Annotated in this window: 47 protein-coding genes; 18 read left to right on the forward strand and 29 right to left on the reverse strand. The window is 34.6% G+C overall.

Annotated elements, in window-relative coordinates; translation table 11 throughout:
- The first annotated feature begins 881 nt into the window (after positions 1–881).
- From JS605_RS16010 to JS605_RS16025, 4 genes are all read left to right on the forward strand, one after another.
- Positions 882–2,804, forward strand: a complete 1,923-nt coding sequence (locus tag JS605_RS16010) for a site-specific DNA-methyltransferase (protein ID WP_203258739.1) — start codon at positions 882–884, stop codon at positions 2,802–2,804.
- A gap of 136 nt (positions 2,805–2,940) precedes the next feature.
- Positions 2,941–3,831, forward strand: coding sequence for a KilA-N domain-containing protein (locus tag JS605_RS16015; RefSeq protein ID WP_203258740.1), 891 nt, complete (start codon positions 2,941–2,943; stop codon positions 3,829–3,831).
- A 27-nt stretch (positions 3,832–3,858) separates the two neighbouring features.
- Positions 3,859–4,287, forward strand: coding sequence for a GxxExxY protein (locus JS605_RS16020; RefSeq protein WP_203258741.1), 429 nt, complete (start codon positions 3,859–3,861; stop codon positions 4,285–4,287).
- 9 nt (positions 4,288–4,296) lie between these two features.
- The gene (locus tag JS605_RS16025) at positions 4,297–6,963 is read left to right on the forward strand and encodes a restriction endonuclease (protein ID WP_203258742.1); all 2,667 of its coding nucleotides are present in this window, start codon (positions 4,297–4,299) and stop codon (positions 6,961–6,963) included.
- Positions 6,964–7,196: 233 nt separating this feature from the next.
- On the opposite strand, the gene JS605_RS16030 is transcribed toward JS605_RS16025, so the two are convergent.
- The 4 genes from JS605_RS16030 to JS605_RS16045 all read right to left on the reverse strand — a co-directional run bounded on the left by JS605_RS16030 (position 7,197) and on the right by JS605_RS16045 (position 13,177).
- Positions 7,197–8,024, reverse strand: a complete 828-nt coding sequence (locus JS605_RS16030; protein WP_203258743.1) for a hypothetical protein — start codon at positions 8,022–8,024, stop codon at positions 7,197–7,199.
- 84 nt (positions 8,025–8,108) lie between these two features.
- Complete coding sequence (locus tag JS605_RS16035; RefSeq protein ID WP_203258744.1) at positions 8,109–9,455, reverse strand: hypothetical protein; 1,347 nt, start codon at positions 9,453–9,455, stop codon at positions 8,109–8,111.
- A 311-nt stretch (positions 9,456–9,766) separates the two neighbouring features.
- Entirely contained in the window at positions 9,767–11,857 is a 2,091-nt protein-coding gene (locus tag JS605_RS16040) for a tetratricopeptide repeat protein (RefSeq protein WP_203258745.1), read from the reverse strand.
- Between the two features lie 183 nt (positions 11,858–12,040).
- Positions 12,041–13,177 carry a response regulator gene (locus tag JS605_RS16045; protein WP_203258845.1) on the reverse strand — a complete coding sequence of 379 codons (1,137 nt, stop codon included), beginning with the start codon at positions 13,175–13,177 and terminating at the stop codon, positions 12,041–12,043.
- 199 nt (positions 13,178–13,376) lie between these two features.
- On the opposite strand from JS605_RS16045, the gene JS605_RS16050 reads away from it, so the two are divergent.
- From JS605_RS16050 to JS605_RS16070, 5 genes are all read left to right on the forward strand, one after another.
- Positions 13,377–14,549, forward strand: a complete 1,173-nt coding sequence (locus JS605_RS16050; RefSeq protein ID WP_203258746.1) for a glycosyltransferase — start codon at positions 13,377–13,379, stop codon at positions 14,547–14,549.
- Between the two features lie 137 nt (positions 14,550–14,686).
- Positions 14,687–14,965 carry an STAS domain-containing protein gene (locus JS605_RS16055; RefSeq protein WP_203258747.1) on the forward strand — a complete coding sequence of 93 codons (279 nt, stop codon included), beginning with the start codon at positions 14,687–14,689 and terminating at the stop codon, positions 14,963–14,965.
- A gap of 26 nt (positions 14,966–14,991) precedes the next feature.
- Positions 14,992–15,297 (forward strand): hypothetical protein, encoded by a 306-nt coding sequence (locus tag JS605_RS16060; protein WP_203258748.1) that lies wholly within the window; start codon positions 14,992–14,994, stop codon positions 15,295–15,297.
- Positions 15,281–16,519, forward strand: coding sequence for an oligosaccharide flippase family protein (locus JS605_RS16065; RefSeq protein WP_203258749.1), 1,239 nt, complete (start codon positions 15,281–15,283; stop codon positions 16,517–16,519). Before JS605_RS16060 ends, JS605_RS16065 begins: the two co-directional genes overlap by 17 nt.
- 818 nt (positions 16,520–17,337) lie before the next feature.
- On the forward strand, positions 17,338–18,555 hold the full coding sequence (locus JS605_RS16070; protein WP_203258750.1) for a glycosyltransferase: 1,218 nt from the start codon (positions 17,338–17,340) through the stop codon (positions 18,553–18,555).
- Here the strand turns inward: JS605_RS16070 and JS605_RS16075 are convergent.
- Genes JS605_RS16075 through JS605_RS16085 form a run of 3 tightly spaced genes read right to left on the reverse strand, consistent with a single transcriptional unit; the run spans position 18,545 to position 24,354 of the window.
- On the reverse strand, positions 18,545–20,062 hold the full coding sequence (locus JS605_RS16075) for a cellulase family glycosylhydrolase (RefSeq protein WP_203258751.1): 1,518 nt from the start codon (positions 20,060–20,062) through the stop codon (positions 18,545–18,547). The genes JS605_RS16070 and JS605_RS16075 overlap by 11 nt on opposite strands.
- Complete coding sequence (locus JS605_RS16080; RefSeq protein WP_203258752.1) at positions 20,059–21,264, reverse strand: hypothetical protein; 1,206 nt, start codon at positions 21,262–21,264, stop codon at positions 20,059–20,061. The genes JS605_RS16075 and JS605_RS16080 overlap by 4 nt, the downstream gene beginning before the upstream one ends.
- Positions 21,265–21,267: 3 nt before the next feature.
- Complete coding sequence (locus tag JS605_RS16085; protein WP_203258753.1) at positions 21,268–24,354, reverse strand: hypothetical protein; 3,087 nt, start codon at positions 24,352–24,354, stop codon at positions 21,268–21,270.
- A gap of 176 nt (positions 24,355–24,530) precedes the next feature.
- Here JS605_RS16085 and JS605_RS16090 point away from each other — a divergent pair, with 176 nt between their 5' ends.
- Positions 24,531–25,721, forward strand: coding sequence for a response regulator (locus JS605_RS16090; protein WP_203258754.1), 1,191 nt, complete (start codon positions 24,531–24,533; stop codon positions 25,719–25,721).
- Positions 25,722–26,118: 397 nt separating this feature from the next.
- Here the strand turns inward: JS605_RS16090 and JS605_RS16095 are convergent, their stop codons facing one another.
- From JS605_RS16095 to JS605_RS16140, 10 genes are all read right to left on the reverse strand, one after another.
- The gene (locus tag JS605_RS16095) at positions 26,119–26,577 is read right to left on the reverse strand and encodes an RNA methyltransferase (protein WP_203258755.1); all 459 of its coding nucleotides are present in this window, start codon (positions 26,575–26,577) and stop codon (positions 26,119–26,121) included.
- Positions 26,578–26,602: 25 nt separating this feature from the next.
- The gene (moaA, locus tag JS605_RS16100; protein WP_203258756.1) at positions 26,603–27,610 is read right to left on the reverse strand and encodes a GTP 3',8-cyclase MoaA; all 1,008 of its coding nucleotides are present in this window, start codon (positions 27,608–27,610) and stop codon (positions 26,603–26,605) included.
- A gap of 77 nt (positions 27,611–27,687) precedes the next feature.
- On the reverse strand, positions 27,688–28,620 hold the full coding sequence (gene moaCB, locus JS605_RS16105) for a bifunctional molybdenum cofactor biosynthesis protein MoaC/MoaB (RefSeq protein WP_317194162.1): 933 nt from the start codon (positions 28,618–28,620) through the stop codon (positions 27,688–27,690).
- Between the two features lie 13 nt (positions 28,621–28,633).
- The gene (locus JS605_RS16110) at positions 28,634–28,981 is read right to left on the reverse strand and encodes a four helix bundle protein (protein WP_203258758.1); all 348 of its coding nucleotides are present in this window, start codon (positions 28,979–28,981) and stop codon (positions 28,634–28,636) included.
- A gap of 54 nt (positions 28,982–29,035) precedes the next feature.
- The gene (locus tag JS605_RS16115) at positions 29,036–29,479 is read right to left on the reverse strand and encodes a molybdenum cofactor biosynthesis protein MoaE (protein ID WP_203258759.1); all 444 of its coding nucleotides are present in this window, start codon (positions 29,477–29,479) and stop codon (positions 29,036–29,038) included.
- Between the two features lie 15 nt (positions 29,480–29,494).
- Positions 29,495–29,728 (reverse strand): MoaD/ThiS family protein, encoded by a 234-nt coding sequence (locus JS605_RS16120; RefSeq protein WP_203258760.1) that lies wholly within the window; start codon positions 29,726–29,728, stop codon positions 29,495–29,497.
- Positions 29,712–30,296, reverse strand: coding sequence for a molybdenum cofactor guanylyltransferase (gene mobA / locus JS605_RS16125; protein ID WP_203258761.1), 585 nt, complete (start codon positions 30,294–30,296; stop codon positions 29,712–29,714). Before mobA ends, JS605_RS16120 begins: the two co-directional genes overlap by 17 nt.
- Before the next feature lies 1 nt (position 30,297).
- Positions 30,298–31,038, reverse strand: coding sequence for a sulfite exporter TauE/SafE family protein (locus JS605_RS16130; protein ID WP_203258762.1), 741 nt, complete (start codon positions 31,036–31,038; stop codon positions 30,298–30,300).
- Positions 31,039–31,151: 113 nt separating this feature from the next.
- The gene (locus JS605_RS16135; protein WP_203258763.1) at positions 31,152–31,490 is read right to left on the reverse strand and encodes a winged helix-turn-helix domain-containing protein; all 339 of its coding nucleotides are present in this window, start codon (positions 31,488–31,490) and stop codon (positions 31,152–31,154) included.
- Positions 31,491–31,494: 4 nt separating this feature from the next.
- Positions 31,495–32,673, reverse strand: a complete 1,179-nt coding sequence (locus JS605_RS16140) for a molybdopterin molybdotransferase MoeA (protein WP_203258764.1) — start codon at positions 32,671–32,673, stop codon at positions 31,495–31,497.
- Positions 32,674–32,798: 125 nt separating this feature from the next.
- On the opposite strand from JS605_RS16140, the gene JS605_RS16145 reads away from it, so the two are divergent.
- The 8 genes from JS605_RS16145 to JS605_RS16180 all read left to right on the forward strand — a co-directional run bounded on the left by JS605_RS16145 (position 32,799) and on the right by JS605_RS16180 (position 41,148).
- Complete coding sequence (locus JS605_RS16145) at positions 32,799–33,035, forward strand: hypothetical protein (RefSeq protein ID WP_203258765.1); 237 nt, start codon at positions 32,799–32,801, stop codon at positions 33,033–33,035.
- Positions 33,036–33,042: 7 nt separating this feature from the next.
- On the forward strand, positions 33,043–35,370 hold the full coding sequence (locus JS605_RS16150; protein ID WP_203258766.1) for a molybdopterin-dependent oxidoreductase: 2,328 nt from the start codon (positions 33,043–33,045) through the stop codon (positions 35,368–35,370).
- A gap of 3 nt (positions 35,371–35,373) precedes the next feature.
- Positions 35,374–36,069, forward strand: coding sequence for a nitrate reductase cytochrome c-type subunit (locus tag JS605_RS16155; protein ID WP_203258767.1), 696 nt, complete (start codon positions 35,374–35,376; stop codon positions 36,067–36,069).
- Entirely contained in the window at positions 36,062–36,694 is a 633-nt protein-coding gene (locus JS605_RS16160) for a multiheme c-type cytochrome (protein ID WP_203258768.1), read from the forward strand. Before JS605_RS16155 ends, JS605_RS16160 begins: the two co-directional genes overlap by 8 nt.
- A gap of 10 nt (positions 36,695–36,704) precedes the next feature.
- Positions 36,705–37,826 carry a 4Fe-4S dicluster domain-containing protein gene (locus JS605_RS16165; RefSeq protein WP_203258769.1) on the forward strand — a complete coding sequence of 374 codons (1,122 nt, stop codon included), beginning with the start codon at positions 36,705–36,707 and terminating at the stop codon, positions 37,824–37,826.
- Positions 37,827–38,105: 279 nt separating this feature from the next.
- Positions 38,106–39,329, forward strand: coding sequence for a sulfate reduction electron transfer complex DsrMKJOP subunit DsrP (gene dsrP, locus JS605_RS16170; protein WP_203258770.1), 1,224 nt, complete (start codon positions 38,106–38,108; stop codon positions 39,327–39,329).
- A 143-nt stretch (positions 39,330–39,472) separates the two neighbouring features.
- The gene (locus tag JS605_RS16175; RefSeq protein ID WP_203258771.1) at positions 39,473–40,117 is read left to right on the forward strand and encodes a carboxypeptidase-like regulatory domain-containing protein; all 645 of its coding nucleotides are present in this window, start codon (positions 39,473–39,475) and stop codon (positions 40,115–40,117) included.
- A gap of 32 nt (positions 40,118–40,149) precedes the next feature.
- Positions 40,150–41,148 carry a transglutaminase domain-containing protein gene (locus JS605_RS16180; protein ID WP_203258772.1) on the forward strand — a complete coding sequence of 333 codons (999 nt, stop codon included), beginning with the start codon at positions 40,150–40,152 and terminating at the stop codon, positions 41,146–41,148.
- A gap of 15 nt (positions 41,149–41,163) precedes the next feature.
- Here the strand turns inward: JS605_RS16180 and JS605_RS16185 are convergent, their stop codons facing one another.
- The 12 genes from JS605_RS16185 to JS605_RS16240 all read right to left on the reverse strand — a co-directional run bounded on the left by JS605_RS16185 (position 41,164) and on the right by JS605_RS16240 (position 57,470).
- On the reverse strand, positions 41,164–41,805 hold the full coding sequence (locus tag JS605_RS16185; RefSeq protein ID WP_203258773.1) for a response regulator transcription factor: 642 nt from the start codon (positions 41,803–41,805) through the stop codon (positions 41,164–41,166).
- Positions 41,792–42,553, reverse strand: a complete 762-nt coding sequence (locus tag JS605_RS16190) for a sensor histidine kinase (RefSeq protein WP_203258774.1) — start codon at positions 42,551–42,553, stop codon at positions 41,792–41,794. The genes JS605_RS16185 and JS605_RS16190 overlap by 14 nt, the downstream gene beginning before the upstream one ends.
- Positions 42,523–43,176, reverse strand: coding sequence for a hypothetical protein (locus tag JS605_RS16195; RefSeq protein ID WP_203258775.1), 654 nt, complete (start codon positions 43,174–43,176; stop codon positions 42,523–42,525). Before JS605_RS16195 ends, JS605_RS16190 begins: the two co-directional genes overlap by 31 nt.
- Before the next feature lie 20 nt (positions 43,177–43,196).
- Positions 43,197–43,706, reverse strand: coding sequence for a hypothetical protein (locus JS605_RS16200; RefSeq protein WP_203258776.1), 510 nt, complete (start codon positions 43,704–43,706; stop codon positions 43,197–43,199).
- A gap of 246 nt (positions 43,707–43,952) precedes the next feature.
- Positions 43,953–45,317 carry a hypothetical protein gene (locus tag JS605_RS16205; RefSeq protein WP_203258777.1) on the reverse strand — a complete coding sequence of 455 codons (1,365 nt, stop codon included), beginning with the start codon at positions 45,315–45,317 and terminating at the stop codon, positions 43,953–43,955.
- 78 nt (positions 45,318–45,395) lie between these two features.
- A complete protein-coding gene (locus JS605_RS16210) occupies positions 45,396–47,750 on the reverse strand; it encodes a DUF7452 domain-containing protein (RefSeq protein ID WP_203258778.1) in 2,355 nt (784 codons plus the stop codon).
- A 21-nt stretch (positions 47,751–47,771) separates the two neighbouring features.
- Entirely contained in the window at positions 47,772–49,226 is a 1,455-nt protein-coding gene (locus JS605_RS16215; RefSeq protein WP_203258779.1) for a M12 family metallopeptidase, read from the reverse strand.
- Positions 49,227–49,244: 18 nt separating this feature from the next.
- Positions 49,245–51,167 carry a hypothetical protein gene (locus tag JS605_RS16220; RefSeq protein ID WP_203258780.1) on the reverse strand — a complete coding sequence of 641 codons (1,923 nt, stop codon included), beginning with the start codon at positions 51,165–51,167 and terminating at the stop codon, positions 49,245–49,247.
- Positions 51,168–51,194: 27 nt separating this feature from the next.
- On the reverse strand, positions 51,195–53,174 hold the full coding sequence (locus JS605_RS16225; RefSeq protein ID WP_203258781.1) for a hypothetical protein: 1,980 nt from the start codon (positions 53,172–53,174) through the stop codon (positions 51,195–51,197).
- Complete coding sequence (locus JS605_RS16230) at positions 53,171–53,869, reverse strand: hypothetical protein (protein ID WP_203258782.1); 699 nt, start codon at positions 53,867–53,869, stop codon at positions 53,171–53,173. Before JS605_RS16230 ends, JS605_RS16225 begins: the two co-directional genes overlap by 4 nt.
- Positions 53,870–53,881: 12 nt before the next feature.
- The gene (locus JS605_RS16235) at positions 53,882–55,618 is read right to left on the reverse strand and encodes a hypothetical protein (protein WP_203258783.1); all 1,737 of its coding nucleotides are present in this window, start codon (positions 55,616–55,618) and stop codon (positions 53,882–53,884) included.
- Positions 55,619–55,646: 28 nt separating this feature from the next.
- Positions 55,647–57,470: a hypothetical protein gene (locus JS605_RS16240; protein WP_203258784.1), complete on the reverse strand. Its 1,824-nt coding sequence runs from the start codon at positions 57,468–57,470 to the stop codon at positions 55,647–55,649.
- Positions 57,471–57,671 lie beyond the last annotated feature (201 nt).

Consider the following 57,671-nt stretch of genomic DNA (forward strand, 5'->3'; position numbering starts at 1 on the left):
TTATTAGAAACAAATTGATCGCTCGCATCTTTGCTGTGATACAAAGGCAAACACCGTATGTAGACACTTTGAGGTTTGTAGCCTAAATTTTAACAAAAATTATTTGGAGCAATCATAGAATACGCGGTGCTAGCCAAACGTCATTTCAAACAAATTGAAGCCATGTCCTAAATTCAAGACATTACTTACTCGCATGCTACTAGTCATGTCGACCTTTCGACTCCGCTCAAGATAAACTTTAGGAGACATCACATAAGAGTAAGAATGGTTTGTTGTTAAAATAATGCGATTTCTCAAAGCTTCGCTTGTATCGTCAAACAAAATATATTTTATTCTTGATAATGTTCGAAATGATTAAGCAACATAAATCAAAACACGTTAGTCATGTCGACATGAGGCACGATTGAGACATCACATAAGAGTAAGCACGAATGGTTGTCAAAATAATGCGATTTCTCACATAAGTTCGAAATGACTAAGCAACATAAATCAAAAAGCCGTTAGTCATGTCGACAATAGGAGACATCACACACTAACTTTCGTTTTGTCATTCCTGCGCAGGCAGGAATCCACTAATACAACAAGTAGTTTTAATTTAAAGTACTATAGTTTGCAATAAATAAGTAATGTTGTTGCTTTTTATCGCAATTGGTACGCTCAATTAAAATGATTAGAAAAGCTAAATCAAGACAAGATAGCAATGTCAATATAAGGTATAATTGATGCATCATGTTACAATTATTACATTCAGCAAACTTCATGTTTTTAATGGTTAAAAGTCAATCTTTATTAAACACGAGCTTCCTATATTTTTTGCGCTTTTTTTTAAAATTATAGTATCTTCGAGTTTTAAGTAAAGCCTTAATATTTTATCAAAATATATGGACGGATCAAGTCTAACACCAGAACAGGAAAAACTAAACGCTTTAAAACAAGTGTTGCCAGAAGTATTTGCAGAAGGCAAAGTTGATTGGGAAAAACTAAAAGCTACGCTTGGAGAAGATATAAACTTCTCTAATGAACGCTACGTGCTGAATTGGGCAGGAAAAAGCGAAGCCTTTAAAGTGTTACAAGCACCAACTACAAAAACACTTGTACCAGCCAAAGACGAAAGTGTAAACTTTGATGAAACCGAACATATTTTTATTGAGGGAGAAAACTTGGAAGTATTAAAAGTGCTTCAAAAAAGCTACTTCGGTAAGGTAAAGATGATTTACATAGACCCACCTTACAACACAGGAAACGACTCGTTTATATATCCCGACAAATTCTCTGAGACCAAAGACGAATACGAAAAACGAGTTGGCGACAAAGACGAAGAAGGCTATATGACCAAAGACGGGATGTTCAAAAAGAACAGCAAAGAAAACGGACAATACCACAGCAATTGGCTCAATATGATGTATCCAAGATTGTTTTTAGCAAAAAACCTTTTGAGGCAAGATGGAGCTATTTTTATTTCAATAGGAGATGATGAAATTGGTAATCTTCTGAATTTGAGCAACGAAGTATTTGGAGAGGAAAACAAACTTGCAACGTTTGTGTGGAGAAGTGATGGAAATATTGATAATCAAGCCAAAGTAAAATATTGTCACGAATATATTTTGGCTTATGCAAAAAACATTGAAGTATTTCCACACCCAGAAGTAATAGACCCAAATATTGATGAATCAAGTAAGTTGTTTAAAGAAGAAATTAGAAATACAATTATTAAAAACGGTCCTAAAAATCCTTTACAACAAATACTATTACCTAAAGGATTTCCAGCAAACTTCAAAAAGGGTACAATTGAAGTTTCTAATATTAATTTCCCAAAATACAAAGCCAATCTTGAAATTGAAGATTTTAAATTAAAAAAGCCTGTTTTAGCTGAAAGCGGTTGGAGTAGTAAAAGACAATTAGAGCTTTTTATTGAAAATGGGTTTGAGGCCGTTCTCGACACCAAGAATCAACAAGTTCTGTTTGAAATTACGGAAAATGGTGCGATTGAAACAGTCAAAAAAAGAAAGGAAAATCAAAGCCACGTTATTTCATTTATAAATAATGTTGGAACCACTCAAAGTATGAGTGCTTTTCTAAATAGCAAGAACTTATTTTTTGACTATCCTAAACCAGTAGGCTTAGTTAAATATTTAATTTCTATGATTAATGATGATGATTTTATTGTCTTAGATTTTTTTGCGGGTTCAGGCACAACTGCTCATTCTCTGCTTGATTTAAATAAAGATGGTAAAAAAAGAAAGTTCATTTTGGTTCAGTTAGATGAAAAAATAAAAGAAAATTCAAAAGCTAAAAAAATGGGATATGATACCATTTCATCTATGACAATTGACAGAATAAAATCCAATATTGACGATATAAAGGAAGAAAACAAAATTGCGAGTAACCTATTCAGTAAATCGCAAGACTTAGGATTCAAAGTCCTAAAACTTTCAGACAGTAACTTTAAGCAATGGCAGCAAATTACAGGAAAGGATAAAGAGGCTTTAGAAGAGCAAATGAAACTCTTTGTTGACCCAGTTGCGAAAAACGCCACCACCGAAAATATGGTGTATGAACTATTACTGAAAAGTGGTAAAGACTTAAACAGCACCATTGAAGCCAAAGACGGTTTTTATGTAATCAATGAAACTGAACTCATTTTGATTTTGGAAAAAGCCGACCAAGAACTCATTGATGCAGTAATTGCCAGCAAGCCACAAAAAGTAATCGCTTTAGACAAGCTATTTAAAGGCAACGACCAATTAAAAACAAATGCGTCTTTACAAATGAAAGATGCAGGTATAGAATTTAAAACGATATGATAGATAATTTTAGAATTGATGAATTATGGATTTTATGAATGGTTTTAAATATGGCGATTTCGCCATAATTAGAAAGGTGTCAAATTCGAGAGGTTTAAACGCTTCGAAATCGATGCTTTTAAAATGAAGCACATAAATGAATAAAAAGAACACAACCATACAGGTACAGAATCTACCAATTACCATTTCACAAATAGAAAATGAAGACTATATCTCACTTACAGATATGGCAAAGGGTAAAGAAGGTGACGGACGAGCTGCTGATGTTATAAAAAATTGGATACGCAACCGCTCTACCCTTGAATTTTTAGGCGTTTGGGAGCAAATGAACAATCCTAATTTTAAAGTGGTCGAATTCGACCACTTTAAAACCCAAGCAGGTTTACCCAGCTTTGTGTTGAGTCCTGGCAATTGGATAGAAACCACCAATGCCGTTGGTTTAGTGGTAAAAAGGGGGAAATACGGTGGCACTTATGCCCACAAAGACATAGCTTTTGAATTTGGTTCTGCCATAAGCCCTGTTTTCAAACTATATCTAATTAAAGAATACCAACGCTTAAAAGAGGTTGAAAACAATCAATACAATTTAGAGTGGAATGTAAAACGAGTGTTAAGCAAAGTAAATTACACCATTCAAACAGATGCTGTTAAAGACTACATTTTACCACAATCTAATTATACCAAAGAAACCGAATGGCTTGCCTATGCAGAAGAGGCTGATATTTTGAATGTAGCATTATTTAAGTGTACAGCCAAGCAGTGGCGAGAAGCCAATCCACAACTAACCTTAGAAGGTAACAACTTACGAGACATTGCCAGCATTAACGAATTGGCAGTTCTATCGAATTTAGAATCTGCCAATGCTGATATGATACGAGAAGGAATAGGCAAACAAGAACGCTTTAATAAGCTATATAAAATTGCACAGTACCAAAAAGAAATATTAGACAAACAGGACTTTTTAAAATCCATTAAGAAAACGTCTGATGATGTGTATTTAGATTCAAATAATTCGTCAGAATTATGATTTTTAAGATGAAAGGATGATAAGATTATGAAATATGAAGAAATAACACATAAAATTATAGGTTGTGCTATGAAAGTTCATTCGACATTGGGAAATGGTTTTCAAGAGGTCATTTATCAAAGAGCTTTAGCAATTGAAATGGAAAAACAAGGATTAGGTTATCAACGAGAAATGGAAATGAGCATACTTTATGAAGGAATTGATATAGGTACAAGGCGAGTAGATTTTTTTGTTGAGGATTTAATTATGGTTGAGCTAAAGGCTTTAATCAAATTAGAAGATGTTCACTTGGCTCAAGCAATGAACTATTGCCAAGCGTATGATTTACCTATTGGTTTACTTATCAACTTTGGATCAAAAAGTTTAGAGTTCAAAAGGGTTTATAATGTAAATCACGCTGAAAACAAGAAGTACATAAAAGATAATCCTTCAATCATAAAATCCAAAAAATCCTAATTCTGACAGATGAAGTTAACGTTTGATTCTAACCTACAATATCAGCAAGACGCCATAAAGTCCATAACCAACTTGTTTGAAGGGCAACCCTTGGAAGATTCCATAATGGAATTTAACCTAAAGGAAGAAGGTACTTTAGACCTAATAAATGGCGTAAGTAACAACCTAATCTTATCAGATGAGCAAATCTTAAAAAACTTGCAATCGGTTCAAGAACAAAACGAGATTGAGCAAAGCAAAGATTTGGACGGAATGCACTTTTCTGTTGAAATGGAAACAGGAACAGGAAAAACCTATGTGTATTTGCGTAGCATTTACGAACTCAATAAAGCCTACGGTTTTAAAAAGTTTGTAATTGTAGTTCCGTCTGTGGCTATACGAGAAGGTGTTTTGAAAAACTTGGAAATCACGCACGAGCATTTTCAAAACTTGTACGACAACATTCCACTCAATTTTCAGGTGTACGACAGTTCAAAAGTTTCAACTTTAAGAGGTTTTGCCACTAATAATAACATTGAAGTTTTGGTAATCAACATTGATTCATTTGCCAAAGACCAGAACATTATTAACCAACCACATTACAGAGCCAATGGGCGAAAACCCATTGAATTTATTCAGTCTGTAAATCCGTTTGTAATTGTGGACGAGCCACAAAATATGGAAACTGAAAAGCGTATTTCGGCTATTGAAAACCTAAATGGGCTTTGTACACTTCGCTATTCGGCAACCCACAGAAATCAATACAACCTTACTTACAGTTTAAATCCTGTAAAAGCCTATGATTTAGGCTTGGTAAAACAGATTGAAGTAGATTCAATAGTTGAAGAAAACGCATATAATGATGCTTTTGTACAGGTAGATTCTATCAAAGCGACCAAAACGAAAGTTACTGCCAAAGTTTCAATCAACGTAAACGATAAAGGAGGCGTAAAAAAGAAATCGGTTTCCGTAAAAGTTGGAGATGATTTATACAAACTTTCTAATGAGCGTGAAATTTACTCAGATGGCTATATCATTGAAGAAATAGACGCAACCAATAATTGTATTTCAATTTCAAACGGAAATCTTTTGTACAAAGGCGACAGTCAAGGCGGATTAAATGATGAAGTGATGAAATTTCAAATCCGAAAAACAGTTGAAGAACATTTAAAGAAAGAAAAACGTCTAAATAAATTAGGGATAAAAGTGCTTTCGCTGTTCTTCATTGATAAGGTTGCTAATTACAGACATTACGATTCAGCAGGAAATCCGCACAGAGGAAAATTTGCAGAATGGTTTGAAGAAATCTACCAGGAATACATTTCAAAACTTGCATTTAAGGAATTAGATAGGTTTCCAGTTAATGAAGTTCACAATGGCTATTTCTCACAAGACAAAAAAGGAAAATTCAAAGACACTTCAGGAATAACAAAAGCAGATGATGACACTTACAGTCTGATAATGAAAGACAAAGAAAAGTTGTTGGATATTGATAATTCGCTTCGCTTTATATTCTCGCATTCAGCACTTCGTGAAGGTTGGGATAATCCTAATGTGTTTCAGATTTGTACGCTGAACGAAACGAAATCAGACATAAAAAAACGTCAAGAAATTGGAAGGGGTTTACGATTAGCGGTAAAGAAAACAGATGATGGAAAATTGGAAAGAACTTATGACCAAAACATAAACCGTTTGACAGTTATCGCCAACGAATCCTATGATGATTTTGCCAAAACCTTACAAAAAGAGATTGAGGACGATTGCGGAGTTGAATTTAAAGGCAGAATAAAAAACAAACGAGAACGAACAGCAATTAAATACCGAAAAGGATTTGAAGCTGACCCAAAATTCTTGGAGATATGGGAAAACCTGAAAAAGAAAACGACTTATCGAGTTGACTATAAAACAGACGAGTTAATCACTTTAGCTTCAAAAGCAGTTAAAGGTTTACCAGAGATTAAAGCACCTTCCATTCGTTCAACGAAAGTCAATATCAGTATGACAGACGAAGGCGTTGAAACAATGTACGCAGGAGATAAAGTAGAATCTTATGACAGTTACTCTTGGAAAATTCCTGACGTTTTAGGTTATATTCAAAGTAAAACAGAGCTTACTCGTTCTACCATTCAAGAGATTTTGAGCAAGTCAGACAGAATTGGAGATATTTTAATCAACCCACAACTGTTTTTAGACTTAACAACACAAGCCATAAAACGGACTTTGTACGATTTAATGATTGAGGGAATTAAATACCACAAAATTGGAGGTGCTGAATATGAAATGACTTTGTTTGAAGCTCAAGAATTAGAGGTCTATTTAAATGACTTTTCATTTAAAGTGACAGACAGTTCTAAAACAATTTATGAGGAATTTGTGCCTTTAGATTCAGGAGTTGAAAGCAAGTTTGCTCAAGACTGTGAATCGAGCGACCAAATTAAGTTCTATTTCAAACTTCCGAATTGGTTTAAAATTCCAACACCAATTGGAAATTACAATCCTGATTGGGCTTTGGTATTTGAAGATGATAAGAAAATCTATTTTGTAGCGGAGACTAAAGACACAGGAACGCCAGAAGTTGATTTATCAAAACTGAGTGGAGACGAACAGCTGAAAATTAAATGCGGAAAAGCCCACTTTAACGAATTTGAGGAAATGGAATATAAAGTAGTGAATAAAGTAGGGCAGCTAATTACTTAGATTGTCTTTTACTTTACGCAACCATCACTTAAACCTTACCCCAACCTCAGTAAACGTAAACCCCGCCGCTGTGGCAGAGGCTATATTACTTCGTATCATTTTAAGTTATAGTATATTAACTTAAATAATATTTTTAAAAATAAAGAATTGGATAAAGAAGCAGTTATTGCATTTTTTGCAACAACTGCTTCTGATGGAAAAACTTATCAAGTAAACTACTATAACCATTATACTCAATTACAGATTTGATCTTTTAACCCATCAGAAATAGCTTGCGCATATTGCCTTACTTTATACCCGTTACCAGGAGGATTAATAAAGAAAAAGAATTGCCAAATAAATCCACCAGCTAAACGATTTTGAGATTTGTTTTGCCAATCTTCATATTTCATCTTGGCTTCTGATGGTGTGTATTGGCCTAAAGCTCCCGAAGAATTAATAGATTCTATTCCAGGCACAATAGGAATGGAAGGAAACTTTTCTATCCATACTGAAGGATCATTTCCGTATCCTCCATCATAGCATTGCAGATGAAAACGTTCTACAACACCGTTATATTTGGAAACATATTGATACCACTCTTCCCATCCTTCCAAATAATATGGTGCAGCTGTAAGTTTTAAACCCACTTTAATAGCCGCTAGTGTTACTGTTTTTACCTTTTCACTTGTTGCTATTTCTTGTTCATTATCCATATCAATGCCTGTCAATCCATTTGTTTTTAACCAAAGCATAACACTATTTAGTGTTGTTGAACTCATAGCAGCTAAAACTTCAATTGCTGAGTCGCCAAGGGAAAAATAGACATCCGAAATATTATTCTTTGAGGTAAATTCGAATAAAACCGATATCCAGCTAGAATCTCCAACGTACGTGCCATTCGAATTAAACATAGGAGAAGTAGGGTCGTTATATACGATTCCTCCTTTATAACCATTAGGTCCAGAAATAATAAGTGAATTAATAGAGGTATCTTTATAGTAGCTTGAATATTTTGTAACTTCGTTGGAAGGATATGCATTACGAGAATACATTGCAATAGTTTGTTTTATAAGACCCATATTTTTTGTAGTTAAATAATTTTACATAAAAGTCATTCCCCTACCAGGGAATGACTAAGTTTTTATTTTATGAATAGTGCATGATTATGCTGTAGTGGTCTGTAGAAGAGTAACAGAAGTTTTCTCATACGAATCACATTGAGGAGCACTTCCATACCATGGCGTTCCACTAAAGAATACCGCAGTGTTAGCACTAAAATCTTTATCCGCGCTTAAGTACATTGGCTGTCTACAAAAGAAAAAGAACGTAATGTTGGGATTTGCTTCTGCATGTACTTTGGCAGCTTCAACAGAAGTTCCAGTAATGGTTTCAATGTGATTATCCCAAGAAGCACCACCATACTGCGCTACATCAGAGACAGTTTTCCAAGTTGTCTTTGAAGGATTAATGGCTGCTTTGTAGGCTTCTGATGCCGATTTGATACCATTAAAATACTCTTTGTATTTAGGTTTGATATTATTTTCAAGATCGTTACACATTTGCTTACATTGATCAACAACATTTACGATATCAAGAATATTGAATACCACATCCACAACAGACATTACAACAACAACGGCTGCAGCAAATTTTCCAACCGCGTCCATCGCCTCAAATGCACTAACGCCAACTTCCTCAGCAGGAATACCTGCGTCTCTAGCTGCTGTTTCTATAGTTTTTGTTGCGATATTCAATCTATTCTTCAGAATCAAGATAGATATTCCTCTTACTAATTCAGTTCCTACTTTAGCTGCTGCTGGTGGTGTCCAACCTACTAATGAATTCATGAATTTTTCAACATCGGCATCAGATTTTGCACTAAGGTTTAGCTCATCCAATGCGTCATAGACCTGATTGATTTCACTACTATTGTAGACAATTCTTGCGGACTCAGCATAAGTTCTAAAAGTCGCTGCGTCTAATTTACCTGCTTTTCTTTGCACCTCAGCCATGAACTGCATTAAATTAGCTCTACATGTCTTGGTATCAAGACCTGCAGGTGCTTTAGATGCAATTAAATTATTGTTCTTTTTGTATTGCGCTACGTAATTTGCAACACTGGGACCAATCTTATTCGAAATATCGGTATCAGCAGTTTGTAATTTGTTGTTCAGTTCTTTTGACTTATCCGAGATTACTTTTTCTTCAATAATTGCGGTAGCTTCAAGAGCAGCAAAAGCAGCCATTCCCAAACCAAAAGACCAGATTGAAGCTACAGCTGCAGCATCGGCTGCTATCTTGGTAGCATCAGCCGCAATTGTTCTATCTCTTACTTCCATTGCCAAGCTTTCCAATTCAGAAAATTCAGAGTTAACTGCACTTTCTGCATCAAAATCGCCGACATTTATGAATAGTGTTTGCTCTTTGATAATATCATCGATGTTACCATCACTCTCGGTATCCCAAGTTGACATATAGTTTAAATAGGTTATTAAATCAGTACTTGCCATGTTTTTAAAATTTTATAATTTCCCTACTCTATTTAAAATAGGCTTTTCGGTTCCGCCTTTTTAATCACAAAACTGATAGTAGCTACTCAATCGAATAATTTGTTTTGGATATAATGTAAAGTTTAGGAATTATTGACTTGAATTTTAACAAAATGGCATGACTGCTTGATTTTTATGTATGAGTAGGATAATTCTATGTATAAGAGAAAAAAATTAGCACAATAAATAGTGTAATTGTGGTTTAGAGTTTAAACCCAAGTTTTGATTCTTTATAAAAAGGGGGGTAATTCGAAAGAATTAAGAGTTCAAATTCAGCTATTAGGCTTATGAGATATGTTACTGGTTACTTTTAAACCAGTCAACTTACACAAATACCACTTAAATCGCACCCCAACCTCAGTAAACGTAAACCCCGCTGCAGTAGCTGATGCAATATTGCTACGGGTGCCATAAAGGTTTAATAAAGCACGTTCAGAGAATTTATAACCTAATTTACCTTGTACGCGGTAGGTACTTTGTTTAGCATCGTCTTCAATAAACTGGTAACCTGTGGCCGCAGTCAGTTCGTAAAACCATGCTTTGGGTTTGGTAATGGTTTCGTCTTTTATCAAATTAATAAATACCTCGCCTGCATTAAACCGTTCTGGACTAAAATAAATAGTAGGCACTTGGTTTTTAAATGTAATGTATTGGTAGTTTAAACCAGCTTTTAAACTTGGTTTTGCTAAAATGTTGTAGTACAATGAGGTAAATAATAAGTTTCTGGCATTATCATCGCTTTGTGTGGTGTAATAGTATTGCGTAAACCAGCCTAAATTAAAGTTGGTATTTAGGCTGTAATTGGCGTAAAAGTTGTTCATGACAATTTCACGATCTAATAAGTCCGCATTAAAATTTTGTACCTCCCGATTATAACCAATATCCAACACTTGCAGTTTAAATGGTTTTATTTGAAAAGACGCATCTGCCAATAGCTGTGTAAAATCTCCAGTATCTGCTTTTGCAGCTGTAACACCGGCAGTACCTTTAAACGTAATATTTGGTAATAACTGATATGCTAAACCTAAAACAAAATTATTTGATGTGGCTTTGGCATCAGTAACCGCATTACTCGTGTTTCTATAGCCATAACCAGCTAACCATTTAAATGTTGTAGACGTTGGAAATTCTATATTCGCTTGAAATGCATGGGCTTCATTATCGCCATTATCAAAAGTATAAGATGCTTTGGTTTCAATAAAAGGTGTAAACATCGTGTTTAGGGTTTTTATAAACTGTGTGGCATCTTTTTGCTTATCGTAAAATGTTAAGGTGTTGTTCGCAGATTTATAAGCATCGTCATATCTACCTAAAGCTTTAAGGGTGTTAGCTTTTCCTAAATTACCATCAAAAGAGGAACTATCGTTCTCTAAAATACGGTTATAGTCCGCTAAACTTTTCTTAAAGTCGCTTTTATAAATATTTAAAGTAGCACGTAAGGCCAATACCCAATTTTCATTTGGTTTGCTTTCTATTAAGCTATCAATTAAAGTTTTAGCAGTTTTAAACTTTTTATTCCAAATGAGTGCTTGTGCGTAGCGTTCAGTAGTTTGTTGTACCAATGTTGCATCTGTAGTATCCGATAAATCCATAAAGGCTTGCTCGCTTAATTTTAAAGCGTTTTTTTCTTTACCATTTAAGTGTTGTGCTAAAGCTAAACCGTTTAATGCTGTAAGTTTGTTGTCTAGATTTTGTGCGAGTATGTTATAAGTTTCAGTAGCTTTATCTAGTTCCCCCATAATTAAATACAGATTAGCCAAATTCAAGAGCGTGTCTTTATCATCTTTAAAAAGATTTAGATTTTCTTTTAAAAGGCGTTCTGCTTCCTCATAATTTTGTGCCTGTTGGTTTTGGTACGCATATCCTAAATACATATATTTTTTAGAGGTTAATGCATTTTGGTTTCCTGGAGAAACGTTTAGAGCTTTATCAACATAAACTAAAGCATCAGTATATAATTTTAAGTTAGATAGCGTATTGGCATAACCTAAAAGCGCAGAAAAATCGTCATCATTTTTCTTTATTAAACCCTCATAGTATGTTTTTGCAGAAGTAAAGTTTTTATCCCAAAGTAAACTTTCGGCATAATTTAATTGTACCTCAAAATCGTTAGGGTAGGTGTTTAGTAATTCTGTAAAGATACTCACAGCCTTTTTAGAATTACCTAAGAGTCCAACAGCTCTTCCATAACATAATTGTGCTGTTTTATTGTTTGGATGTGTTTTTAATACCGTTTTAAAAAACGATTCTGCTTTTGTGTATTGTCCAGTCTCTAAATAATTATAGCCAGTTTGCATATCCTGCGCATACGCTAAAGTGGTTATAAAAAATACGAGCAATACATTGTAAAAAGTAATACGCATTATTGGATTTTTTGTGATACTGCAAGTTAAGTCTAAAACTTACTTAATTCATCTACAGCAATGGGCCATTTACCGATATAAAACTGCTATTCGTTACAGCTAATAATACTTTAACGCTAAACAAAACCTGTTGAGCACTTAATTTATTACGTTAGTTAAGTGTCTAGCCCAAAAAAAGTTGTTTTATTTATAATGCAATGCTATTTGCCCAAGTTGACCTACGATTTTAATAGAATCTTTCATAGATAGTTTAGACCCATCTGCATGAATCCATCGTTTTAGAGGTTGTTCACAGATATAGGAAATGGCTTTTTTCTTTCCATAATGCTTTCGCATGCGTATAAAGATTTCAACATCAAAAATCCAAGGACTTATAAACTTATCATTAAACATGTGTTTTACAATGTCTTTATCCATAATTTTTGCACCACATTGTGTATCGTTAAAAGGCATGCCTAAAATGGTTCTTATAATAAGGTTTATGGTTTTGCTAATTATTTTTCTGGCCGATTCTTTAGTAATATCTGCACCCATTCTACTCATTCTAGAACCACTTACAATTTTAAAATCAGATGTTTCTATGGTTTTTACTAAATCGTCAAAATCTCTAAAATCTGTAGATAAATCGGCGTCTAGATACCCTATATAATCCAATTGCGCATCTTTAGCTAAATGTAAAACGCCTTGTCTAACCGCTTCGGCTTTTCCTCCATTTTTTTCACAATTATATACGCTAATATTGGTTTCTCTTCCCTTTTGTAGGTTATTTAAAACTTCTAGTGTATTATCGGTACTGCCATCATTTACAAAACATAAATGGTAGCCCAGATTACTGTTTACAAAATCAATAAATTCTTTGCTTAATAAACGTTCCTCTTCATTATAACAGGGAATAACCACACCCACACAGCGCTTTTGTAGCATTTGGTCTTTTGTGCCCTTGTTTTGCAGTTTATCTATTTTAATCCCAAATATTCTAGAGATTCTTACAGTAACTTCGTTTAATGATACAGGCTTTTTCATGTAATCGTCAATACCTAAATCAAAGCCATCAATTATTGTGTCTTCACTAGTATTTCCAGAAAGCACTAAAATTTTTACATCAGATTTTTTTTCGAGTCTAATATGTTTTACAACATCTAAACCAGACATACCGTCCATATTTATGTCTACAATTACAATGTCGGGTTTGTAGGTATCAAAGATTTCTAGACCTTCTTCTCCTGTACTAGCACATTTAATACTGAAACCTAAATCGGTTAAATGCTTTTCTAATGACAGCAATATGAGTTGCTGATCATCTATGGCTAAAATTTTTATCATTTTGGTAGGTTTTGGGTTGTTGTTTTATGCTGTAGTGTTCTTTTTTACAACATAAGATGTCGTAAATATAGTTATTATTTGAAAGAAATATACTATTTTTTTTGATTTTTTATCGATAAAATGTATATTTGTTCGTTTTCGTGTCAGTTTTTACATAAAGCTAACGAAGAAAATGCCAACCCAAAATCTATATACTATGAAGTTAGCCATTGTGACTGCCTATCCCCCAAGTAAGGTTACTTTAAACGAATATGCCTACCATCTTATAAAACATTTTAGGCAAAAAGAAGAAGTTTCAGAACTCATTTTATTATGTGACTTTACTGAAGAATCAAAAGATATTGAATTTGATGCTCAAGGTTGTAAAATTACAGTAAAAGAGTGTTGGACTTTTAATAGTTACAAAAATATAATAAGTGTTACAAAAGCAATAAATGCTACAAAGCCAGATGCTGTATTGTTTAATCTACAATTTATGAAATTTGGAGATAAAAAAATAGCTGCTGCACTAGGGCTTATGCTACCATATGTATGTAAGCTTAAAAGAATACCCAATATAGTACTACTACATAATATCTTAGAAGAAGTAGATCTTGGAAGTGCTGGTTTTACATCAAATAAAATACTAACCAAACTATATGGCTTTATTGGTACTACGTTAACTAAGTTAATTCTTAAGGCTGATGTTGTAGCTGTTACAATGCAAAAGTATGTTTCTATTTTAGAGGATAAATACAAGGTAAATAACGTTAAATTAATACCTCACGGCACATTTGAAATCCCTGAAGAACCAAATTACATAACACCATCTAACCCAATGCAAATAATGGCTTTTGGTAAGTTTGGCACTTATAAAAAGGTAGAAGCTATGATTGAGGCTGTTGAAAAAGTACGAAAATCTACAGATTTAAATCTAGAGGTAGTTATTGCAGGTACTGATAATCCCAATGTTCCTGGTTATTTAGATCAGGTTAAAGAAGCTTATAAAAATGTACCACAAATACGCTTTACTGGTTATGTAGAAGAAAGTGAAGTTCCTGTGTTATTTAATGAAAGCACAGTGGTTGTTTTTCCTTATACTTCTACTACCGGAAGTTCTGGTGTATTGCACCAAGCGGGAAGCTATGGTAAAGCTGTTGTAATGCCAGATTTAGGAGATTTGGCTTCCTTAGTTAAGGACGAAGGCTACCAAGGCGAGTTTTTTGATCCTAAATCAGTAGATAGTTTAGCTAAAGCTATTGAGAGTATTGTTACAAACAATGACTATAAAATAAAGTTAGGGCAAATTAATTATAGAGCAGCAACAGCTCATCCTATGTCTGATATAGCAGAAATGTATCTAAATACATTTAGGGCTGTTAGAGCCTAACCCCAATTTTTAATCATTCATCTACAGTAAAAAGCGATTGAACGAAATTCAATTAGCGTTCATGCCTTTTCCTAAGATATTTGGTATATAACAAACTAATTACCCCAATTATTATTAACCACTTAAACTCAAAAATTATGGCACTTAAAATTACTCAAAAGAAAGATACTTTTTCAGTATTTGGTATTATCAACAACACTACAGCTTTAAACTTTCAAAACCATATAAGTTTAGCTATTAAAGATGTTAAAGAGTTAATTATTGATATTGAAAATGTAACAAGCATTGATTCTGCTGGAATGAAAGCTATACGAACCATATACGCAGATTGTATGGCTAATAACAAAAGAATCTATATTGTTGGAACAGGATGCAAAGAAGTATATGACGATTTGTATGTAACTAGTGTAGCTTGATAGCATAACCTCAAATCTACATCATTATGGACTTTCAGATAATAAATAATAAAGGTGTGTATGAATTACATGGCCACTTTATTGAAGAGCATACGTTTAACGTAGCAAGTTACTTCAACACATTATTGGATAAATATTACGAAATAGTGATATGTCTTAATGGTGTAAAGCAAATAGATAAAACAGCTATAAATGTTATGCGATTTATTCAAAACAAAGCAAAGCAAAGAAGCAAAACGGTATTTGTTTTAGGTAAAGACAACAAGAAGATTAAGGATAAGTTTAAGCAAGCTAACTTAACTAATATTTTTAGGAATGATTACTATAGCTAAAAGTATAAGAAAACGTATTACACCAGAACAGTTATTTATGTTAAGTGTTCTGGTAGTAAATGGGGGAAATTATCTATACAACCTCATTCTTGGTAGGCTTTTAGGACCAGCAGAGTTTGCAGATGCAGCTGTGCTAATCACTTTTTTATTGGTATTAAGTTTTGCAGCTATGACGTTTCAATTGGTTACCGCTAAATTTTCAGTGCTTTTTGAAAACGAATTGTTTAAAAGCTTTGTATCTAAAGTACACCAAAACGCACTTTTAGTAGGCTTTATTTTTGGACTAATCATAGTTGTGTTTTCAACTAGTTTACAAGATGTATTTAATACATCATCATCCAACATGTTTGTTGTATTTGGTTGTGGTGTGCCTATCTATTTTTTAATGAGTGTAAATCGAGGTATTTTCCAAGGGAAAAAAGCTTTTAAGTCATTGTCCATCACTTACCAAACAGAAATGCTAAGCCGTTTGGTAATCACATTGTCTTTGCTCTACATCGTTAACATTCCCTCTCCCATAATTATAGCTATAGGTATATTTTTGTCGTTTATATTTGGGCTTATACCTTTTAAGGCTGGGAGTTTTAGTCTTAAGAAACAAACCATTCCTCAAGCACATAAAAAAGCCATAAAGCACTTTTTTATTATCACGGCATTTTATGAGTTAACCCAAATTGTTATCAATAATAGCGACATTCTTCTGGTAAAACATTACTTTGAATCTTACGAAGCAGGATTATACGCATCTTTAGCCTTAATAGGGCGTATTGTGTATTTTATTGCTTGGATGTTCGTAATGTTACTCTTACCAACTGTAGTACAATTAAAAAAAGACGGGAAAGAGACTGCGCCAATTTTATTTAGGTACGTAGGTTATATTGCCGCTATTTCTATTGCTATAATAATAGTGTGTTTTAGTGCTCCTGAATTTATCATAAGCCTATTATTTGGTAAACAATACATATCTATGGCGCCATTACTGTGGCAGTATGCCATAGCAACTTCTATGTTTGCCATATCTAACATTTTTGCATATTATTATTTGTCTTTAGATAAATATATACCAGTAGTTATTTCGGGTATTTTTGGTCTTCTACAAGTTGCTCTTGTTGTCTTTTTTCATGAGAGTTTAGCTCAGGTTGTACACATGCAGATTGTAGCCATGGCGTTGCTTTTGGTAATTCAAATTGCGTTTTTTAAGCTTGACGGTAAAATTAAGTGATGTGATTTCTCCTGACGTCGACATGAGGTACGATTGAGGTATCACATAAGAGTTAGCACAAAGACTTTAAGGATTAAATAATGTGATTTCTCCTATCGTCGAAATGACTAGGAATGCTACATTAAGATATGTTAGTCATGTCGACGATAGGAGACATCACATAAGAGTAGGCAAGAACTGCTTAGAATATATAACAATGCGATTTCTCAAAGCTTCGCTTGTATCTTCAAACAAAATATATTCTGTTCTCGATAATGTTCGAAATGACTCAGACGTATCAAATCAAAAGAGTCGTTGTCATGTCGACAAAAGGAGACATCACATAAAGGCAAGCAAGCAAGCAATTAATTAAATAAATAATGCGATTTCTCCTGACGTTGAAATAACTAGGAATGCTAATTTAAGATACGTTTGTCATGTCGACATGAGGAACGATTGAGACATCACATAAGAGTAAGCACGAAGACTTTTAAGGATGAAATAATGCGATTTCTCCTGACGTCGAAATGACCGGGAATACTTAATTATAAAACGCTTGTCATGTCAAAATGAGTTACGATTGATACATCATTTCACTATAAATATCAAAATTCAAAAAGGCTTTATCTAAAGTAAATTACCATTCGTCTACAGTAATTTTCCAACGGTCTAAGAACACCTTAATTGTTCTTATAAATACCCCAAATTTGTAGTATAAATCACAAATAATTAAAAACTCAAATCATGAACCATCCAGTTAAATTAATCTTATTATAAAGAATTAATATTCATTACTGGATGCACCATAAGACCATTCACAAACAATAAAACTTAAACTCATGAAATTAGCCATAGTAACAGCATACCCACCAAGTAAAGTAACGTTAAATGAATATGCTTATCATTTAGTTAAGCACTTCAGACAAAACCAAAATATCACAGAATTAGTATTACTTACCGATACAACAGAAGGCGAAAAAGATATTAATTTTACTGAGGCTGGATGTAAAATCACTGTAAAAGAGTGTTGGACTTTTAATAGCTATTTAAATATTGTAAATGTAACTAAAGCTATCAATCAAGTAGGGCCAGACGCAGTGCTATTCAATTTACAATTCATGAAGTTTGGCGATAAAAAAATTGCCGCTGCATTAGGTTTAATGTTACCTCTAATATGTAAGTTAAAAAAGATTCCAAACATTGTATTACTTCACAATATTATGGAACAGGTAGATTTAGGTAGTGCAGGGTTCACGAGTAACAGAATCATGAAAAAAATATATGGGTTTATTGGCAGTACTTTAACCCGATTGATTTTACAAGCTGATACTGTGGCTGTAACAATGCAGAAATATGTGGATATTTTAAATAAAAAATATAATGCTAAAAATGTGAAGTTAATTCCTCATGGCACTTTTGAGATTCTTGAAGAGCCTAGTTATGATACACCTTTAGAACCTTTTAAAATAATGGCTTTTGGAAAGTTTGGAACTTATAAGAAAGTTGAAGGTATGATTAAGGCTGTAGAAATGTTAAGAGAAGTTTCTGATTTAAATATGGAAATTGTTATAGCAGGAACAGACAACCCCAATACTCCAGGTTATTTAGAAAGTGTTAAACAAAAATATGACTACGTACAAGGTTTAACATTTACAGGATATGTAGCTGAAGAAGATGTGCCAAAGTTATTTAAAGAAAGTACGGTTGTAGTATTTCCATATACATCAACAACTGGTAGTTCAGGTGTATTACACCAAGCGGGAAGTTATGGTAAAGCTGTAGTAATGCCAGATTTAGGAGATCTAGCTTTATTGGTACAAGATGAGGGGTACAAAGGGGAGTTTTTTGATGCGGAAAGCCCTACTAGTTTAGCTATAGCATTACAGAAAATTTTGGAAGATAATGCGTATCGTATAGAGCTTGAAAAGGCAAATTATAAAGCCGCTACGGCGTACCCAATGTCTAGAGTTGCAGATATGTATATCAATACTTTTGAAGTGATAGTAGATAAAAAATCTGAAGTAACTACAGTACAATCTCAAGAAATTATTCTTTAGAAATAAATTTAAATGCGGGCTTAGTCTCTCCGTTTTGGTTGATAAAACCAAAATATCCTTGAGTCCGTTTACGCCAGGGAAGTCGTCCAACGACTTCCTTTGGTATTTCTGTAAAGTCGTAAAGTGTCCAACTCATAAACTGGATATCGTTTTTGGCAAATAGTGTTTGTGCCTCTTTATGATATTCTGCTTGATCTTCGGCAGAACTACCAAACGGACGCCAAAGCCCACGATAGGAGGACAATCCAAATTCGGTAATGATTACAGGTTTGTTGGGTATAGCTGTTTTTAAATTGAGGTAAGATGCTTCAAGTGCATCCAAATCTTCATAATAATGAAAGGATACAAAATCTAATTTGTCTTTTAATATAGTTGTGCTTTCAGTATTAGACCATCCTATAGTTACTGGGTGTATTGTATCTGTAGATTTTACAGTTTCAATCATCTGTTCTGCCCAAGCCATTACTTTAACTTTTCCTCTAGATTCAAAATCTAAATTAGGTTCGTTTTTAATATCCCAGGCTAAAAGTGCGTTATGATCTTTTAAGGCAGATACAACTGAAATGGCATGATGTTGATTTAAACTCCAATTCAGTACTTCATAATCGCCATAAAAGTCAAAGAGGGTAACCATAACTTTTAGCTCATACTGTTCGGCAATATCTAAAACTGTTTTTAGTTTTTCTAGTTTATCGGGACTTACATTTGCACTACCAAAATCTTCATAAGGCACAAAAATGCGAATACTGTTAAGGCCTGCATCCGCAATGATTTTAAAATCTTTGGAAATAATATCAGCATCAAAACTATCGCCGTACATATTCCAAGGTGTAGCTTGGGGGTAGTAATTAATGCCTTTAATTTGGGTAATGGTATTAGATGCTGGGGTAAATTCCTTTTTGTATGGAGCAGTGTGTTCCCTAATTAAGTGCCTTATGCGCCAAAAACCATCTTCTAATAGCATAACGATTTTATAAGTAGAACGTTCTCTGGCTTCCAATAGCATTTCATTATTTTGATAGATGCGTTTGTATTCTAAAACATCTTTATCTTTTAGGACAACCAACTGCCCATCTTCACTAAAAAAATCCAAAGTTAAATGATGTTCTAGGGTAGTGCCATCAATACTAATAGCCTCGTTAGTATTTCTATCTACAAGGGAGTAAATAGATGTTCTGGCATTTTCAGTATAATAATCATCAATGCCCATAGTTGTATTTGTTTTGTAAGCAACATGTTTTACATACCAGGCATCTAGATAATCGGTTTCAATAGATTTTAAAGTCTGTAAATCCATTGGTCTGCCTTCATTCTGTATGGGCGCCCATTCTAACTTTGGTAAATATTGCTCTATTTTTTGTATTTCAGTGTGGAGCATCTTACTCCTGTCTGCTCCTGTGTTTAAATACGAAAACACATTACTTATACCTAAAACTATAATGCTAATGATAGCGATATAGGATAACACCAAAATGCCTCGTAATAAGTTTTTGTTTAGTGCTGTCATAGCTTAACGGCGTTTACAGATTTACTGATACCAGCGACTTTTACGGTAAAGTTATAATTGCCTTTAGGGAATTGGTTGGCACTCAATTTAAAATTCACATAGCCATCCGCACTGCTTTTACGTTTGGTAAACACCAGAGTGTCTTTTGCGTACACATAAAGTGTTACCTCCATGCCATCGGGAATCATCTGATCCATAAAGCTTTCTAAAGGACCAACCGTAATATCTCTATTATGGTTAGAAAAAACAATGTTAACATCAGAAATAACAGCTTTATAATCAATATTTATGGTGTTGCTTTCTGCCATACCTTCAATAAATGCTTGTACAGACCAATTGTCTGCATGGTCTGGATGGATCATTTTTGCAGTAGCAATGCCATTAATTGTAGTCCCAGATGTTTTTAAAATGGTTTGGTTGGTGGTTTTGATAAAAAACTCTGTGTAGGTGCCATCGCTCACTACATTGCCATATTCATCTTTTATAATGGATGTGGTAAATGTTGTGATTTGGTTACCATCTGCGTAATTATGATGTCTGCTAAAATCAATATTGAAGTTAGTAGGAGGTGCTGGCATCACATTAATATCATATTCTTTTGAATTAAACCCTAAGCAGGATGAATTCAAAAGGATGCGCCCTGTTTGTTTGGTGGAATAGATGTTTTTGTAACTAATATTGTTTTTTATGGCAATGGTATCTATGGTACGATTATTTTGAAACTGATACTTCACGGCTACTTTAGTGCCTTGTGTAAGAGGATTGTCGTAATTGTCTGTGGGTATGGCAACCAGCATACTGTAATTGTCTCCTCCAGCAGTAATACTGGGTGGGCCTAAATAGGTTTGAATGGTGTTTACTGTGTTTTGGGGTATAATTTTAAGATTGCCTTTTAATGGCTGGGGTTTGGCTAAAAGCGTCCAATTAATAATGCCTACTCTCGACGATAGGTGTATTGGAATATTATAACTTAAGGTGTTACCTGTTTTATTAGCTTTTATAAGTGTTGAGCCAAAACTATTGCTTACATACATAGATGGCGAAGTATCGTGATCTATTTTAAATTTTAAGGTAACATCCTTTCCAGCCACAAATGTTGTGGTTGTAGTGATTAATTGAATAGTATCCGTTGCATAAACAGTAGAACTGTTTATAATTAAAAGCACTAGCGCAATAAAACGATGTAAGCTAAATTTAATCATTCATCAAGGATTTCCTAAATAGGCGTTGGTTTCAATTTTAATAAAACTATAAATAGGATGGTTTATGGCTTGTAATTGCTGATATGTATGGTTTTCAATTCTATTTGGGATTACCTTATTGGAGATATCGGCATTAGTTAAACCGTTTACAAAACAATTTTCCATAGAGTCGTTGATAATTGTTGTAGTATCTTCTTCCATGGCATATTCAAAATATTGCTTACGTTGTTGCCTGATGCCTTCTTTTATAAATTTATGATCAACCCATAGCAAGGTTTTGTCGGCATCGTAATAACTTATAATTAATTGCGGAATGGTAATTTCTTTAATTCCTGAGTTAAATAAACTTCCAGAAATGGTTACTTCATTAAATTCTAAATCACTTAAAACAGTTTGTTTGTATAAGTCCGATCCAGATACGTTACCAGCAATTTGTAAATTAAATTTGGTAGGTTGTTCTTCAAACTCTACGGGCGTAAATTCATCTGGATTAAACGTTTTGGGGATGGAATCTTGGGTTTTAGACCACGCAATACCTTCAAAATTAATTCTAAAAGCACTCACTTCTTTTGGCATGAGTTTATGTTTTACTTGGTGTTTGGCGTTATAAGTAGCGAGTTCTTTATTATCGGCGTTATACAAGGTGCCTTTTAAAACCACATCGGCAGGTACATTGTCTATATTTTGAATTTCTCCAATAAGCGCGTAGCTTTTATTGTGCTTTACCAATTTAGCAGATAGTATTTCTAAAACGGGTTGTTTTAATACATCTTCATGATGGGTTTGTTCTGTGGTAATGCGTCTTCTACCTTGATTAAAATAGGTGGTTTCATTGTCTGAATAAAATTGATCTGGTGGTAAGTCTAAATCGATATCATCAGGCTCTATATACCATTTGCCTTTTAGCTTTATGAGCGATTTATAAAATACTTTATCAATTTTCTCCAGAGGTGTAATCCATTTGGTGCTAACTATAGCTGAGGCTAGTGAGTCGTTTTTTGTTGTGATTTTGGTGTCTATGGCATCTAATTTTGCGTAGGAGCTTAATAAACCATCGGTAACCGATATTTCCAGCATGTATTGTGCAATAGTTATATCGCTTTTAGGATTAATCATACTGTGCGCTTTTTCAAACCGTTTAAAATCCAAAGCATCATAATAGGCTAGTAGTGCATTTTCTGGTGTATGATGGCTATCATTTTTTATATAAAATAGATATACGCCATACCCAACAATTATCGCTAAACACAAAGACCAAAGATGTGTAATCCCTAAAATAGGTCGAGAAAATTTGGTGTAATTGGTTTTATAGCTTAAATAATCGGGTACTTGCTTAAGTTTTAGTTTAAGTGCTCTGGTAAAGAGCACATGAACATTCAAAAAGAAAGCAATAAGCACTGTTGAAAAAGGCATAATACCCCACAATATTTTTTGCCATTTAGCTACATCATCTTTAGGTAAAATAGACGAAATAGGAGGCACATTTAGTTTTTCCCAAACTTGAATACCATTTTCTAATTGCCGTAAACGTTGCCAGCCACAGAAATATAAAATGGGGTCATAAAACTTATCATTAGAGAAAATGTATTTTAAATTATACTTTTCTGGAGTGGTTAAAAATTGTTGGAGAGAACCAATCCCCTCAACACCTTTAAATTTAGAATTCTCTAAACGTTCAATAGGTCTTGTGGTTAGTTCTGGTAATCGTCTTGCAGAATGGTAATTACCATCAACACTCATAGCTTTAGTTTGTGCAGATAACCATGCCATTTGATCGCCAAATCCTAAAGTCATATATCGCCATTGGTCATGCTGATCTTGATTAAGGAAATTAACAATAGGCAGCATTTTTATTTTTTGAGGTTGAGATGGCCTAAAATATCCCAAACTCATAGTAAATATGGTCATGAATACAAAAAGACCAGCCAATAAACCGCCTGCAATTCTATGATACACCGCCCCAAACTTACTTTGTATTAGTGCTTTTAAATCGCCTTCTACTAGTCTATATGCAAATTCTCCAAAAAGCGGTATAGACATTATTGATGCCCAAAGTGTAAATCTATCTAAGGTTAAAATATTAAAAGCTGTTTCTCCTAAAAATTTTCTAGGAATGGGTGTGGTACCTCCAGTTCCCAAAACTGTTAAAATGGTTATGGATAAACCAAAAAACAAATAACGTTTGCTGTAATATCTATAAAAAATGTATGGTAGTACGATTAATAATACTCCCCAAGGAATTAAAAAGAATACCAAGCCTGATGAGGTAATCTCTAAAAAATTATCACGAGAACCATGAGGAATGGGGACTTGTGTTATGGGGTTGTTTTTAGAGTTTATCCAATAAGGAAGAATGCATCCTACAATAATGATTAAGGATAAAAAACCAAAGCTAATAATACGTTTAAACAGTTTAAAAAAACTATTTAAAAACACTTTAAAAGTTACGGCTTTCATGCTACCTGCCTTATCCTTTGATACATCCATAAGCACCATGCCTATTAGAGGAAAAATAAAGAATACCATTCCAAAAATGGGAGTAACATGATGGGAAGTTACCGTTACAGCAATAAGTGATAAACAAGTACATAAATAGCGAAGTTTACCAGTTTTAAGCCAAAGATATATTTCTGGTAAAGCATGCATTAAAACAGAAATACCTATGATGCTTGGAAGTTGCCCAAATACATGTAGAGTTTCTACAAAAGAGGAGGAAAGCGTAGCTAAAACCGAAGCATAACCTGCTACAGTTCTGTTTCCAGTAATTAATAGCGAAAACCTGTAGGCACCAGTAATAAATAATACAATACTAATAAGTGCAACTACAAAAAGCCCAAATTTTAAGCCACCAATAAAGGACAGTGCACCTATGGACTGGTGTACCAAAGGCGGATAACTCATTACAGTAAAACCAGTATACCATTTATAATTCCAAGGTTCAAACCAACTATTTGCATAATGTTCTGCAAAGAATAAATGAATAAGCGCATCGTAGGTGCTTTCTAATGTAAAAAAGATAGAAGTCCCATGAAATGCAACACCAATAAGCAGTGCAACTATTAAAAATTTATTTGATTTGGTTGGATTCAATATGCATCAATTTAATACAATGTAAAGATATACATTGCATAGTTTGGTTAAGGTTTAGCTCGTCTACAGTAAACTACCATTCATCTATACCAATGATCTTCTTAAGCTAAAATAGACTTTTTCTTACGCTAATCATAATACTTTTGTCTTGTAAATAATCACAAAAACTATTTATCATGAAAATTTTAGCTATAGATGACCAACAATTAGTTTTGTTGCCATTACAAAAAAGGTTAGCAGAATTAGGTTACGAAGTTGTTGCGGAAACTGATGCTAATGAAGGTGTTTCACTTTACAACTCATTTAATCCAGATTTAGTTATTGTTGATATTAATATGCCAACAGTATCAGGTTTAGAAATTGTTAAATATATAAGACAGTCTAAACGTGCAGATACCCCAATCATGGTATTATCTGGTAATACGCAAGATGATGTTATTACTGCTGGTTTCGAATTAGGAATTAATGATTACATGAAAAAACCTCTAAGTTTAAATGAGATTTGCGCGCGTGTAAAACGATTGATAGGTACTCCAGAGCACAAAAGTGTTACGTCAAAAACAAATGTAATGATTCAACAACGTTGTGTTGGTGTTGTAATCCCTTGTTATAATGAAGAAGATAGATTATTAAGTGATGAATTCCTTCAATTTATTGATAAAAATTCAGGATACCATTTATGTTTTGTAAATGACGGTAGTAAAGATAGTACACTAGATGTTTTGCACAATTTACAAAAAGGACGTGAAGATTATATTTCTGTGTATAACTGTGAAAAAAATGGAGGTAAGGCAGAAGCAGTAAGATTAGGGATGCTTCACATGGCAAAAAAGAAAGGTTTAGATTTTATTGGATTTTTAGATGCAGATTTATCCACCGATTTAAAAGATTTTGATGATTTAGTTTCTACTATAGAACATTCAAGTTTTAAGATAGTAAGTGGTTCTAGAATAAGTAGAATGGGAGCTAACATCACTAAAGAATCAGCCAGAAAATTAATAAGTATGACTATTAATTTTATCATTAGAAAGATTCTAGGGATGAACTTTAAAGACACGCAATGTGGTGCTAAAATCTTTAGAAAAGATGTAATTCATTTGGCATTTGATAAAAAGTTTGTAACACAATGGATTTTTGATGTTGAAATATTTAAAAGAATGTCAGGCCATTTTGGAGTAGAAAAAGCTAAAAAATATATCTGTGAACAACCCTTAAAGCGATGGATTCATGCTGATGGTTCTAAATTATCCATGAAAGATTCTGTTAAAATCGTAATGCAATTGGCACAAATTGCTTGGGTGTACAGAAGAAAAAAAAGTTTGATTGATAGTACTCAGATTGAGCTTAAATTAGTTCACAAGAGTTAATGTAGTTTGATTTGTTTATGTTTTTTGTGATTAAAAGGCGGTACTGTAAAGTATCGCCTTTTTTAGTAGTTAAATTTTGAAACCTTTATAAAGTCTTTTAGAATACTTCAAATGTGTTTACTACTTATAAAAAGTAGGGTGTTCCATTATCTGAAGAGACAATTTGTTTTAACTAATTTTATGTGATTTCTCCTTACGTCGAAATGACTCTGGCATTTTTATTTGGAAAGTTGTCATGTCGAAATGAGGTACGATTGAGACATCACATCATAATTAATTGAGTTGATCAACTAGATTATGTGATTTCTTTTCTAAAAGATATTTGAATTGAAAATGATCGATTTACTTTTAGTAAACTGAGGATATGCAATTTATTGTAATTCTATGCTGAAGAAGATTAAGAGCGCGGTTTTTCAATACCTCTGTCGTACATTACTATACTACCAGCAACCGAAACATTTAAACTCAACTGAGATTTAAACTTCACTAAAAAATGACTTTTCTCAATAGCTTTTTTAGATAGCCCATGGTCTTCTGCTCCTAGTAGGTAAACACAACGCCTAGGGTGGTTAAACGTTTCTAAATCTTCAGCTTCATCAGTAAGTTCAACACCTACGAGTCTAGCGCCTTTAGGTAGATTTTTATAAAACTCATCAAAGGTTTCATAATGAAAATAGGGCATAGCCTTTACAGCATTATGCGTATCGCAGGCTTGTTTTGCATAGCGATTTCCAATAGTGAAAATAAAACTAGCACCTAAGTTTTGAGCAGATCTCCAAAGCACACCCAAGTTTTCAGGTGTTTTGCCATTTTGAATTCCTATGCCGAAGAACTCGTTTTCAAAGTTGTCATTCATCTTTCAAAAGTAAATATTCTGTAGATTATCCTCCAATAGTAATCATACTTCTGTTTTTTGAATGTAAATCGGGTTTCTGAAACTTCTCCAAAGTATTCATGCCTCCACGTACTTTAAATTTGGCTTGTACCGCTTTTTGAATGATAGGTTCAATAGATTTTCCAGTTCTTAACGTGGTTAATAAATCGGATTCTGTAGCAGAAAACAAACAATTTTTTAATTGCCCGTTGGCGGTTAAACGCAATCTGTTACAGGAATCGCAAAATGGGTTGGTTACCGAACTTATAATAGCAAACGACCCTTTGTAACCTTTGATTTTATAATTTTTTGAAGTATCGTTGGGTGCGTCTTGTAAGCGTATCACATCTTCTTCAGCAAATATTGTATTTACAGATTCCATTATTTCAGCGTAGGATACCATTTTACTCATGTCCCACTTATTGCCGTCAAAAGGCATAAATTCAATGAAGCGAATAGAAACGGGTAAATCTTTAGTGAAATTGATGAAATCGATGATTTCATTGTCATTGAACCCTTTTATTAAAACCGCGTTCACTTTTACTTTAAAACCTTCTTTGACCAATAGATGAATATTATCATACACCTTTTGAAACTCGTGTCTTCGTGTAATATATTTAAATTTTGAAGTATCCAAAGAGTCCAAACTTACGTTGATGTTGTGAACACCGCTCATTTTGAGGACATCAATAAATTTATCTATAATGACGGCGTTTGAAGTGATAGACAATTCAACTGGAAGTGAAGCCAGTTTTTCCAAAATCACTGGAATATCTTTTCTTACCAAAGGTTCGCCTCCAGTTAAGCGAATTTTAGTAACACCATGATCTACAAAGGTTTTAGCGATATCATATATTTCTTCATAAGTCATTAAGTGACTTTTGGGCGATAAAGGTACACCGTTAGCTGGCATGCAATAGGTACAGCGTAAATTACATCGTTCTGTTAACGAAATACGCAAATAGGTATGATCTCTACCGTGGGTGTCTTGTAATATGTTTTTATTTTCGCTCATATCTTAGTTATGTGTAACCGTTTAATTGTTTAACTGTTTAATCGACTACTAAATAAACGATTCCACGATTAAACAGTTTAATCATGTCTCGCACCTTTTAAAATTCTAAAACTGTGTAACACCGCTGGGAAAATGGCATCCATAGATTCTTTTGCGCCATTAGTAGAACCTGGAAGCGCTAAAACTAAAGTGTTTCCGATAGTTCCAGCTACACTTCTAGAAAGCATTGCAAAGGGCATACGACCTTGTCCGTAGCTCCTAATAGCCTCTTCAATTCCTGGGATGCGCCTATCCAAAATTGGAAGCAAAGCTTCAGGGGTAACATCCCGCCCAGAAAGCCCTGTGCCACCAGTGTAAATTACCATATCTATCCCTTGTTCTTGATATGATGTTACCTTTTGTTGAATGCTATCTTTTTCGTCTGGAATAATTACATATTCGTTTACTTTTACATTGCATTTCTCCAATTTTTTAATAATCGCTTTTCCAGCCCTGTCTTCTTTTTGCCCAGCAGAAATGCTATCGCTGCATACTACCACAGCTACTGTTAAATCCTTTCTAAAGGTGTCCTTAAAGTCTGATTTACCACCTTTCTTTTTCAGGAGTTTGATAGCGTGAATTTCAATCCCTTTGTCTATTGGTTTCAGCATATCATACATATTTAAGGCCACGACACTCGCACCATGCATTGCTTCAACTTCAACACCAGTTTTGTAAATAGTTTTTACAGTAAACAGTACCGTAATTTCTAAACCATCAATTTTATATTCTACACCTGTGAATTCAATAGGTAAGGGGTGGCAGTCGGGCAAAATGTCTGGTGTGCGTTTTACGCCCAAAAGTCCAGCCGCTTTGCTCATAGCAAATACGTTTCCCTTTGGAACAGTATCGTTTTTAATAGCCTCGATTGTTTCAGGTTTACTGACTTTTACAATTGCTTGTGCTAATGCGATTCTTAGTGTTGTATTTTTATGTGTGATATCTACCATTTCTTGTGATTGATTATTGATTATTGAAAATTGATTATTTCTTACTTGCTGTCTTTCTGGAGGCCATAAATATCGCTGTCAGTTCGCTGGATTCTTTTAGTAATAATTTTATTTCATGTTTTTGAACTAAGTTTTCATCTAGAGCGAATTCCAACCAAAAGTTTGCCTCATCTACTTCTTCAATTACAATACTAATTTTAGCAATAAAACTGGCTTTTGATTGAGCGATACAAGTTGCACGATAATTTGCAGCAACTGATGTTGAACATCTAATTAATTGTCCTTTAATATGATTGGCTAAATATTCGTTTGGTAGTAGTTTTGTTAGCTTAATGCAGTTATGAGCAAATACTTTAGTTCTATGTTTTAATGCTTCTTTCATTAATAATCAATTATAGAGTATGAGTGATAATAGTCAATAATAATTAGTCAATAATCAATTGTTGACTTTCCATTGATGCGTCTCATCCTCAAAAATCTCTTTCCCAAAAACTGGAACATCAGCTTTAATGGCTTCTACTATATATTCTAAAGCTTCAAAAACTACTTTTCTCCTCGGCGAGGATACAAAAACAAATAGACATATTTCTCCTGCTCTTACAGTTCCTAAACTGTGATAAATGTGCATGCATGTCAATTCAAATTTTTCAAAAGCTGCTTCTCGTATCTCATGAAATTTTTGATTTGCCATATCTTCATAAGCTGTGTATTCGATTGCTGCAACTGTTTTTCCGTCAATCTCATCGGCACGTACTTGACCTAAGAAAATATTATGGGCGCCAATGCTGGTTTTTGTTTGGTGTTTATAAATAGAGTTTCCTATAAAATCAGATGATATAGCACCTTCTCTAAATACGTTTTTTGATTTTTTATTTGTCATTGTTTTAATGTTTTTTTATCCACCAGAAAAAGGAGGTAATAAGGCAATTTCTGCTCCAGTTAATTTTGCATCTAAAGACACCAATTCCTGATTTTGTGCAATTTGAAAATCTTTGTTTTTTAAGTTAGAATATTTAGTGTTTAGAACATCTAAAAGTTCTGAAACTAGACCTTCAGAGACTTCTAATTGTTCTATCTCTTTCTTGGTAATCTCGGAAATTTGTCCGAAATATTTAATGGTTATAAACATCCTCAATATGTTTTAATTCTTCTTTTGTATTTACATTTAATGTTGCATTGTGATAGGCTTCATCCAGCACAACATTTTTATAGTTACACGCTTTTATGGCTATTCGTAATCGGCGTTCATCTTGTTCTAAAAAACTTTTAAATGTGTCTTTTATACTACTCTTGTATAATGCAATTAAAGGCATGGTTTTGCCATTGCTTTCTGCTTGAATAATTTCTGATTCTTCATCAAATGCATCAATTAATTTTTGTAGTACAACTGTTGTTATTAAGGGAATGTCGCAACTCAAAACCAAATTATATGTTGTTTTTGAAGCCTTTAAACCAGAATAAATCCCAGAAATTGGTCCCGCGTTCTTTAGTGTATCATGGATACGTTTTAATCCAAATACATCATAAGCTGCAGCATCTGAAACAATCAAAATATCAGATACTAACGGCTGTAAAGCATCAATGCTATATTGTATAAAAGGCTTATTATTCAATTTTAGAAAACCTTTATCAGTACCCATTCTTGAGCTTTTACCTCCTGCTAAAATAATGCCCGTTATGTTTGCTTTATCTATCATTTTAAGTAAACATTAATTTTACGCAAGCGATGATGAGTACAACAGCTAAAATATATCTTAACCTCTGATTGTTTATCTTTTTACTACCATAATAACCACCTAAAACGCCTCCTATTAAAGCAATAGCTACAAGTAAAAACGAACCACTTTGTAACGATACACCACTTTGTAGTTGCCCTATTAAACCAGCAGCAGAGTTTACCCAAATAAATAGGGCAGAAACGGCTGCAGCTTCTTTCATATTACCCCAATGCAATAACAATATGATAGGTGTTAAAATAATACCACCACCAATACCTATTAGCCCTGAAAAGAAACCTATTATGCTACCAACAATTATCCCTTGCCACAGTTTTACAGATGTAATACTATCGCTTTCTTTCCCAAATACATTAAGCATTTTTAGAATAGCGAAGATGAGTAATACTGCTAAAATCTTTTTATAAATTGAAGCATCAACTTCTAAAGTACCACCAAAATACGCAAATGGAATTGAGGCTATAGCAAAAGACATAAATAGTTTTTCATTAAAATGTCCCGCCTTAAAGTAATAGTAAAACGAAATGCCTGCTACAAAAATATTAAGCAATAGGGCAGTAGGTTTCATAGTTTCTGGTGCAAAAGAAAATAACGCCATTAATGCCAAATACCCACTTGCACCACCATGCCCCACACTGGCATACAGAAATGATACTATAGGTAGTATGATGAGGAATAGGTATATGTTTTCTATTTGTAGCACTTATGTTAATTTATTCAGTCTTTGTCATGTCGAAATGAGGTACGATTGAGACATCTCATTATTCTAGTGAGATTTCTCAATGTGTTCGAAATGACAAGCGTTTAATATTTTAATTATAGTTTTTCAATTCTAGCCAGTTCCTTATCCAAAAACTCCCAACAATTCCTATTAATTTCATCAAAAGCTGTTACTAAAGACTTTCCATAGTCAGTTAATTCTGCACCACCGCCACCTTTACCACCTATACTATTTATGGTTACAGGTTTTTTTGCAGATTTATTGACCGAGTCTAAAAGTTGCCATGCCTTTTTATAGGAGATATTTAATGATTTTGCAGCTTTAGATAAAGATCCTGTTTTTTGAATCGCTTTTAGTAAATGCACTCTGCCTTCGCCTAGAAGTACATTGTCTTCAGATTCAATCCAGATGCGGCTTTTTATTTTGTATCCCATAGCTTTAATTTGGTAATAAAATCACTTGAATTTCATCTCCTGTTTTAATATTAGTTACATCTTCAGCTGCAAACACTAAGGCATTCGCTAAAGCAAAAGTTTGTAGCATTGATGAATTCTGACCATCTAAAATTTCAACCTCTCCATCAGTATAAATCCCTTTTAAAAATTGCGGTCTATCGCCTTTTTTTACAAAGCTATTTATGGTTTTAGCTGTAATTCTGGGTAATTCTAAATTTTTTCTATTCATCATACCCTGCAACGCGATATACACATATACATAAAAACAGGACAATGCCGCAGCAGGATTTCCAGGTAACGCAAAAATTTGAGTGTCCTGCTTTTTACCATAAAATAAAGGCTTCCCAGGTTTTTGTTTTACTTTATAGAACTGTTGTTGTACACCTAACGCTGTTAAAGCCTTACCCACAAAATCGTAATCGCCAACCGATATGCCACCTGTGATGATTACCAAATCATTAGTACCTATTGCTTTAGAAAGTGTATCGCGTGTCTTGTCGTAGTTATCTTCAACCTTATAAAGTGTGATGTCGTAAAACTTCAAATTATAAAGCGCACTCAGCAACATTTTAGAGTTGCTCTCGTATATTTTTCCATAGGGTAACTCTTGTCCAGCTTCTATTAACTCGTTGCCAGTAGTAACAATCGCGATATTTGGTTTTTTAAATACTGAAACCTCAGTAATACCAAGAGATAATAAATACCCAATTGCTGCAGGCGTTAATTTTGTACCTTTTTTTAAGGCAATATCTCCAGTTTTTACCTGTTCGCCCAAAGGACGGATATTTAGTTGTGGTTCAATGTGATTTGTTATAGTAATCACATCGCCATTAACGGCAACTTTTTCTTGCATCATTACAGCATTAGCGGTATCAGGCACAGGAGCACCTGTAAAAATTCTAACAGCTTCGCCTGGTTTTAGTTCAGGTTGGTGACCATCGCCTGCTTTTATCTCATCAATTAAGGTGTATGTTAGGCTTTTATTAAGGTGTAGCGCATAGCCATCCATAGCAGATTGCCTAAAAGGCGGCATATTGATAGGGGATAAAATATCTTCAAACAACTGATAGCCTCCAGCTTTTTCAACCTTTTTTAAGGTAGCTTGTTGTAAGGTTTTACCATTATTTTTTACAATTGAAATGGCTTCTGAAATTGTAATCATTTACGTTTTTCGTTATGTATCAGCAAATATAACGAATTGAAATTTCATCATAATATGATATTTGTCATATTATTTCCTGCTAAAATACAGGACTTTTATGTCCGAAATAAAAAACCAACAACTAAATGCCGATAAAAAGTTATTTGGCACATCCAAAAACTGGGGAGAAGCAAGCACTAATTGACGCCTTATCTCTTTTTAATGAATGTGAAATAGTACCCGCTACAAATCAAGACGTTGTGGTTGTGGTAACGGAAACATCAGACGACGCTTCTGATGCAGCTCTCAAAGAAAAGATAGAACAAATAGAAAGCCTAAAACTTTTAGCACTGGTTTCTGGTTTTAATACTCCAAAAAATTAACATAGGTATGTACAATTCAATATCCACTAGAAGAAATTTTATTAAAAAGATGGCGCAACTCTCTGCGATGACGGCTGCGGCTGCTATGTTTCCAGGTATATTATTTGCCGAAGAGCAAGAAGCGGGTATTCCAGATGGTGCCAATTTAGATTGGAAAAAAGGGCCCTGTCGTTTTTGTGGTGTAGGTTGTGGTATTCTTGTAGGAACACAAAATGGAAAAGCGGTAGCCGTAAAAGGCGACCCTAACAGTTCAGTTAATAAAGGCTTACTTTGTGTAAAAGGCTATCATCAAACTATGTGTATTCAATCCAAAGATAGATTGACACACGCATTGGTTAAAAAGAATGGTCGTTACGTAAAAACACCATTAAATGAAGCTTTAGATCTTGTAGCCAGTAAAATGAAATCTACCATTGAAGCACATGGTAAAGATGCTGTGGCAATGTATACTTCTGGGCAGTCTACAATTCCCGAAGGATATGTGGCTTCAAAATTAATGAAAGGTGCTATTGGTACTAATAATTTAGATTGTAATGCCCGTTTGTGTATGGCAAGTGCCGTAGCAGGGTTTTTAACCACGTTTGGTGCGGATGAGCCTATGGGTTGTTATGAGGATATAGACCATGCCGACTACTTCATAACATGGGGCAATAATATGGCAGAAATGCACCCCGTATTATTCTCCAGAATGTTAGAGCAAAAGACAAGGCGTGGTGCTAAAATTATTGATTTTGCTACCCGTACAACTCGCTCAAGTACTGCATCAGATAAATCTATTCTTTTTGAACCCCAAACCGATTTAGCGGTTGCTAATGCCATTTGTTATGAAATTATAAATAACGGATGGGTTAACAAATCTTTTGTTGAAAAGCACTGTAATTTCAGTAAAGGCTTAACTAATATGGGTTATGGGACTGAAGACAAGTTCAGTTTTAAAGATAAACCAACAAAAATAGATTTTGAAGCCTATAAAACATTTTTAAACGATTACACTCCTGAGAAAGTTGCCAAGTATTCTAAAGTATCAGCTAAGGATATCAAGTATTTGGCTTCTATTTATGGCGACCCTAATAAAAAGGTAGTATCGTATTGGTGTATGGGTATGAATCAGCATACACGCGGTACCTGGATGAATAATTTGGTGTACAATATTCATTTATTGACGGGTAAAATTTCACAACCAGGTAATGGTCCATTTTCGTTGACAGGGCAACCTTCGGCATGTGGAACAGCAAGAGAAGTGGGAACATTTACACACAAATTGCCGAAAGGTGTAGTAATGAATGAAAAGCACCGACGTTTGGCTGCTAAAATTTGGAAAGTGCCTTACGAGCGCATTCCATCGAAACCAACATACCATACTACAGAAATGTTTAGGGCGGTTGATCGTGGTGATATTAAATTTATATGGACTCAAGTTACAAACCCATTGGTGTCTTTACCAAAAACAAGTCGTTACCGTCCAGCAATGGAAAAAGAGTCTTGTTTTGTGGTAGTTTCTGATGTGTTTCCAACGCCAACATCTGATGTAGCTGATGTGATTTTACCTGCATCATGGCATATTGAAAAAAGTGGTTTATACGGAAACTCAGAACGACGGACTCAGCACTGGAATAAAATGGTAGAAGGCCCTGGAGAAACCACTCCAGATGCGTGGATGACTATTGAGGTGGCTAAACGTATGGGCTACGGCGATTTGTTTCCTTATAGCAAGGAAAATCACGTTGAAGAAATTTATAACGAGTACCGTCAGTTTCATGAAGGCGCAAAACACGGTATGGCACCGTTAGAGGTTTTAAAGAAAGAATCGGGTGTAATCTGGCCTTATGTAAATGGTAAATCTACCCAATGGCGTTTTAATGCGAAATACGACCCCGCTTGTAAAGAAGGTTCAGATTTTGATTTCTATGGCAAACCAGATGGAAAGGCTGTGATTTGGCAGCGTCCTTATGAGCCTGCAGCAGAATCGCCAGATAACGAATACCCGTTTTGGTTAAATACTGGGCGTGTTATAGAGCATTGGCATACAGGCTCTATGACCAGAAGAATACCTGTATTGCATAAAGCCATGCCAGAGGCTTATGTAGAATTTCATCCAGAGGATGCCAAAGCTCTGGGTATACGTGATGGAGAACGTATAAAAGTGAGTTCTAGACGTGGTAGTTGTGTACTGCCAGCGTCCATTAATAAGCGTGGATTACCAACACGCGGACAGGTGTTTGTGCCGTTTTTTGATGAAAACATGATGATTAATGATGTGACATTGGATGCCTTTTGTCCTATTTCCAAAGAACCAGATTTTAAGAAGTGTGCGGTTAAAGTTGAAAAAGCATAATATATGAAAAAGCGACTCGGAATTATTTCACTTTTTGTACTGCTCTTTATAGCTTTTATTACCATTTGGAATTTTAGTTATCAACAAGGTTTGGAAGAAGCCTATATTCCAGTAGAAGAGCGTAGTTCTGATTATTATTTACCGTCAGAAGCTGGAGTTTTTGAGCGTTCTGAATATGCTACAGAATATGCTAATATGCCTGTTGATGAAAACCATCAACGATTACTGAAAGATTATTATAAAAACAGAGCCTACCATGGTGCACCACCAAGTATTCCGCATCCTGTTGAAGAAATGAATTTAGGCGATAATACATGTTTAAAATGCCATCAAAACGGTGGATTTGTAAATAAATATAAGGCGTATGCACCTGTGACGCCACATCCAGAAATGATTAATTGTAGGCAATGTCATGTAGCACAAAATAGTAATACGCTATTTAAAGCTAATAATTTGGCGCAGGTATATGCACCAAAAGTGGGTATAAATAATGCTTTAATTGGTACACCGCCCATGATACCACACCAAATACAAATGCGGGAGAATTGTTTATCGTGTCATGCAGGACCAGCGGCTCCTAAAGAGATAAGAGTAACACATCCAGAGCGTGTTAATTGCAGACAATGCCATGTGCCAACGGATAAAGTTGTTTCAGAAATAACACCTTTTTCAAGAACTAAAATAGATAGCAATGAATAGAAAACTCTACAAATATAGTTTAGCATGTGTGTTTTTGGTTGTGCTTTTTTCTTGTAAGCATAACGAAGGTGAATATCATAATTTGAATGATAAAATTAAAGCCGAAAGTAAAAGCTATCATGGGACTTTATCTTCTGAAGCATTGATTGATGGTATTAAAACTGTTGAAATTACTGAAGGCGGCCATACCTTTTTGATTCCTGAACGTAAGAGTCAAATAAAATCATTCGCTTGTATTGAATGTCATAATGTTGGATTGGACAAATTACAAAGTAAAGCTATTAAGAAAGCACATTGGGATATTGCTTTGGCGCATGCTGATGAAAACACCATGAATTGTGCTACCTGCCATAACGGAGAGGATATGAATGCTTTAAATACGTTAACAGGAAATAAGGTTGATTTTAATAAAAGTTATAAGCTGTGTGCACAGTGTCATTCTTCGCAATTTGAAGATTGGAAAGGTGGTGCGCATGGTAAAAAAGTAGCAGGTTGGGCACCACCTAGAGCATCATATACATGTGTGAATTGTCATAATCCGCACGATCCAAGTTTTAAATCGAGGTGGCCATCACGCTATAATACAGAGCAGGTTGAAGCGCCTACAGCAGAATCTGGTCATTAAATATTAAGGTATGAGTGAGAATAAAAAATGGTATTCTTTAGATTTAGGGTTGAACAGAAAAAAATCTGGCTCTAATTCTTGTAGCTGCGGTAAAACCGAAGGCGGATGTGGTAGTCATGAACCAAAGATGACCGATGACGCTTTTTTTGAAGCAGCGGTAAATGCATCGATAGGTGATGAAGTAAAGAAAGATGGTTTTGAGCAGGTGTTTGATGTTAAAATGGATAGACGTACCGCGTTTAAAAAATTAACAGCAAGTTTATTGATTGGTGCTGGTGCTGTAAGTACATCATGCAGTGTGATAAGCGGTGATGAAACCAAAGAAAAAGCACAAATAGATTGGGAAGAGCAATTTAAGGGCAATTACAAATTGATGACAGATGAAGAAAAGGAAGCCACGGTAAATAGATTGATGCGCTCTTATGAACTGCGAACGGGTAAAAATATTAGCATGACGCATGAAAATGCACAGGACGATGTGTTGTTTGGATATGCTTTTAACATTTCGAAGTGCCAAGGGTATATGGATTGTGTAAACGCTTGTATTGAAGAAAATAATCAGGATAGAAATTCGCAAATGCAATACATCCGCATACATGAAATGAAAGATGGCAAAGGCTTTAATTTTAACGAAGCTGATGATAATTATTACCACGAAGTGCCTGCGGAGGGGCATTTTTACATGGGAACTCAGTGTTTTCATTGTGATAATCCGCCATGTGTGGAGGTGTGCCCTGTACAGGCTACTTGGAGAGAAGATGATGGTTTAGTGGTTATTGATTACGATTGGTGTGTGGGTTGCCGTTATTGTATGGCTGCTTGTCCTTATGATGGCCGACGTTTTAATTGGAGTAAGCCTGAAGTTCCTGAGAATGAAATTAATAAGAATCAGCATTATTTAGGAAATAGAATGCGCAAGAAAGGCGTGATGGAAAAATGTACGTTTTGTGTGCAACGCTCTAGAAAAGGACAAAATCCTGCTTGTGTTGAAGCTTGCCCTACTGGTGCACGTATTTTTGGGAATTTATTAGACCCTAAGAGTACGATTAGATGGGTGTTGGAAAATAAGAAGGTGTTTAGATTGAAAGAGGATTTGGGTACAGAACCTAAGTTCTGGTATTTTATGGACTAGATGTTGAGTGTTTATTTGTTGAATTGTTTAACCTGTTGCATTGAAACGAACGATTAAACATATAAACGCATAAACGATTACACAAAGAAGAAATGGCGATTGCAAGTATAAGTTATGCTTAGGGCAGGTAGTAGAATTTGCAAACACGCCCCGCGTTAGGGATTGCAGAGGAAAGCCCACAGCCCGACGCAGGAGGTGCGAGGACTTGTAACGGAAAGCCCGACCCTTTAGGGTAACGCCCAAATAGAATAAAGTTGAAGTGTTTTAATTGACATACAGATGAGACGATTAAAAGTTTTTAAGAATTTAGTGATTGATAGTTTGGATACCATTACAAAGGGCTCTAAAAAGTATCATGTTTGGATGGGGTTTTTAACCTTTGTGATGTTGGTTGGCATGTATTGTTATTCTATTCAGTTAAAGGAAGGGCTGAGTGTTACGGGAATGACCGACCGTGTGAGTTGGGGGCTGTATATTTCTAACTTTACGTTTTTGGTGGGTGTTGCTGCGGCGGCTGTAATGCTGGTAATGCCTACGTATGTGCTTAAGGATATAGATTTTAAACGTTCTGTTTTAATGGGCGAGGGGCTTGCTGTGGCTGCCCTAATTATGTGTTTGGCTTTTGTGATTGCCGATATGGGTGGACCATCTGTATTGTGGCACATGATACCGGGGATTGGGGTGTTTAATTTCCCGAATTCTATGCTCACTTGGGATGTTATTGTGCTAAACGGGTATTTGTTTTTAAATTTAAGTATTCCGTTTTATATATTGTTTAGACGCTACCAAGGGAAGGTACCCAACCCAAAGGTGTATATTCCTGGGGCTATTTTATCGGTGTTATGGGCGGTGGCTATACATTTGGTTACGGCATTTTTGTATCAAGGGTTGCAGGCGCGTCCGTTTTGGAATAATGCGCTTTTAGGGCCTCGGTTTTTAGCATCGGCTTTTGCTGCGGGTCCTGCACTTATTATTTTGGTACTGGCAGTTATTAGAAGCTTTACGGCTTTTAAAATAGAGGATAAGACTATTAGGAAAATAGCCATGATTGTTACGGTGGCGGCACAAATTAATATTATTATGCTGGTCTCTGAGTTGTTTAAAGAGTTTTATGCGCCCACACACCATAGCGAAAGTGCCTACTACTTGTTTTTTGGATTGGATGGCAAAACAGCATTATTGCCTTGGATTTGGACAGCTATAAGTATGAATGTTGTGGCTACAGCTATTTTGACCATTGGTAAGCTGCGTAAAAATCTAAAAATACTGTATTTCTGTTGTGCTTTACTTTTTGTTGCTATTTGGATAGAAAAAGGGTTTGGGCTTATTGTGCCTGGGTTTATTCCAGGACCTTATGGTAAAATTATAGAGTACCTACCCACAGGTATTGAGGTTGGTGTTACTCTAGGTATTTGGGCTATGGGAGCCTTAATATTTACCATTTTAGCGAAGACTGCCATTGGTATTGAGTTGGGGGAGTTGAGGTTTAAGGAGGCTAAGTAAGTTTTTATTGTTTTTTTTGATAATTAAATCTTGGTATACTAAGGGAATCTACTACTTTACTCATCCGTCTATTGTGTTCCATCAATCTAAATAGTTTACAATATTTCTTATTTTTAGATTCGAGATAACAAAAATTTAATATTATGGATAAAAATTTTAGTATCTCGATTAGTACGCCGTGCTCAGAACAATTTAGTCAGTTTAAAAAAACAGCTACTGGAGGTTTCTGTAATTCTTGTAAAAAGGAAGTTATTGACTTTAGACAAATGTCTGATGCTCAAATTATCGATTATCTTAATAATAGACAGAATGGCATCTGTGGATATTTTAAATCATCTCAAATAAACAGACCTATGGTACACTCAACATTAAAAACAAGGACATTCAAATTCTGGAATGTTGCTGCAATAGCTATACTATCTTTATTTTCTTTACAGACTATTCAGGCTCAAGAGAAAATTGGGAAGATTAAAACAGAAACTAAAGTGATTGTAGATAATGCTTTGTTAACAGGTATTGTAGAAGATGAATCTGGACCTTTAGCAGGAGCGAATATTTTACTTAAGGGTTCTAAAATAGGTGGTACTGCAGATTTTGATGGTAAATTTAAATTTCCAAAACCATTACAGCAGGGTGATATACTCATTGTAAGTTATATTGGCTACGAACCACAGGAAGTTGTTATAAAACAAGATCAAAAGTTTTTAAAAATAAAGTTAACTGCCGCTGATATTGATCTATTAGGCGAAGTACAAACTTCTAAAGTGTATAGTTCTAAAGGTAGATAATATTCCTCTTTATGCGATGTTATTTGTTTTTTGTGCTTGTACTGTGCTGCTATGAAAATTATGCCCAGAAATCTGATTTTGAACATATTGATTTTAACAGGGCCGACAGTATAGCAAGACTCCATACTAATACATCCTTACAAAATCTGCCTCTGTTAGTACACCAATTAACTCATAATTTAAACACCCAAGTAGAACAGTTTAGGGCTATTCATACTTGGGTGTGTTTAAACATTGAAAGCGATCATTATTTTAGTGTAGCTACACTAAAAAAAAGAAGGAAACTGATACATGACCAAGAAGGGTTTTCTAAATGGAATCGGAAGGTACAGTCTAAAGTATTTAAACGTCTCTTACGTAATAAAAAAACCATTTGTTCTGGTTATGCCTACATACTTAAAGCTCTTGCAAATTTAGTTGGTATTGAATGTGAAACAATAGATGGCTATGGGCGTAACACAGAAAACAATGTGGGTAGTGTAGATTTCCCAAATCATTCATGGAATGTGGTAAAGCTTAACGGTAAATGGTATTTTGCTGATACTACCCAAGCTAGTGGCTACTACAACCTAGATGAATATACCTTTGTTAAAGATTATAATGATGGTTTCTTTTTGGCAGATCCTAGGCTTTTTGTTAAAAATCATTATCCCATTAATAATAATTGGTTGTTGTTAGATGGTAGCCAGCCATCTTTGAATGATTTTGTGAATGCACCAATAATTTATGGAAGTACCTATAAATATGAGGTTATTCCCAAAACCCCTAAAGCGTTAGTAACACGAATTAATACAGGAGAAGTAATTATTTTTCAATTTGATGTGTTAAACTCATCCTACTTAGAGGATATTAAATTGGTAACAGATAGTAATGTTAGAGCATTAAAAATTAACAAAAGGTCTCATAGTAATGGTATATTGGAGTTACAATGTATTTTTGATAAAACTGGAGTATACGACGTACATGCCAAGGTTGGTAATACTATTATTACATCTTACACTGTAAAGGTTTTTAATTCAAAAACTAAGTAATTTGAGGAGGCTTTTTTATATTTTATAGATACCATTTTTAATGGCATATAATACTAAGCCTATTCTGTTTTTTGCATTTAATTTTTGAAATAGGTTGTCTCGATAGCCGTCTATTGTTTTAGGACTCAAAAACATTTTATCAGCTATTTCTCTATAGGTTAATTCAGAACATACAAGTTTTATAAATTCTAGTTCCCTTTCCTTCAACTGTATTTTGTCTGAACCATCATCTGTTAATGATTTTACTAAGACATCTGATACGTCTTTGGTATGATAATACCCTTTTTCAATAGTTTCTATTAATGCTATTTCTAAAATATCCTTTTCTACATCTTTTAGTAAATAACCTTTTGCTCCTGCTTTTAGCATTTTAATAATGGTATCGTCATTCTCTTCAACTGAGAGTGCGAGTACTTTAATTTGGGGATATTCATTCTTAACGACCTCTGTAGTCTCAATACCATTTAAAATTGGCATATTAACATCCATAAGAATGATATCGGGAATATTAGTTGGTGTTTTTAGTTTGGTTAATAATTCCTTGCCATTTTTACATGTATATAATACCTGAAACCCTTCAAAAGAATTTACCAAACTAGCTATGGCCTGAGATAATAAAGTATGGTCTTCAACCACTACCAATTTATGTGTTTTCATCGCTATATGGGTATGAAATAGTTAGTTTTGTACCCTGTTCGGGTTGAGTTTCTATAGTAGCACTAGCATTTACCAATTTAGCTCTATTTTTTATGTTGCTTATACCAATGCCAGAACTTTCCTGATCTTGTAAACGGAAACCTATACCGTTGTCTTTAGCGGTTATTATCAGCTCCTTTGGCGTATAATTTAAGGTTATGTTTAAATGGGTAGCCCGGGCATGTTTTATAGTGTTTGAAAAGAACTCTTGCAAAATTCTAAAAAACACAATTTCAGCTTTATGATTTAAGTTTTTTTTATTTCCAACAACGCTAATACTTGATTTTATAAACTTAAGTCTGTTAAAACGATCTATTTCATCATTTATGGCTTGCTCAAGAGTCATTTTTTTTAAAGCGTCTGGGTTTATCAATTTAGATAATACCCTAACTTCTTTGATGCTTTTATTTATAGTTGCTTTTATCTCATTAATATCAGTATTAGTTTGTAATTGTATTTTTGCCAAGGTAAGTAATTGCCCAATATTATCGTGTAATTCCCAGCTTATGTTCCTAAAGGTTTCTTCTCTAATTTCTATCTGGGCCTTTGATATTTCCTGTTCAAAACGTTGTTTGGCGTGTTGTTTTTCTAACAATAGTTCGTTTTTCCTTCTTCTAAAAAGTAGGAAAAGTGAAATCATGGTTGATACTACGGAAAACAGTACAACCGAAGATATAATTAGTACTGATTGTATTTCGTTTTCGTCCATGTAAATCCAATAATAAAACAACCATAATAAACCAAATTAAGAAAGAATAAAATGATAGTAAACGCTGAATTAAAAATCCAAACATTAAAATATTTTGATAATAAAATAAAAGGTATCATACCAACATTAAAGAGTACCAAAGCTATAGTTATCCAAAAACTGAGTTTATACTTAATTTTTAAGGCGTAATCATCAGCATTAATTAAATCATGTAAATGGAAACCCGTTAGCACAAGTAAAAAAACAGCACCAAAAACAAACACATACTTATGGTAATCAACCTGGGCACCACAAATAAAATACATAAGAACAAAAAGAATACTAAGTATAATGATTACTTTTTTTTGAAGCTTATTTTTTAATATGGTATGATACCACCAAAAATAGAATAAAAAGCTTAAACCAGTATAAGCATAATAAAGCCAGATATTATTGATGATTGTATACTTGCCTACTAATTTTCCTAAAATAGTATCAATTATAAATGTTAGTATTAAAAAATGTAAAAAATAGCCTTCGGAGGAATACCTGTATTTCTTGTAATTTATGGCAGCACTGCAAACAGCTAAAAACTCGAATAAATTAATAGAATAACTTAAAATCGTTGTATAGTCAATATTCATTTATTCGAGTTTAAAATTTATTACATTTTTTTAGGTGGGCGCCCCGCTTGCCCATAATTATAGGATTGAATATCAGTAATGTTATTACTTTCAGGACTTAAAGGCATGCTAAAAGTTAAAATACTCCCTTTACTTTTTGGCTTTATATCACCTGTAGGGACTAAAAAAACTGTAGAGAATCCAGGATCTGGAAATTTTTTGTCATTAGGATAGGCACCGTTATAAATTCTAATACCTAAATTTTCATACCCTAACCTGTCTGCCTCGTATTCTACATAAGCAATATATTTTTTAAGTTCTTCTAAATCAAACCAGAATTCTCGTGTATCATCAATATTTAATACTTTATTGATTGCTTTATACCTTGTATTTACAAACTCCTCTTCCAAGGTTTTGGCATATTTATAATCAATGGTTTGTTTTGGGGGTTTTGTAGGTTTCGGTTTTTCTTCTTCAGGGGTATCTCTATCATTTGGAGTGTTGTTATTATCCTTACAAGATGTAAGGCTTAATAATAACACTAGAATCATTAGTGCGGGTTTGACTAAAATGCTTGGTTTCATGATTTTGTTGTTTTTTATGTTTACAATCAAAAATACGGATTAATATTTTGAATTTATAATGCTGTTGATTTTGATTAGAACTTTTTGTTAGTGTTAACTTGTTGATTTTTAGATTTTTGAATATATGTATATTGTGTTTAAGTAATAGATTTTAGACCAAAAAAGGGGAAAAACACCCTTAATATTTTTGTCTAAAGATAATGGATTAAGCGGTTATGGTGTCTCGTAGTTTATAAATAAATAATTATCCAACAGTACTTTTTTTTCTGAAATAAGCTTTTCGTCGTTTTTTGTTTTTCTTTTTATAGTGTAGAATATTTCTGATTCTTTGTCTAGTTTGTAATGAATAGATTTTATGGGCATTTCATCCTCACTTTGAAACACTAAAGTTTGTGTTGTTATTTGATTGTTATACTGATAAATTAATTGAAATTCTATTGTACCTATAGCTTCATCTTCGAAATAGGCTTTGTCTATTTCTACGTCTAATACATTAGTTACAATTTTTTGCTCTGTATGTGTTGAGGTCACATCAATAATTGAAGAACATTCGGGTTTTTCTACCCAATCCATTATTTTTCGTTCTCCGTTAGTATCAATTTCAGTGACTCTGTATCGCATGGGTAGGTTCATATTTACAGCATAAGGAAAATTGATATGTTGTGTATAAAGACTAGGGTGTTTTTTTAAAAATTTTACCTCATATGTAATTGGTTTGCTATTGTTAACACTTACAGCTTCAACTTCAATAATCTTCATGTAAAGCTCTGGTCTTAAGTTTTCAGTAAAATCATAACATTTTACTTCCACAGCGGCATAGGTTGGGGGAATCTCTTCGTTTAAATCTATTTGCTTAATTGCTTCTGTATATTTATCTGTATCAATTTCTATGCTTAACGTATTGCTTTTTACGATTTTGTTCTTGATGTTGTCTGTTTTATCCAGAACGCTGTCTTTTTCAAAATGTGCTTTTACATCTCTTGAGCCAGATATTGATTCCTCGTTTGGAAACCAGACGTTAGAATGGTATGAGTAGTTTAAACTTAGGCCAATTAACTTGTTTTTTAATTGCTTGTTTAACAATTGGGATTCATGTTTGGTTAAGGATACGGTGTAAGTACGTTTGGTCCAAAATGATTTTGAGCTTGAAAATCCTGATTTATCAGCAGCTTCTAGTGCTCCATCATGATCAATAGTTTCATATTTGTTATTTTCTACTGGCAGTATGAGCCTTGTATTAATATGTGATATAGGCAGGGGTTTTATTTTTATACTACCATATTTTTTCAAATGTTTTTTTATGAGCTTAAGGGTTTCTGGTTCTATCTTTCTCATTATAACACCAAATTGCAATAGGCTCTTAAATCTTTTTTCTCCAATGTCTTCATAGCATTTTGTACCTGTGTAACGCATATCTAGAAATCTAAAATCTGGCGCACCGTTAGCTGTTTTATCTAAAGTAAGGTCTCCTGGCTCATAATAGAATAAAAGAGGGTTAGCCTTGTCATGAAAAATAACTATTCCTTCTATTTCTTCTCTAGAACCAAATTCTGGTTGTGCAGATAATAGATTGAACATACATAATATGAAAACAAAAATTATGCGTATTGAACTTTGACTAACCCTCATAGCTTTTAATGTGTTTGGTATTTTTTATTAATTATTACCGTTTTCTGAATTTTCCTTGTCATCATCATCTTTCTTGCCTAATAAACCTTCAAGGATTTCCTTTCCCTTTTCAACTAATTTGTCTTTGCCGTTTTCAATTATGGAATCCTTAGCTTTTTCAATGTCAGATTTTTCTTCGTATGCTTCCATGGCTTTAATTTGACTTTCCCCTAGTACTAATAGGCTGGAACTGCTATTTTGCCACGCACTTGTTTGTACTTCTCCATCTTTTTTTATGGTAATTAATTGGTATTTGTAAAACAGTTCTTTACCCTCAGGAACAAATAACTGAATCCCTTCATGGGTTTGTCCATCTTCGGAAATGGTTATAGCTGGGAATGTAATTTCATTCACACCATTAGGGTCTGCCTGAATGGATTTAATGATTAATTTCATGGAATGTGCATCAGTATATTCAAGTACATTTAATACCTGAATTTCTAAATTAGTAATTTGGCTCCCTGAGGTACCACCTATAATTTTTTTCTTAACTTCTTGATTACAAGTGTTACAGTCTTTATTTAGTGCATAGTCTAACCATAAAGCTGTAATGTTATTACTGGTTTGAAGTTTACTTATAGATGTATCATCTAAATGTAGTGTTTCACTGGTTGGAATTTCATCACTCTGCAATACAACAGTTTCAAAATAGGTTTTGCTACCTTGTTTTTTTTGCAAAACTAATTGTTTGGGTATGATGGGATAATCCAGAATGTTAGTCCATCCATTTATGATTTCTGTAGTTTGATTAAATTGTATCTTTCCAAATGTCATAGGAGAGTTAACTTCCAAATTTACAGGAACATTAATTACTGTAGTATCGTCTCCATAAGGTCTAAATTCTAGATTGATGTTAACTCCTATGTTATTTAGCATAGCTCCCACAAAATCATCTATATTGCTATCCATTCTCCAATCTAGAATGATGGGTTTGTGATAGTCTGAAGGTACACTGGAATTTATACTTTCTGGTTTTACATTAAAGTTGGTAAGTGTGGCTCCAAAGTCTACTTTTGGAACGTCCCTAAGATCCATTGGCATTAACTTTACAGGTTTTTTGAGTTTTGCTGCCAATAGTTTCTCTGCAAGTTTTACATCCTCACTACTAACTTGTGGTGTTAACTCTGCATTTACCAATACACTGCCTTTGCCTCCTTCAGACGACATATAGTAAATATTAAATGCATATTCATTGGTGTCTTTATTCCATTTTAAGGTATATTCTGCAGGAAAATAGTAGTATACATTAGAGTTTGTATTTTGGTCTTTATAGATTTTTCTAAATACATTAAGTTTTTCTAGAAACGACACATAATTATCTCCCTCTAAAGTAGATTCTATATCTTCATATTTTGTAATATCTGGACCCTTTCGTTCTTTATCAGTAGGCGTACCACTGTTCGTTCTAATAGGTTTATATTTTACCAAACCTATATTTCTTAAGCCTTCGGAGTCTACTTTGGTTGGTGTCTTTTCGGTTTTTATAACTACAGGTGGCTTTTTAATAACAGGTGTATATACAATAGGGATACTGGATGATATTGATGAAAATACATTGTACGCTTCATTCCCTGCCAAGAGTTTTCGGTTTTCATTATAAATGGTCCATTTGTTGGCACTATACCACACACCTAACGGGTTGTTAAAACTCTTTATAGATGTTTGCGAATTAAACGTAGTAAACACTAAAGCATTCGGCTTATTATTGGTCGTACTGTTGTTAATGTATGTAATGTGTCGCTTTCTGTTTGCATTGGTAACTTTGTGTTTAAAAATTTTGGAATTTATAAATACATTAAACTTTGCTCCAGCTGGCATGGGTTTACCATCCGTATTAAAAATATGCCACTTTCCTGCAGCGTAATAAACACCAACTGGGCTTTTGTTATATGGCCCACTTGCTCCCCAATTTGGAGTAATTAAAAAGGCTGCGTTGGGATTGTTGTTTAATTTCGCATGGTTTAGTTTTACCGATTTACTATTGGTCCCAGCTTTCACGGTAAAGGCATTAGCACTTTTATTGACTACTAAAACATTAAATTGTGTTTTAGCTGCCATGGGGGACTTGTCTTGATTAAAAATCGTCCATTTCTTACCATCATACCAAACTCCATAGGCTTTGGTTTGGTAAGGACCAGATTTTCCATAGTTGTGGGTAACAATTAGAATCTTATCTTTTTTTCCATTTGTACTCGTATGGTTAATGGAAGAAATATGACGATTTGTATTTGCTGTGGACGCAGTATGCTTAAATACTGTTTGTGCTTGTATACTTGCGAAGGTTGATAACAGGAATGTTATCACGCCTATGGCAAGTAAATATGTTTTCTGAATTTTTTTCATGACGTTTTAATTTAAATTAATTTAATAAGCCACATAAAATGCTGATGGCTCACTTAATTCCCTAACCGCTAGTGTTTCTTGCCTATTTACAAACTCTTGATAAGTTTGCTCGTAGACTGATCCTGTGTTTGATGCTCTAAAGCTAGTCATACCTTGCTCCCAAGGGTCGTATATGGTAAGTATAGTACCGTCTGGGGTTCCATCGCCTTGTATACCTGCGACTACAACTACGTGGGCACCATTATTCAAATCAGTAGCAACCCATAGAGGGCCTATGGCCAGTAAATCAGCAAATCCTTGGATGGTATAGCTTTGCGGGTAATCATATTGCAATCCCCAAACACTAAACATCTCAGTATTATCAGGAGGGAGTCCATTGTTATAGAAATAATTTCTCCATCCACTAACACCTCTTGCTATATCTTGTGGTGTTATGTTTCTAATATTGTCTCTCCATGCTACAATCATTGCTGCTGCTGAAGCCCAGCAAGACATACCGGTTGTTTGGGGGATTAATCGTATGGGGTATGCAATGTCTAAGCTTGAATTGGAAGAGGTACTAGAGCTACTGCTTGTATCATCAGCTATTGCTGTGCTATCAGAGCTTGACGATCCAGAACTACAAGCTGTTGGGTAAATGGCATTAATACTTGCAATGTCTGTAGCACTCATTCGGTCTCTTTGGCCAATTGTTACACCACTACGCTTTGGTACAATAGTAGTCATTCGTCCACCTCCTGAAGCTGGTTTTCCAAAAGCTTTAGGTCCGTAATGCATTATAGACCCATAGTCGTAATTCCCCATATTACGACCTTCTGGCCAAAAGTAATGGTGCCAACTTTGGTTATACTTTCTAAAATTATGTGCTTTTCCAGAGATAATATTTGCACCATTTATAGTAACAAACCGGTCTCTATCATCTCTGCTTTGCTCGTGATAAAAACCTAATGCGTGCATAATCTCATGTGTAGCACTCCCTTTTGTTTTAGTACCACATCTATCACCAATCTCAATTACCTGTCTACCTCCAACTTTTCCTATGTAAGACAAACCACAAATACCAGGTGTAAAAATAAACTCTACATAATCACTCTCTATAGTTCTTGGGACAATACACACGTTGGTATTTGTGTTTATATGGTTTATTGCCCATAGTATGTCGGCTCTTTTTGGGTGACCACTAGCGATTACATAGGGCATTTTTGAGCCAGACCATCTGGCACTGGAAGATGTGGTAACTGCACCACCTCGACCTCCAGATTCTTGTACTAGGATGTCGCCTTCAAAAATGAGTTTGTCATCAATTTCGGTAACCGTTATGGTACCTTGTTGATTTGGAGCAAATGGGAGATTAGCTCTTACTTCCCTGGTTCTTCCAGAGGATGGGTCTCCATATCCTTCTTGGGAAATGGCTACGTTTGTTAGTAAGCAACACCATATTAATATTGCAAGACTTATATATTTATTTAATTTCATGACTTTAAATTTTAAATGTTACAGAAATCTATCCACGTCTATTCTTCCGTAATCTGATTTTTTCAAGCCAGATTTTTTTGGACTTTCGCCTTTTATGAAATATGTAATCTCATATTCATAATCTTCAACATCTCTTGGTAATAGAATCTCAATGGTTTTAGATAATTCAGATTTGTTAGTGCGTAAGTTTGATCTGCTCACTTCATTTTTGTTGCCCAATTTGCTGTAGATTTTTACTTCCACTGCTTTTATATTGTTTGTAAGCGTGAAATCCTCGTCTACTTCTATGTAAATAGGTTTTTTAACTAACGGTGGTTCTAAGGCAATACTACCAAACTTTGTAGTCTCCCAATCTGATTCTACCTTGTGGTTGCCCCTAAAGCTCCACATGGTTTTATAGTCATAGGCTAACCATTTGTCTCTGTTGTTATCGCCTTTCCAACCATATAACATTTTAAAGAAATTGCCACTGTTGTTAAAAGCAGATTTATCAATTTTAATCTCATCTACTGTTTCTTGGTTGTTCTCATGCTTCTTACGCATGATAACATTTACAAAGTTTACATGATTAAAATCTTCTGCATTTACACCTCCAAGTGTGGCGTTTATTTGTCTTTGTTTCATTAAAGGATCGTCTGCATTAATCTCTCTAAAACATGACGGACATTTACTTTTAACATCTCCAAGGTTATAGTCAAAAGGCATTGTTTTGGTGGTTTGGGTGTATTTGTTTAAATCTATGCGATATACACCTCTTCTTCTTACTTGTTTCATTTGGTAGGATACAGCTACAGACAAACTTGGCATAGGCTCTCTTTTAGGAGTATTGTCTTCAGAATCTTCATCGCTATCAGATTCTGGTGTACGTTCTATAGGATCGTGTCCTGCTGATGTACGTATACTATCTGCTCTAGTTTGAGCTTGTTGTCTTGCTGCCCTGTTACGTTGTTCCCTAGATTGTTCAAGCGCTTCAATTCTTCTGTTTTCCTCACGTGTTTCTTGTCTGGCTTTTTGTAATTGTTCTGTAGCTCTATCCAACATACTTTTTTGGTTGTTGGGTAACAATTGGTTTAATTGTGGTACACCTGTACCTCCAACCTTATCGAACATTAAATTCATGAGTTGGGTGTAAGCGGCTTCTTTTAGCTTATTTAACTCTTCATCGTCTCCAACTTGTGTTAATTTGATAGCACCTGTGTCCATAAGATCATCAAATGTTGCTTTTATTTCTGCTGAAAGCACTGGTGCCGCTAGGGCAGCCTCGAATGATTGGTGTTTATATATCCTATCAAAATTTGCCTCAATAACCACACGCTTTGGGGATTGGTAGCCTTCTACTTCCATTTCAAAATGGGCACTAAAATCTGGTGTTGGGGTATTAAATGTTTCCCATAGGATTTTTGAGCCTAATTTATTGACATGAACTGATACTGCCGAACGTTGATTTTCTAAAATTGGTGCATTTCCCAAACCACAAACTTTTGCTTCAAATTCGCCATCTGGCTTTGCAACTGAGGATATTAAGGATACTGTACCGGATTTAAATACAACAGGTCCTATAATTTTGCCATTACTATCCACTCTGCTTAATGCTCTTTCTGCATCTTTTATCATTTTGTCTGATACTTTTAGCTCTACAAGTGCGTGAACTATACCGCCACCCACTGCGCTTTCAGAAATACCATCATTAGATCCTGCATCAGTTTCTTCGTTTTTCACATAGCGTAAAAATGAGAAGATGGGGTCTCCTGTTGGATGGGATGCCAACTGTGGTTTATCTGGTAAATAATAGTAGTTGCTTCTATTATTAAGGTCTGGGAAGAGAATAAGTTCTCCAGCCCTTACTGGTTTATCCAGTAATATTTGTTGCTGTGCTCTTGTAGCAATGGGAGCTATACATAAGGCTACCAGCATATATAAGGTTTTATATGAAATTTTCATGATTATTTTTATTTGATTTTCAAATCTTTACTCGTCTTTTATCACACCGATAACATCTTTAAATTTTTCTAAAATTTCTCCAGCTTTACTTACCTTGCCGTCCGCACCTGGTTTTAGGATCACTTTCCCGGCTTCAATTATTTTTTCTAGGTATTCTGGGTCTTCATCTTTTAACTCCTCTGGAATGGAGGCATACACATAATCGTCGTTAATTTTATCATCCCACCCTAAGGCCATTTTACCTTTATCTTTATGGGTTAGTACTAGTTGATATGCGTATCCTCTGGTATTGCGATCGGTAAAAATCATTTTCTCAACTAATGGTTCTCCTTTAGAGATTGTGAGTGGAATGTTACTTTCAATTTCTTGCCCAAATTTGTAGTAGCGGAGTAGGAGTGTGGCTCTTACGATACCTAAACTGCTTAGCTCGTCTAAATCTGCTTCAAACTCTATAGTTCGAGGTATTACAGGAGGAAATAATGTTAAACCTTGCCAATCGCCTTTAACCCATTGTGGATCCTCTGGATATAAGTTACCGCCTTTTAAGCTCCATTGACTTTTGTACTCATATACATCAGGATTACTATCTTCCCCTCGGGCATAAGTAATGGTTGCTTTTAATCCATTTTTCTTTAAATGCTCTGCATCTATGGTCCTGGAATCATTAAAATCGTTTCCTGAATTACGTTTTTTTCTAACGTTTACGGTTACGTAGTTTACTTCTTGATCGAACATTTCCTTGGCTTCAAGATCCAGTATCATATTGATGTCTCTGTGTGTGAAAAACGGATCGTTTAAAAACACTGAACCCACACATTTTTTATTGTTTTTTACACCATCATACCAACTTGCCAAGTTTGCAGTAAGTGTAAAAGGTTTTTCTACAGCTAACCTGTAGTTGAGATAATATGTTTCGGTTTTCTTTTTAAAACTACTTTCAAAAAAGGTTCTGTTATAGGTATACTTTTTACCGTATTTTATATTTGGCATGGCTGCCTTTTCCTTTTCTGTAGGAGGGGTTAAAACATCCGAATCTGATGATTCTGTCATTTTTTGTAAAAAGAAATCGAAAAAGGCTTCCCTAATTTTAGTAACTCGGTCATCAGCTATGTTTTCATCAAAGTCCACTTTAATGTATTCCTTTTCTACCATGTAATCTATCACGGTACGAACTTCATCGTACGATCTACTTTTTACTTCAGATTTTTTTCCAAAAACCGCATCAATAACACCTCCAAAAATGCCACCTCTCTTCTTTTTACCGTGTACTTCTACATATTTAGCTTTATCTCTTTCCATGTGCCTTTGTACCTCGCTCCAATTAACAATTACGCGTCCTTTGGCTGCTGGAATTCGGGTAGTGTATTTAAAGCCCATTTCTATGGATAAATCTGTAATAGATCTTGTTTTTTCAAAAGTGGCAGCCAACAATTGAGCACCATTTGGACTAAGGTTTGATGCCACCGCTACTTTTGCCCCTGGTAAGACAGGTGCGTTTAGTGATTGTACTACTGATGGTGCTAAACTATCATCTGTTAAGGTTGCTGATATTATGCGTAAGGATTTATCTCCGTCGGGTTTTACATCTAAAGCACCTTTTAAAACGCTCTTTTTTCTTGCACCTTGTTCTCCTTTGTGTAAAATTTGTTCTACTTCTTTTTGTTGTGCAGGCGTTAAACCCCATTCCATTAACATGTGTAATAGGGCACCGCCTATGCCACCATCGGCCTCTTTTTCTTCTGTGATGTATTGTAGAAATAGAAATTCTGGAGTTGTGTCTGGCTTTTGTCCTAAACGTAGTGATACTGGTAAATAGTAGTAGTTTTTACTTTTTCTATCAGATAGACTAGAGGCTTGCCCGTATAGCACTACCTGTGTGCCGTCGCTAAGTGTTAAGCTTAGTTTATTTGTATCATCCACTATTTGTGCATGGGATGGTACAAAACTTGTTACTAGTAGGCAACATAATATTGCCCATTTTACTGTTTGTTTAATTTTTGTTTTCATAATTGTGTATTTAATAATTTGTATAAATTCTGTTCTAATTTGTAAACTGTTTTATGAGGGGTGCTTTGCCCTTTTTTTCTAAATGTGATTACAAAGTGCATAGAGAGATATATGTCTTTTAGGTCTTGGGAATTATTATCTATTGCTGTTTTTAGGGATTGGGCATCAGCACTATTAAGTTTAAATGAACATGCTGTTTTAGAGTTAGAAAATGTGGGTGTTTTACCTATGGTGGTGGCCGATGTATTTAACACATCGACTAATGGGGAACTGCCCGTTATATATAATTTTGAATGCTCTGTATCTAACTCTGGTGTTACTGCTCCCATGAGTCTGGCATCATTGCCTTTTATGCTTCTTAAAATTGATTCAGCTTCATTTCGTTGTTGTAATGTTAATCCCCAAGTAGTTAAAAAATGAAGTATTCCGCCTTGGTTACCGTTTTTTTCGGCATACATAAGCAAAGAGAATTCTGGCTCTTTACTCTTGGTTACAGAGAATTTTAAATGAGATGGTAAATAATAATATTCATCTGATGTCTCATCAAATCCATTTACACTTTTATAGATATATACTTCAGAGCTGTCTGATAGTTTTATAGTCAATTTTTCTGAGGCATCAAGGGTCTGTGTGTAACACGCAAAAGCGCAAACAAGAAAGCCTAGTAATATAAAGTTCTTTAATAGTGGTATCATAGTCTATGGGTTTTAGTTTGGGATTTCATCGATAAATAATAACCCGTATTTATCTATGCCTGTTTTTTGTTTTGGGCTGCTGTTTTTTATATACCAGGTTATAGTGTATGCTACGTCTTCCACTCCTTTAGGAATGGTTATTTCGAAAAATTTCTCGCTTAGTTCATCCTTCGGGTATAGCGTGATATATTTTGATTTTGTTTCTCCAAAAAAGTCGTAATTAATCTTTACCGCAACAGCCCTAACATTAAGTTCTTTAAGGGCTTGCATGTCTCCAGAGAGTTCAATTCTTCTTCTCTCAAAAGGAGTGTAGAGATTTATCATTGAGGCAGATTCCTCTTTTAATTCTTCTGTAAATGTCCCTCCGCCAATAAACTTCCAAATGGTTTTATACTGGTAATTAAGCCACTCACTTTGGTTACTATCGCCATGGTTTAAATAGGTCATGGCAAATTTGCCATTGGCATCTTTATAGCTGTCTTTAGTGAGTAGGACTTCTTTTAGGGTAATGGAGTCATTTTGATGCTTCTTGTAAAGTTTCACAGTAACGCTGTTCAACATTTTATCGAATTCTTTTTCGATATTACCATCCACACCTACATACACGTCACGTTGCTGGAATGTAGGGTCCCATAGCGGTACATTTTTAAATATATCCTTGTTATTTCCGTGTTTTTTATAGAGATCTCCAGCATTAAACGTGATGTAGTGGTTTCTGTGTACCAAACTTCTGCCGTTAAATACCATATTACTTTTTCCTGTGGTACGATGCTCTTTATATTGGTAACTCACGTTTAATCCAAATCCGGTTGTATTACGACTTCCCATGGCTCCATTTGAACCTAATAAAGATCCTAACGCATCTTCTAAACCGCCTCGGTGCTCTTCTGGTACTTGTTCTAGTGGTGTGGGCTTAAACATGAGTTCCAATAGCTTTTCGTACACAGTTTGTACTAGGCTTTCCATAGACTCGTCTTTTCCTGTACTTGTAAACTTTATGGCGTTATCTTTTCTAAGCTTATCAAAACCAAAACCTACATCGGCACCTATGTAGTAAACACTGCCACCTGCATCAAATGCATGGCTCTTTTTTACTTCAGACCAATCTATTTCTAGTTCTGCTTCATAACTTTCGGTTAATCCAGAAAAGCCCAATTCAAAAATTAAAGAGACGTCTGGTGTCGTCATTTTTAAGCTTTCCAGAAGAAGTTTAGATTTAACAGGGTCAACACTAAAAGACAGGGGTATTTTACTATTCTCTATTATTGGTGCTTCTCCTGTACCTAGTATTGCTTTTTTAGAATTGCCTGTGGCAGGATTAAGGATTGAGGAAACAAGTGTGTATTTACCCGTTTCAAATACAATAGGACCTTCGATACTTATGGCATCGTTCTCAAACTTTTTTTTCAGAAAACGTTCTGCGTTTGATATCAACTCTCCGGGTGTGTCATAAAGCACTAAAAAGTTAAGTATGCCACCGCCTCCGGCTTCTGTAATTGTTTTTGTTGTGTTATTTGAAGGCTTCTCTAAAATGTATCTTAAAAACGAAAATTCTGGAATGCTATCGTTTTTAAGTGATAATCTTGCTCTTTGTGGTAAATAGCGGTAGCTGTTCTCTTTTTTATGAACAGGAAAACACCATAGCCCATCAGCATTTATACCTTGATCTATTAGGATGGATTGTGCGTTGGCTGTAATACACCATACCGATAGCACAATCATCACGATATTGTTTTTTAAATGATTCATGATAGAATGTTTTTTGTGATGTTATTTTCTATTCTTGAACAGGTGGTAATAAAAACAGATAGTTGCCATCTAAAGGTTTTGGTGTTAGTTCTGTTGGCCCAGTTTTGCTATACCAACTTACTTGATACACCACAGGCTCATCAGTGTCGTGATACAGGTTAATGGTGGAAGTGCTTTCGGTATCTCCTTGTCGCAACACTACGGTGCCTTGAGGATTTGGTTGCCCATTAAGTATGGTAAAAAACCTAACGGCACAAGCCTGAATATTTGCGTCTTTAAAAAAGGTTCTATCAGCATCTATTTGTACAACACGCTTGGTAAATGGAGGGGTTAGTGCTATGGAGGCTTCATTAGTTTTTAACCAGCTATCTTTGGCTTTGGGTAGTTTTATGGTCTTGTTGTCCCCTTTTAGGCTCCAACTAAGTTTGTATTCATAATCCAACCAATCGGCTCCAGATATTCCTAACCTGGGATAAAAAATATTTTTATAGTCTTTTCCAGCTTCTAAATCAGAGCGCTGAATAACGATATCTCTAGTTACATCATTATGTCCCTCTCCATAATGTTTCTTAAAGCTAACAGATACAGAGTTTAGTATTTCACTAAAACTGTCTATATACTCTCCATCTAATTGGAAGATAATTTCACGTTTTAAAAAATCGTTGTCTTCTAGGTTTACTACCCTAAAATATTTGTCCTTACTGGATGGGTCTTCTTTAAATACTTCATAAAGTCCACTAATATTACCCGATGAGTATACAGGTACCTTAATGGTTGTAGATTTACTAAGGTTTAAGTAAAACTTATTGATGTTGATATCTGTTCTTTTTTTCAGAACAAATTGGTTATCGGTAACATATTTTTCATCCCTCGCACCTCCAAAAATCTTGCTAAAAAAACCTCTTTTTCGTCTTCCTAAAAGCTGTCCTTGTTCTACTGCGGTTTCTTTTTCCGGTTTTTTTGCCCAACCCATTTCGGCATCAAACATTAACTCAATAAGTTTGTCTGTTACTAATGATAGGATGCTGCTCATATCATCGGTTTTTATACCTAAGCCTGATGACCTATCAAATACATCAATATTTAGTTTTTGGTCTTGGACCATCTCATCGGTTATCTTACGCATTTGTCTTTTGGTATACCCTTGTTGATTGCTGTATACTTTACTGTAGTGGTCATAAATGGTAGACATATCAGCCGTTACTACAGCATTATACCCTTTAACTTTAGCTTCATAATAACCACTTACTACTACAGACACATCTGAGGTTTTGCCTTGTAGGGATTCCCATAAAAGTGTGGCACCTTCTTGACTTAGTTTTGCGGCTATTGCAGCTTTGGAATTTTTGTATAATGGCGCATGACCAGAGGTTATCACGTTTTGGGTAAATGGGTTGTCACCATCTACATTATTTAAAATAGAGGATACTATTTTAAAACTCGCAATGCCATCTTCTCCATCTTTTAACACTTGTTTTAATGGCACTGGCCCCGCTATTTTTGCCCCTCCTTTTTTTTCTTTAAGTTCTTTTTCAAGATCTTTTAATACCTCATCTGGGAGATCAAACTGTATAAGTGTATGAAATAGTCCGCCGCTTGCATTGCCACCTTGCCCAATGTATTTCATACACATCAGCTCAAAGTCGCCATCATCTTTTGTAGCTAATCTGGGATAGTCTGGTAAATAGTAATAGGTACTAGGTTCATTACTGTCCTGGAGTAGTTGTACTCCATTAATAATCATTCTCCCTTCGTCGTAGTTTACTTGTGCGTTTGTAACTACTGCTAAGTGCATAAATAGAACCAATAGTATGGTTCTAATTAAGTTTTGTTTTCTGTTGTTATTTTTCATGATCTTAAATTTTGTCAAATGTAAAACCATGATTTGTAGTATGTTGAAGTGAAATACTCGTTTTTAAATACGTGCTTCACTGTTTTTTTGAAAGGGGAAAAACCTCCTGTTTTTCAAAAAAATCCCCTAATTTTTTTAGGCTTTTAGCTCTTGAATTTTTTATGGTTTGCATCTATTTTTGACCTGTACATTCAAGTTAAG

The sequence above is a fragment of the Hyunsoonleella ulvae genome (genome assembly GCF_016827605.1).
Lineage (GTDB): Bacteria > Bacteroidota > Bacteroidia > Flavobacteriales > Flavobacteriaceae > Jejuia > Jejuia ulvae.

Excerpts from the sequence above, each read along its gene's own strand:
- mobA (WP_203258761.1), bottom strand. The coding sequence starts at position 30,296 with ATGATAGATAAAGCAAACATAACGGGCATTATTTTAGCAGGAGGTAAA.
- JS605_RS16210 (WP_203258778.1), bottom strand. The coding sequence starts at position 47,750 with ATGAAAAAAATTCAGAAAACATATTTACTTGCCATAGGCGTGATAACA.
- JS605_RS16065 (WP_203258749.1), top strand. The coding sequence starts at position 15,281 with ATGATTACTATAGCTAAAAGTATAAGAAAACGTATTACACCAGAACAG.
- JS605_RS16075 (WP_203258751.1), bottom strand. The coding sequence starts at position 20,062 with ATGACAGCACTAAACAAAAACTTATTACGAGGCATTTTGGTGTTATCC.
- JS605_RS16190 (WP_203258774.1), bottom strand. The coding sequence starts at position 42,553 with ATGGACGAAAACGAAATACAATCAGTACTAATTATATCTTCGGTTGTA.
- JS605_RS16215 (WP_203258779.1), bottom strand. The coding sequence starts at position 49,226 with ATGAAATTAAATAAATATATAAGTCTTGCAATATTAATATGGTGTTGC.
- JS605_RS16150 (WP_203258766.1), top strand. The coding sequence starts at position 33,043 with ATGTACAATTCAATATCCACTAGAAGAAATTTTATTAAAAAGATGGCG.
- JS605_RS16155 (WP_203258767.1), top strand. The coding sequence starts at position 35,374 with ATGAAAAAGCGACTCGGAATTATTTCACTTTTTGTACTGCTCTTTATA.
- dsrP (WP_203258770.1), top strand. The coding sequence starts at position 38,106 with ATGAGACGATTAAAAGTTTTTAAGAATTTAGTGATTGATAGTTTGGAT.
- JS605_RS16015 (WP_203258740.1), top strand. The coding sequence starts at position 2,941 with ATGAATAAAAAGAACACAACCATACAGGTACAGAATCTACCAATTACC.
- JS605_RS16010 (WP_203258739.1), top strand. The coding sequence starts at position 882 with ATGGACGGATCAAGTCTAACACCAGAACAGGAAAAACTAAACGCTTTA.
- JS605_RS16235 (WP_203258783.1), bottom strand. The coding sequence starts at position 55,618 with ATGAATCATTTAAAAAACAATATCGTGATGATTGTGCTATCGGTATGG.
- JS605_RS16175 (WP_203258771.1), top strand. The coding sequence starts at position 39,473 with ATGGATAAAAATTTTAGTATCTCGATTAGTACGCCGTGCTCAGAACAA.
- JS605_RS16025 (WP_203258742.1), top strand. The coding sequence starts at position 4,297 with ATGAAGTTAACGTTTGATTCTAACCTACAATATCAGCAAGACGCCATA.
- JS605_RS16225 (WP_203258781.1), bottom strand. The coding sequence starts at position 53,174 with ATGAAAACAAAAATTAAACAAACAGTAAAATGGGCAATATTATGTTGC.
- JS605_RS16080 (WP_203258752.1), bottom strand. The coding sequence starts at position 21,264 with ATGATTAAATTTAGCTTACATCGTTTTATTGCGCTAGTGCTTTTAATT.
- JS605_RS16185 (WP_203258773.1), bottom strand. The coding sequence starts at position 41,805 with ATGAAAACACATAAATTGGTAGTGGTTGAAGACCATACTTTATTATCT.
- JS605_RS16230 (WP_203258782.1), bottom strand. The coding sequence starts at position 53,869 with ATGATACCACTATTAAAGAACTTTATATTACTAGGCTTTCTTGTTTGC.
- JS605_RS16240 (WP_203258784.1), bottom strand. The coding sequence starts at position 57,470 with ATGAAAAATAACAACAGAAAACAAAACTTAATTAGAACCATACTATTG.
- JS605_RS16030 (WP_203258743.1), bottom strand. The coding sequence starts at position 8,024 with ATGGGTCTTATAAAACAAACTATTGCAATGTATTCTCGTAATGCATAT.
- JS605_RS16220 (WP_203258780.1), bottom strand. The coding sequence starts at position 51,167 with ATGAAAATTTCATATAAAACCTTATATATGCTGGTAGCCTTATGTATA.
- JS605_RS16120 (WP_203258760.1), bottom strand. The coding sequence starts at position 29,728 with ATGTTTATAACCATTAAATATTTCGGACAAATTTCCGAGATTACCAAG.
- JS605_RS16095 (WP_203258755.1), bottom strand. The coding sequence starts at position 26,577 with ATGAATGACAACTTTGAAAACGAGTTCTTCGGCATAGGAATTCAAAAT.
- JS605_RS16070 (WP_203258750.1), top strand. The coding sequence starts at position 17,338 with ATGAAATTAGCCATAGTAACAGCATACCCACCAAGTAAAGTAACGTTA.
- JS605_RS16145 (WP_203258765.1), top strand. The coding sequence starts at position 32,799 with ATGCCGATAAAAAGTTATTTGGCACATCCAAAAACTGGGGAGAAGCAA.
- JS605_RS16090 (WP_203258754.1), top strand. The coding sequence starts at position 24,531 with ATGAAAATTTTAGCTATAGATGACCAACAATTAGTTTTGTTGCCATTA.
- JS605_RS16165 (WP_203258769.1), top strand. The coding sequence starts at position 36,705 with ATGAGTGAGAATAAAAAATGGTATTCTTTAGATTTAGGGTTGAACAGA.
- JS605_RS16050 (WP_203258746.1), top strand. The coding sequence starts at position 13,377 with ATGAAGTTAGCCATTGTGACTGCCTATCCCCCAAGTAAGGTTACTTTA.
- JS605_RS16195 (WP_203258775.1), bottom strand. The coding sequence starts at position 43,176 with ATGAATATTGACTATACAACGATTTTAAGTTATTCTATTAATTTATTC.
- moaA (WP_203258756.1), bottom strand. The coding sequence starts at position 27,610 with ATGAGCGAAAATAAAAACATATTACAAGACACCCACGGTAGAGATCAT.
- JS605_RS16060 (WP_203258748.1), top strand. The coding sequence starts at position 14,992 with ATGGACTTTCAGATAATAAATAATAAAGGTGTGTATGAATTACATGGC.
- JS605_RS16035 (WP_203258744.1), bottom strand. The coding sequence starts at position 9,455 with ATGGCAAGTACTGATTTAATAACCTATTTAAACTATATGTCAACTTGG.
- JS605_RS16200 (WP_203258776.1), bottom strand. The coding sequence starts at position 43,706 with ATGATTCTAGTGTTATTATTAAGCCTTACATCTTGTAAGGATAATAAC.
- JS605_RS16205 (WP_203258777.1), bottom strand. The coding sequence starts at position 45,317 with ATGTTCAATCTATTATCTGCACAACCAGAATTTGGTTCTAGAGAAGAA.
- JS605_RS16020 (WP_203258741.1), top strand. The coding sequence starts at position 3,859 with ATGAAATATGAAGAAATAACACATAAAATTATAGGTTGTGCTATGAAA.
- JS605_RS16115 (WP_203258759.1), bottom strand. The coding sequence starts at position 29,479 with ATGACAAATAAAAAATCAAAAAACGTATTTAGAGAAGGTGCTATATCA.
- JS605_RS16140 (WP_203258764.1), bottom strand. The coding sequence starts at position 32,673 with ATGATTACAATTTCAGAAGCCATTTCAATTGTAAAAAATAATGGTAAA.
- JS605_RS16160 (WP_203258768.1), top strand. The coding sequence starts at position 36,062 with ATGAATAGAAAACTCTACAAATATAGTTTAGCATGTGTGTTTTTGGTT.
- JS605_RS16040 (WP_203258745.1), bottom strand. The coding sequence starts at position 11,857 with ATGCGTATTACTTTTTACAATGTATTGCTCGTATTTTTTATAACCACT.
- JS605_RS16135 (WP_203258763.1), bottom strand. The coding sequence starts at position 31,490 with ATGGGATACAAAATAAAAAGCCGCATCTGGATTGAATCTGAAGACAAT.
- JS605_RS16110 (WP_203258758.1), bottom strand. The coding sequence starts at position 28,981 with ATGAAAGAAGCATTAAAACATAGAACTAAAGTATTTGCTCATAACTGC.
- JS605_RS16055 (WP_203258747.1), top strand. The coding sequence starts at position 14,687 with ATGGCACTTAAAATTACTCAAAAGAAAGATACTTTTTCAGTATTTGGT.